The sequence below is a fragment of the Micromonospora cremea genome (assembly GCF_900143515.1).
GTDB classification, from domain to species: Bacteria; Actinomycetota; Actinomycetes; order Mycobacteriales; family Micromonosporaceae; genus Micromonospora; species Micromonospora cremea.
On the sequence record NZ_FSQT01000001.1, the window covers coordinates 979911 to 1037360 of the forward strand.

Genomic DNA, 57450 nt, shown 5'->3' on the forward strand with positions numbered 1-57450 from the left:
GGCTCGTACGTGAAGACGCCGAGGATCCGGTTGAACCGCGAGGCGAGGCGGCGGGCCACGGGGTCGGCGGCGTACCCGGTCTCGGCGATGACCCGCAACACCCGGTCCCGGGTCTCCGGGGCGATGCGGACGTCGGCGTCGGTCCGATTGTTGAGCACCAGCGACACCGTCGCCTGACTGACACCGGCCATCCGCGCGATGTCACGTTGGGTGACGCGTCTGGGGGGAGCGGTCACGTCGGGTCCTTCCGGTGCTGCTAATGCGTATTAGCGCTCGGTGTTGGGAAGGAGCCTGGCGGGTGGACCGGCGTGTGTCAAGGGGTGGCCGCAAGATTTCCGTGCGGTAAAACCCCCGGAGTAATGCGCATTAGCGGTCGGGCACCCCGGCGCTGCTGTGTCGTCCGGGTGGATCGGCGGGGCGCTGAACCGCCTCTTGACAGCAACGCCGCCGGGCGCGCAACATTCGAGAAACATAGATGCTAATACGTATTAGCACGGCGGCGCACAGGGGGCACCCGCCGATCGATGCCCCCTGTGTTCTCACTGAGCGTCACTCCGCGCCGCTCGTGCCGCCGATCCGACCGAAGAGGAAGCCGCATGACGAGACCATCCGCCCCGTCGTCCCGACGCGCCGTCCTGGCGGCCGCCAGTGCCGGCCTGCTCGTCGCCGCCGTGGCCGGCGCCCGGCCGGCAGCCGCCGAACCCGAGCTGGGTTTCCCCCAGTTCACCTACCAGGGCACCGCGTTCGACAAGGGCACCCTCGCCTACAACCCGACGAACGAGTTCATCTTCCCGAGCGTCATCCGGGCCGCCGACTACTTCCCCAACCCGCTCGGCACCTACTACCTGTACTACGCGCCGCACGAGCGTCCCGGCGGGATCGCCCTCGCGTACTCCAACTCGATCAACGGGCCGTGGACCGAATACGTCGCCAATCCCCTGATCAGCAACACCTGGCTGCCGTACTACGCGACGGTCAGCCACATCTCCTCACCGCACGCGGTGTGGATCGAGGGCGAGGGCAAGCTCTTCCTCTACTTCCACGGCGAGAACTCCATCACCCGGTACGCGACCTCCGACGATGGCATCCACTTCAACTATGGCGGGACCGCGGTCAGCCGGAACGACACGACCGGTGGCGAGACCTCCTACGCCCGGGTGTTCGAGCAGTCCGTGCCACGCCTGGGCACCCGGTACCTGATGCTCTTCATGGACAATCCCACGGCGGGGGCGCCCGGACCGACCGGGCCCGTGTCCCGGCGGATCCGCTGGGCGGTCTCCAATGACGCGCGAACCTGGAGCATGCAGCCCGAACCGATCGTGACCCCGCAGGGCATCGAAGGCCCGAACGCCTCGGGACCGTTCTTCCTGCACTGGAACGACCGCAACCTGGTGATCTACCACGCGGCAGACGGCAACATGCACGCGGTGGACGTCGGGGAGGACTTCGACCAGGAGGTCCACCTCGGCATCGTGCATGACTCGATGTCCGCCGCCCCCGACCTCGGCCGCTCGGCCGCGCCGACGTTCTACTTCGATGGGCAGACCGCGCACATGTACTACGAAGCCGGCGGCCGGCTCACCGCGACCATCGGACACGCCACCGCCACCCTGGCAAACCCGTTGCCGGTACGGCAGCTGGACTGTGCCGTGGACGGACCGGTCCTGTGGCCGCCGAACCACGAGCTGGTCGACGTCAACGTCACCGTGGACCTGCACGACGGTGTGCTCGGCCCGAATGCGTTCACCCTGACCGGCGTGACCGGGGGTGACGCTGCGGACGTCAGTGGCTTCGCCATCGGCACGCCGGACACGAGTGGCAAGCTACGGGCCGAACGAGCCGGGAACGGGGGAGACCGGGTGTACCACCTCACGTATGCCGGCCACGACGAGATCGGCCGGCCGGTTGGCTGCACCGTCACCGTCACCGTCCCACACGACCAAGGCAGCAACTAGTGGATCGTCGCCGGTCGGCAACTCGCCACCAGATGGTGGGGCGGACTGCGGGGCGCCCCACCTGATCCTCTCGCCGTCCGAGGTGGGCGGTCACGTCGCGACCGGCCGGCACGGGTGGGTGCCGGCCGGCTCCGCAAGGCGTGACGTCGGCTACAAGATCTGAATCCCGGGTGCCGACACCGGCGGCGGCTGCAGCTCGTCGAGCGGCACGGCGGGGTCGGACAGTCGGTCGAGGTCGACCGGCTGGGCTGCCGCGACGAGCCGCCGGATCGACGGGACGACGTCGCACACGTTGACGTTCATGCCGGCGAGCACCCGCCCGCCGGCGGTCCAGAAGGCGATGAACTCGCGCTTGGCGACGTCGCCCCGCACGGACGACCCCGGTCGAACGCCTCGGGCGGGGCGTGTCCGACGTACTCCATTCCCAGGTCGTACTGGCGGTTTAGAAGTAGGGCAGGTCGTCGTAGCTGAAGGCTGTCCCAGCTCACCCTCGGCGGCCTGCTCGGTTCCTACGCCCGGTGCCGGCTGGTGATCTCGAACGACACCGGGCCGCTGCACGTCGCCGCCGCCGTCGGCACGCCCACGGTCGGCATCTTCTGGGTGGGCAATCTGATCAACTCCGCGAGCCCGCTGCGGGGTCGGCAGGCCGATCGCGTCGTGGACCATCCACTGTCCGGGGTGGACTGCAGCCCGGGGGTGTACGCGGCCCGGCCGGGTGACGGCGACCGCCCGCACGGCGAGTGCTTCGTCGCCGACACCCCGGTCGCCGAGGTCTGGGAGGCCGCCACCGAGCTTCTCGGACCGGACCCGCGGGCGGCTGAGCTCCGGGAAATGACGCGAAAAGTACCCGCGATGTTACGAGACTGTTTCCAAGATTGCCGGCAGGTAAAACTTTCTCCTGGAAGATCGCCGCCGCTCTTACGTTTCGGCCACCGCCACCCCGCCGTGGCGACCGGCACCGAATGTGGAGGACGACGTGCCACGACCGAAGACACCCCCGCCCGGACGGATCAGGCGCGCCCCGGTGAGCGTGCTGGCCACCGCCGCGTTGATCGCCGCGGGGCTGGCGATCGCGCCGGCCGGCGCCGCAGTGGCGGCACCGCCGACCAGCAGCGGACCGACCGCCCGCTACCTCGTCCAACTCGCCGAGCAGCCGTTGGCCAGCTACACCGGCGGCGTACCCGGACTTGCCGCCACCAAGCCGACCGGCGCCGGCCGGCTCGACCGGAGTTCGGGCGCCGCCACGGCGTACCGGGAGCACCTGCGCCGGCAGCGCGGCACGGTGCTGTCCGCCGTGGACATCCCCACCAGCCAGGCCCGGACCACCTTCGACACCGCCTTCAACGGCTTCGCCGTGGAGCTGAACCGCTCGCAGGTGGCCCGGCTGCGCGCCACCCGGGGCGTGACCGCGGTGTACGAGGACCAGAAGGTGCACGCCACCACCTCGCACACCCCCGACTACCTCGGTCTGACCGGGCAGGGTGGCGTGTGGCAGCAGCAGTTCGGCGACGTGGCCCACGCCGGTGAGGGCGTCATCGTCGGGGTCATCGACAGCGGCTTCTGGCCGGAGAGCGCGAGTTTCGCCGCGCTGCCGACCCCGCGTCCGGATCAGGCGACCATCGACGCGAAGTGGAAGGGCACCTGCGACGTCGGTACCGAAGCGCCAGTCACCTGCAACAACAAGGTGATCGGGGCGCGCTGGTACAACTACAGCGGGTTGGCCGACGCGTTCGCCGACGAGTACCACTCGCCCCGCGACCGCAACGGTCACGGCACCCACACCGCGAGCACCGCCGCCGGCGACCACGGCGTACCGGCCTCGATCGGCGACCAGTCCCTGGAGGCGATCTCCGGGATGGCGCCGGCCGCCCGGCTGGCGATCTACAAGGCGCTCTACGACACCGGCGCCGGCTCGGCGGCGGGTAGCAGCATCGACATCGTGCACGCCATCGACGACGCGGTCGCCGACGGCGTCGACGTGATCAACTACTCGGTCGGCGACGACATCGAGAACTTCAGCGCGATCGAGCAGGCGTTCCTCAACGCCGCCGCCGCCGGGGTGTTCGTCTCGGCCGCGGCCGGCAACGCCGGCCCCGAGGCCGGCACCGTCGACAACTCGACCCCCTGGGTGACCACGGTGGCCGCGAGCACCACCGACCAGCAGTACAGCCGGACGCTCACCCTCGGCAACGGCACGACCATCACCGGGGTGGGCGTGGGCGGCGCCACCGCCGGGCCGGCACCGCTGGTCTCGGCGAAGGACAGCGCGCTGCACCCCGACGACACCCGGAACGCCGAACTCTGCGCCGACGGTGAACTCGACCCGGCCAAGGTCAAGGGGGCGGTCGTGTTCTGCCGGCGCGGGGTCGTCGACCGGGTGGCGAAGAGTGCCGCCGTGGCGAAGGCTGGTGGCGTCGGCATGGTGCTCTACAACGACACGGTCAACTCCCTGGACCCCGACCTGCACGCGGTGCCCACCGTGCACATCTCCGACACCGACGCCCCGGCCGTCGCGAGTTACCTCGCGGCGGGCGGCGCGACGGCGACGATCTCGGCGGGTACCCTGACCGCGGTCGAGGCGCCGCAGGTCGCCGGGTTCTCCTCAGCGGGGCCGTCGTACTTCAACGGCGGCGACCTGCTCAAGCCGGACATCAGCGCGCCCGGCGTGGGCATCGCCGCGGCGTTCTCCCCGGCGATCGGGGGGCAGAACTTCGCGCTCGAATCGGGTACGTCGATGGCGGCCCCGCACATCGCCGGCATCGCCGCGCTGCTGCGGGCCCGGCACCCTGACTGGTCACCGGCGGCGATCCGGTCGGCGCTCATGACGACCGCCGTGGACACCACCGACAAGGGCAACCCGATCAAGCTGGGTGACGCGGACGCCACGCCGTTCAACTACGGCGCCGGCGAGGTCCGCCCGGGCGGAGCCTTCGACCCGGGCCTGGTCTACGACTCCAGCCAGCAGGACTGGCAGAGGTACCTGTGCGGGCTGGCCGCAAAGGGCTCCCAGGTACCCGACGACGACTGCGCCACGACCGGTGCGATCGAGACGAGTCAGCTCAACTACCCGTCGATCGCGATGGGCAACATGGTCGGCACCCAGACCATCACCCGCACCGTCACCAACGTCAGCGACCGGAAGGGCACCTACACGTCCTCGGTGCAGGCACCCGCCGGTTACTCGGTCAAGGTCACCCCGGCCAGCCTGACCGTGCTCCCGGGCCGGACCGCCACCTTCAAGGTGGAGATCACCAACAAGGCCGGCGCGGTCGACGCCTGGGCCGACGGCTCGTTGACGTGGCGGGACAACTCCCAGCACCAGGTCACGATCCCGCTGGTCGTGAAGAACAGCGGGCTGATCGCGCCCGACAGGATCGCCGGCACCGGCACCTCCGGCAGCTTTTCGATGACCGCGCAGGTCGGCTACCGGGGCACCCTGGCCGCGCTGCCGATCGGCCTGACCGCCGGCACCAGCACCACGGCCACCCTGCACGGCGACGCGCCGATCTGGGACTGGAACTCGCCGGACAAACTGCCGGTCCCTCTGCCGGCATCGTTGCACCGGAGCACGGTGCACGTACCCGTCGGCACGGTCAACCCGCAGATCGTCGTCACCGGGGAGAAACCGCTCTGCACGGACATCGACTGGAGCGCAGACCCGCTGCCGGCGTGTGGCGACTTCATGTTCTATGTCTACGACAGCACCGGCAAACTCGTCGAGTACAAGTACGGCACCGGAGACGGCGCCAACATAGTGCTGCCCGGCGCCGGCGACTACACCCTGATCGTCGAGCAGTTGTACACCCTCAACACGCCAGCCGGTCAGGGCACCAACACGTACACCATCACCACCCTGCTGCCCGGCGTGCCCGGCACCTCGGCCGGAAAGCTGACCATCGATCCCAAGAAGGTCAGCGTGATGGCGGGCGCGAAGGTGAACCTGACGCTGCGCTGGTCCGGTCTCACCCCCGGTCGCCGGTACATCGGCGTGGTGGTGCTGAGCAACGGTACGGAACCGTTGAAGACCCTGCCGATCACGGTGCGGTCGTAACTCCTGATCCCCGCGGCCGGGTGGGCCGGCGGTGTGCCACACGTCACCGCCGGCCCGCCCGGCCGTCCGCCGGATCAGGGCCGGATGATTGGCTGCCCGCGCGAGCGGCGACGAGCGGTTTGACGGGCACGACACGCGGGGCGGGTTCGAGTCACTGGTCCGCCATGGACGCCTGCGCGGACCCATCGAGTTCGTCGGCCGGGCGGTCGAGCTGGCGACGCTGCGCCGCCTCATCGAGACACCACCCTGTCTGGTCCTGGTGGAGGGCGAGCCCGGCATCGGCAAGAGCCGCCTCGTCGCGGAGCTGCTCAGCGGCTCCACCCGGCGTCGGTTGGTCGGCGAGTGTGACGACGTGCCGGAGCCGTTCCCGCTCGGTGCCCTGCTCGACGCCATCCGGACCGGCGCCGACGAGCTGGGCCCGGTCAATCCGGTAGCCGGCGCGCTCGCCCCGCTGCTGCCCGAACTGGCCGACCGGCTGCCCCCCGCACCGCCGCCGCTGAACGACCAGCCGGCCGAGCGGCACCGGCTGCTCCGTGCGGTGGCCGCGGTGCTCACCGCGCTCACGCCCGCCGTGCTGGTGCTCGAAGACCTGCACTGGGCCGACCCGGCGACCTGCGAGTTCCTCGCCTACCTCGGTGCCCACCCGGTCGCCGACCTGGCCGTCGTGCTCACCGCCCGGCCCCCGGCCCCCACCGGCGGCACGCCCATCCACGACGCGCTGGCCCGCACCCCGCCGGGGGCGGTGCGGCGGATCGCGCTGCCACCACTCAGCGCCGGCGACGTACGCGAGCTGGCCGCCCGTACGTTGCGGCTGGCCGACCCGCCGAACCGGCTCACCACCACGCTGCTGGAGCGCACCGCCGGCATCCCGTTCGTGGTGGAGGAGGTGCTGCGCTCCCTCGCCGAACGGGGCGGGGATCCGCTCGCCGACGACACGGTCCCCTTCGTACTCCGGGACGTGCTGCTCTGGCGGCTGCGCTCGCTCGACAAATCCACCCGCGAGGTGCTCGGCGCCGCTGCGGTGCTCGGCCTGGTGCCGGACCGTCGTACCCTCGCCGCCGTGCTCCGCCTCCCCGGCGACGCGGTCCGCGCGGCGCTGGACGCGGCGCAGCACGCCGGCCTGCTGCACGAGGCCACCGACGGGCTGCGGTTCCGCCACGACCTGGCCCGCCAGGTGGTGTACGACCTGCTCTCCCCTGGCACCCGGCAGTGGCTGCACCTGCGTACCGCCCGGGTGCTGGAGCAGTCGCTGCCCCGGCCGGTGGCGCAGCTCGCCCACCACTACCGGCTCGCTGGCAGCGGCGCCGACTTCGTCCGCAACGCCGAAGCCGCCGCTGACCTGGCCACCGAACGCGGCGACGACGCCACCGCCGCCCGGTTCCTGTTGCAGACCATGGACCTCGCCGAGCTGCCTCGTCCGGTGCGGACCCGGCTCGCCGCGAAGCTGGGCCGCTCGGCCATCGACGGCCTCAGCCAGGCACCCGTGATCCCGGTCCTGGAGCGGCTGCTCGCCGACCGGCACCTGCCGCCCGGCGCCCGCGGCGAACTGGGCCTGGTGCTCGGGCGGATGCTGCGGCAGCAGGGCGAGGAGCTGGGCGGATACACCGAGATCGAACGGGCCGTGCCGTACCTGCGCGCCCCACGACGCCGGGCACAGGCGCTCGCGGTGCTGGCCGCGCCGGACACGGTGGTCGGCCGGCACGTGCGCGACCACCTGGCCCGCTGCGCGGCGGCCGAGGAGGCTGCGGCGGCCAGCGGCGACCCGGTCGCCCACCTGGAGGTGCGGATCGCCCGGACCTCGCTGCTGCTGGAGCTGGGTGACCCGACGGCCTGGCAGGTCATCGACGAGATGCGCGCCTCGTCGGTCCTCGCCGACCGGCCCCGTGAACACGTCCGCGCCTGCCTGAACTGGGCCCAGGGTGCCCTGCACGCCGGGCACCTGGACCGGGCCTCGGCCCTGGCCTCGGCCGCCCGGCGGCTGATGGAGGCGAACGGGTACGAGCGGCTGCTCGGCCTGGTGGAGGTGACCGAACTGGCGCTCGACCGGGCCACCGGGCGGCTCGACGGGCTGGCGGACCGCCTCGCCCGGTTGGCCGCCACCCCGGAACGGATCCCGTTCGCCGGGCTCGACGTCCGCGCCGAACTCGCCACGGTCCTGGCCCGCTCGGGATCCCCGGCCGGGGCGGAGCGCCAGTTCCGGGACGTGATCGCCGAGGCCCGGCGGGTCGGCGCGATCCTGCCGCTGGTGCAGGCCAGCTCGGGGCTGGCCCGCCTGCTGCTGCCCGACCGGCCCGACGACGCGGTGCGGCACGCGCTCGACGCGGTTTCCCTCGTCCGGGACAAGGGCATCTGGGCCTGGGCGGCGGAGGCGGTCCTCGTGCTGGCCGAGGCCGCCGTAACCGCGGGCGAGCCGGGACGGGCCGCGCCGGTGGTCGCCGAACTCGCTGCCGGCATTGAGGGCCGTGACGCGCCGGTCGCCCTGACCACCCTGCGGCGCTGCCGCGAAGTGGTGTCCGCCTGACCGCTACCGGGTCGCCGGCTCGGATTCCGGCTCGTCGGTCAGCACGACCTCTGCGTTCCAGCACCCACACCAGCGACAGGTGGTGCTCCCACGGGCGACACCACGGTGAGTCCAGCGCCCCGGTCCGCAACCAGTCAATCGTTGAAGGCGCCGTGAGGGTTTCCCGCCAAGCGCCAGAACCGGCCGCGAGGTGACCGCGACGCCCGATCGGACACCTACCCCTGCGTCGTGCCCGCCGGACCGGCGGGCGTGCCCGCACCATCCTGCTCGATTTCTCCGGTACGGAGGTCGACGCCGGTCCAGCGGCTGCCGGCCAGTTTCTGCAGGTGCCGCATGGCCGACTGGGAGGCGGAATCGCACTCGGGACGTGACGGACCCGGCGGCGGAACTGGCCGACGTCCGCGCGGCCGTGGACGCGGCTCAGGCCGCGTTCCACGGCTGGGCGGCGACCGAGGCGGCGACTCGCCGGTCGCTCCTCCTTGGCGCGGCGGACCTGCTCGAGCGGCACACGGAGGCGCTGGCCGGCATCCTGCGTCAGGAAACAGCGAGCCGCCGTGCGCGGGCGGAGTTCACCATCCGCATGGCCGCTGGCCAGCTGCGGCAGGACGCCGCGATGGCGATCCGACCGGTCGCGGGGCTCCTCGTCACCAGCGTGAACCGCGGGGTTCCCACCGCGATCCGCCAGGCGGCCGGCGTGGTGTGTCGTTCGTGCCATGGAACGGTTCGATGGTCGTCTGCGCCCAGGTGATCGCCGTGGCGCTGGCCGTCGGCAACACGGTGCTGATCCGACCCGGTGCGGCGCCGGTCACCTCCGGGCTGATCCTCGCCGAGGTGCTGGCCGAGGCCGGGGTGCCCGCCGGCGTCGTCAGCGTGGTCACCGCCGGCCGGGCGGATGCCTCGGCGGTGGCCGAGGCACTGATCACCGACCCGCGGGTACGCCGCGTCACCTTCACCGGTTCGACCGGCCTCAGGCGGGTTGTCGGGCGACCCGCCGGGGCGCACTCCGCCCGATCGTCACCGGGTTGGACGGCAGAAACCCGATCCTGGCGCCCGCGCTGCGTTACGCGGGGCTGACCGAACAGATCCCGTGCGGTGCATCTGGCGTCCGGTGGCTGGCGTACTCCGCTCGCTGTTGCGACACCCGGGCGGCCAGGTCGGGCCCGGTGGCGACCGCCTCGCCGCCGTTGCTAGAGTCATGTTGTTGCTGACGCAAATTTATCACCGGCAACTACCTCGTTGAAAGGATGCCTTCGATGACCAAGCTCTCCGTCATCTACTACTCCTCGACCGGTACGATCCACGCCATGGCCAAGCGGCTCGCCGAGGCTGGCGAGAAGGCCGGCGCCGAGGTGCGGCTGCGCCAGGTTCCGGAGCTTGCCCCCGAGGAGGCCATCGCCTCCAACGCCGCCTGGAGCCAGCACTTCGACGCTACGAAGAGCGAGGCTAAGGCGACCGCCGACGACGTCGTCTGGGCCGACGCGGTGCTGTTCGGCACCCCCACCCGCTACGGCAACGTCTCAAGCCAGCTGAAGCAGTTCATCGACACCCTCGGTCCGCAGTGGGGGCAGGGGCTGCTGGCCGACAAGGTGTACGCGGGCTTCACCGCATCTATGACCGCCCACGGCGGCCAGGAGTCGACGCTCCTGGCGCTCTACAACACGATCCACCACTTCGGCGGTCTGGTCGTCGCCCCCGGCTACACCGACCCGGTGAAGTTCGGCGACGGCAACCCGTACGGCGTCTCGCACGTCACCGGCGGAGGCAACGACGCTCCGCTGGGCGACGCCCAGCTCAACGCCCTCGACCACATGGCTCAGCGGGTCGTCAAGATGGCCAGCAAGCTCAACGCCTGACCAGCTCTGCTGGTGCCGGGCGGCCTCGCGATCGGACGTAAGCGATCAGAGGGCAGCGGGTCGAGTCGCTCCGAGCGCCCAGCAGACCAAGGGCCGGTCTCCCATCGTGGGAGACCGGCCCTGGTCCGCCTTGAAGGGACTCGAGGCTGACTTGCTCACCCGGCGGGCGACTCGTCAATTCGACACGGTGTTCTTCGCCTTCTCGGTGATCAACCAGTCGGTCGGCCGGCCAACGCCTCTTGACCAGTCGCGCTCGGACGGAGAGCAACACCCCCCATCCGGGTAGGCCCGCAAAGGGCTTTCCACGCCACAGCGCCAGCGCGGCCTCGAACGCCCGCAGGGCATCCGAGCGACGGCCCTGCCGCATTGCGTGATACCCGCGCTGGGTCAGGTCGTCGAAGGCCAGGCTGTCCATCGCCTGCGCGTCGAGGACCAGACGGTAGCCGGTGGCCCCGGCGAGGATGGCGGGGTCGGGGGAGCCGGGGGACCGCAACGCCCGGCGTAACGCCCAGACATAGGTCTTCACGTTGCCGGCTGCCGTCTTCGGGGGGCGTCCCAGCCACAGCTCGTCGACGAGTTGGTCGATGGACCACCCGGTGCCCGGCTGCGACATCAGGATGGCCAGCAGGCGCACCTGCATCGGCGAGCCGAGGGCCAGCGGTTCTCCGGCGAGAGAGCACACCTCGACCGGCCCGAGCACTCGGTACCGCATCGCCGGCGGCCCCGCCGTAACGTCCATCACCCCACCGTACGGGCCCGACCCATCCTGCTTCATCGGCTAGACGGCTGGCGGTCTCCACCAGCTCGGCGTTCGCGGTCTGTCCCGGCGCGGAGCACAGATCCTCGATCGTCAGCTGGGGATGCGTTCATCAACCGATCGGCCGTCATCTGAACCGTCCGGGCTCGTGGAGGGCGGAGGTGTGTAGCCGAGTTCGTACGAGATCCGGTTTGCGGTCCTTAGGAGGAGCGGAAGGCTGTCCTTCAGTTGGTCGAGGCTTGCGATGACCTCGATCGCGGTGATCGAGGCGGCGGCGATGACCAGCCCGCGCGAATCCCTGATTGGTGCGGCGACGCACATCACGTAGGTGTCGTGCTCGCCGTTGTCGGCGGCCCAGCCGCGTTGGTGGATACGGGCCAGTTCGGCTTCGAGGGAGTCGCGGTCGGCGAAGGTCGTGTCGGTGAACCTCTCGAAGACGACCGGGGAGAGCAGGCGGTCGCGTTCCTCCGGGGGTAGGTAAGCCAGGATGGTCTTGCCGACGGCGCTCGCGTAGATCGACACCGCGCGCCCTACCCGGGACGGCAGCTTGACGGCGTCGAACGCCGGGCTGTCGACCTTGTCGATGTAGATGATCTCATCGCCGGTCAGTTGCGCCAAGTGCACGGTGTGGCCGGTTTCGCGTTGCAGCGCCCGTAGGTGCGCGGCGGCGAACTGGCGCAGGTCCATCGAACTGAGCGCAAGTTCCGACAGCTCGATCAGACCGTTGCCGAGCACATAGGTGCCCGCGTCGGTCCGGCGGACGAAGCGCGCGGACTCCAGCGTCTGCAGGATCCGCAGGGCCGTGGACTTGTGGACGCCGAGTACGTCCGCCGCCTCCGTGAGTGTCAGCGGGTGCTCCGCCGATCGACGGATGAGGTCGATCGCGCGGCGGATCGATTGCGCCAAGGCCCTGCCCCCTCATGTGACGGCGACGCCGTCACTGTCGTTGCGTCATATGCAATGTACTTGACGCGATACGCAATTGCCACTTGACGCCGTTGCATATGGCGCTACGATCGTTGCAAATTCATTGAATTGCCTCCTTCTTCGTAACAGGGGAGTGACGATGAGTAATAAGCTCGCTCGCTTTGGCGTCGCCAGGGCGACATGTGCTCTCGGCTTGGCCGCCGCTCTCTTGACCGGTTGCGGCTCTGGCGACGATTCCGGTGACGGTGTCACTGAACTGACCTTCGCGGCCTCGACCTTCGGCGACCCGGGCCGCGGGCCCCTGCTGACGAAATGGCTCGATGAGTTCAATCAGGGCCAGGACGAGGTCCGGGTCTCCGCCGCCGCGGTGCCGTACCCGACCTTCGGTCAGACGGTGCTCACTCAGATGGGCAGCGGCAAGGGGCCTGACCTGGTCCGCTTCGACATGCCCGAGTTCGAGGCCGCCGCGGACGCCGGCCTCATCGCGCCTCTGGACAAGATGATCGATGTCGGCAAGTACGACCTGCTCAAGCAGCCGGATCAGTTCATGGTCCACGATGGCGTCCGGCACGGCGTCATCTTCGAGGCGTCGAACTACGCGATGTTCTACAACGCGGATCTGATCCCGACGCCGCCGACCACCTACGAGCAGTTCACCGCCACCGCCAAGTCGCTGACCAAGGGCGACGTCTTCGGCCTCGCTTTCCGCCAGACCGAGGCGGAGGAGGCCGGCGTTTGGCAGGACATCTTCAACTACGTCTACGGCTTCGGCGGCGCGTGGTCCGACGGCAAGAACCTGACGATCAACTCCCCCGAGAACCTCAAGGGCCTACAGGCGTACAAGGACCTGTACGACGCCAACGTCATCCCACGCGGAGCGGACGCGGCGACGTTCCGGCGGATGTTCGCCGAGGGCAAGGTCGGGATGGAGCTCAACAACGGGGGGTACGTGACCGCGACGCGCGGCCAGAACGCGCAGCTGAACTTCAGCGTCGCGCCCATCCCGTTTCCGGTACGCAAGCAGGGCGCGATCCTCGCGCCGATCGTGATCAACGAGGCGAGCGAGGCCAAGGATGAGGCCGCCACCTTCATCCGCTGGGCGCTGGAGCCACAGAACCAGGTCAAGCTGCAGGAGATCCTCGGCGCGAGCAGCGTCGCCACCACCACGCAGCGCAGCGCGGAGTCGCTCAAGGCGACCCCGTTCCTCACCGTCTTCGACGGGCTCACCGAGACCAGCCTGCCGCAGATCGTCCTGGGGTTCGAAGCGAAGACGCCGGACATCCGCAAGGTGGTCGTGCAGAACGTGATCGCGTCGTTGCAGGGCAAGGCGGACCTCAAGTCCGCACTGGATCGCGCACAGCAGCAGGCGACCGAGCTGGTCCGCTGACGGTCGACACGGCGACGCTGCCGGCGCGCCGGTCCGTGCGCCGGCAGCGTCCTTCCTCAGAAGGATCACCCCGATGACTGTGCTCGACCAGACCGGAGCACCGAAGACAAAACCCCGATCCGGGACGCGGCGTCGACCCAGCCCACTCGGTAGCAGGTGGACGCCGTATCTGTTCCTGGCCCCCGCCGCACTGTTCATCCTCGTCTTCCAGGCGGTGCCCCTCGTCCAGGAGGTGTACCTCAGCTTCACCCGGACGAGGCTGCTCAACCCCACCCGCAGCGAGTGGGTCGGGCTCGACAACTTCAACCGGATCTTCGGCGACCCCGACTTCCACCGCCCCTTGCTGATCACCCTCGTCTACGTGGTCGCCTGTGTCGTCGGCGCGGTCGGTGCCGGCCTCGCCGTCGCGCTCCTGCTCAACAAGGGTTTCCGGGGCCGTGGCGTGGCACGGGCGCTCGTGACCGTTCCCTGGGCCGCTCCCGGCATCGCGGTCGCGCTCATCGCAACCTGGATGCTCAACGCGCAGTACGGGATCGTGAACCGGCTTCTCGACGCGTTGGGACTCGGCGTCCCGGGCGGCGCCATCCTGGACAGCTCGCGCTACGCGCTCCCGGCAGTGCTCGCGACGACCATCTGGCAACTGTTCCCGTTCACCTCCGTGGTGCTGCTCTCCGCACTGCAATCTGTTCCCCAGGACCTCAACGAGGCCGCGACCGTGGACGGCGCAGGACGATGGGCGACCTTCCGCGCCGTCACCTGGCAGGTCATCAAGCCAACCGTCGGACTCCTGGCTCTGCTGATGACGATCTGGTCGCTGCGGCGGTTCGAGCTCATCTGGCTGATGACCAAGGGTGGGCCCGTCGGCGCCACCGAGACGCTCGTCATCGACCTCTACTCCCAGGCGTTCGACTCGAAGGAACTCGGCTCGGCGGCGGCCATCGGAATGGTCGGCGTCGTCATCTCGCTCATCGTCATCACCGGCAGCCGACTGGTCGCCCGTGCAGTGGAGAAGGAGGACGTCCGATGAGGCGCTTCCGTTTCGGTCTCACCGCGCGGATCGTCGCCGTGCTCGTCGTCCTGGGTGTCGCGGTGTTTCCGCTGTACTGGATGCTCGTCACGGCGCTGTCGAGCAACGGTGACCTGTTCGCCGAGCAGCCCCGGCTCACGCCGGACGTCGGTCGTTTCGGGGTGTTCGTCGAGGCGCTGGCCGAGGGCAAGGCAGCCGGGTGGCTGCTGAACAGCCTGGTGATCGCCGTGGGCACGATGGTCCTGTCCGTCGGTCTGGGTATCCCGCTTGGGTATGCGTTGTCCCGATTCTCGTTCCGGGGAAAGGCCGTGCTGACCGTCGTGCTGCTGTTCACGCAGATGCTTCCCGAGGCGCTGATGGTCGTGCCGCTGTTCGCGCTCTTCCGCCGCTTCGACCTGCTCGACTCGCTGACCGGCCTCGTCCTCGTGAACTCCGCCTTCGTCCTGCCGATCGTCGCGCTGATCCTCAAGGGCGCGATCGACGGCATCCCGAAGGAACTGGAGGAAGCGGCGCGCGCCGACGGCGGGCGGCCCTTCACCGTCCTGACCCGCATCAACGTGCCGCTGATCGCCCCGTCGATCGCGGCGACCGCGGTCATCGCCTTCTTTCACGCCTGGAACGAGTACGTGTTCGCGGTGACGTTCATCTTCGATCCGGAGCTGCAGCCGGCCTCCGTCGGCATCGCGAACTTCATCGGCGAGTTGGGCACGCCGATCCAGACGGTCATGGCCGTCGCCTTCCTGTTCACGCTGCCAGCGGTCGCCTTCTACCTCTTGGTGCAGCAGTACGTGGTGTCCGGCATGACCGCCGGCGCGGTGAAGGGTTGAGCCGAAACATGAAGATCGTCTCCGTCGACACGCTGGTCGTCGACTTCTACCGCACGAACCTCGTCATCGTGCGCGTCCACACTGACGAGGGGATCGTCGGGCTCGGTGAGGCCACCCTGGAAGGCAAGGAACGGGCCGTCCAGGGCGCTGTCGCCGAGGTGGCCGAAGCGGTCGTGGGCCTGGACCCCACTCGCATCTCGAAGATCCTCTACGAGCTCGCGCGGGACTGGTACTGGCGTGGCGGGCCGGTCATCATGACCGCGTTGAGCTCGCTGGAGATGGCCCTGTGGGACATCTCGGCGCGGGATCTCGGCGTCCCGCTCTCACGGCTCCTCGGCGGTGCGACGCGGGATCGGGTGCGCGCATACGCGAACGGCTGGTTCTCCGGAGCCGTCACGTCGCAGGACTACGCGACCGCCGCGCGCAGGACGGTGGAGTCCGGCTTCCGCGGCCTCAAGTGGGACCCGTTCGAGAACTACGACCTCACCATCACGACCCAGCAGCTGGACCGGGTGCTCGCCCAGATCGACGCCGTCCGTGGCGCGGTGGGCCGCGATGTCGAGCTGTTCATCGAGGGGCACGGCCGCTTCGACGTCCGCCACGCGATTAAGGTCGCGAAGGAGATCGCTCAGTTCGACCCGGTGTGGTTCGAGGAGCCGTGCCCGCCGGACAACCTCGACGCACTAGTCGACGTCCGCCGCGCGTCGCCCGTGCCTATCGCCGCGGGGGAGCGGTGGTACGGCCGGCAGGGCTTCGCGCCGGCGCTCGCCCGCCAGGCGGTCGACTTCGTCCAACCCGATGTGACGCACGCCGGCGGAATCGCCGAGCTCGTCTTCATCTCGACGCTCGCCGCGACAAGTTACGTGGGATTCGCGCCGCACAACCCGAGCGGTCCGCTCAGCACGGCCGCGACGCTGCAGCTCGGGGCAACGCTGCCCAACTTCCGGTACCTGGAGATCATGGCGACCGACGTGCCCTGGCGCCCGGAGATCACCAACGAACGGCTGGTTCTGACCGACGACGGCGACGTGCTCGTCCCGATCGGGGTCGGACTGGGCATCGAGGTGAATCTCGCCGCGATCGAGCAGCACCCGTTCACACCGCATCCGGTCCGGATGTTCCGTGACGCCGTCTACGACATCCGCCCTCGCGACGAGCGGTCCTTCTTCAACCTGACGAGCGGCTCATGACGGTGCCACGCTCCCGGGGGCTGGCCACCGGGGCAGACTGGTTCGGGACCTCCGCCGAGGCCCTGCCGGACGATGTCGACGACAGCGTCCTCATCGGTCGGATTTGGGACCCGTCCGTCGACGGCCCCTCACCCGTGACCGTCCGAGACGGCGAGGTCATCGACATCAGCCACCGCTTCCCGACCGTCCGGGACATCTGCGAGCTGCCCGATCCCGCCGCTACGGTGGCCGGGCTCGACGGGCCGCGGCTGGGCGGCTTCGGGGAGATACTGGCCAACACCGGTGCCGCGACCCGTGACCGCACCCGGCCCTGGTTGCTCGCCCCGGTCGACCTCCAGGCGCTCAAGGCCGCCGGCGTGACGTTTCCCGTCTCGATGATCGAGCGTGTCATCGAGGAACGGGCACGGGGAGACCTGGGGCTCGCCGCGGACATCCGCCGCCAGATGTCCGCCGACATCGGTATCGACCTGCACAGCCTGGCTCCGGGCTCGGTGGAGGCGGAGCGGCTCAAAAGCCTGCTGGTCGCCGAGGGCGTCTGGAGTCAGTACCTGGAGGTGGGGATCGGACCGGACGCCGAGATCTTCACCAAGGGTCAGATCCTCTCCGCCGTCGGCACCGCCGTTCCGGTCGGCGTTCTCGCCGCGTCGACCTGGAACAACCCGGAACCCGAGGTCACGCTCATCGTCCAGTCCAGCGGCCGGATCGTCGGCGCCACCCTTGGCAACGACGTGAACCTGCGGGATGTCGAGGGCCGCTCGGCACTCCTGCTTCCCCGGGCGAAGGACAACAACGCCTCATGTGCCCTCGGCCCCTTGATCCGGCTGTTCGACGAGCGGTTCGGTCTGGAACAGGTGCGCGAGCTCGATGTGGGTCTGGAGGTCCGCGGTGTGGACGGCTTCGAACTGGAGGCGGTCTCGGAGATGACACGGATGTCGCGCGACCCGGAGGCGCTGGTGCGGCAGTTGATCGGCCCGCACCACCACTATCCCGACGGCGCCGTCCTGATGCTCGGCACGATGTTCGCGCCCATTCAGGACCGGGACCGTCCCGGCGAGGGCTTCACCCACAAGGTCGACGACGAGGTGCGGATCAGTTGCCCGGCGCTCGGCACCCTGGTCAATCGGGTGCGGCACGCGGAGGAGTGCGAGCCCTGGCAGTTCGGCGTCCGCGATCTCATGGGCAATCTGATGAGGAGGGGACTGCTGTGAACGTGGTAAGCACGGTCGATCCGCGCGACGGCCGACGTCGCGCGACGGACCTCACCGAGACGGACGAGTCTCGGCTGGAGGCGATCGCCGGCCAGGCGTCCCGGGCCGCGCGGTGGCTGTCCGGCCTGGGGAGACTCGGCAGAGCGGAAATGCTGGACGCGATCGCCGCGTCCCTGGAGTCCCGCCGCGTGGACCTGGTCGCGGCCGCGGAGGCGGAGACCGGACTGAGCGACGCGCGACTCGACCAGGAACTCACGCGGGCGGCGGTCCAGTTCCGGATGTTCGGCGACGTGCTGCGCGACGGAGGGTACATCGAGGCGGCCATTGACCACGCCGCCGACACACCACTCGGCCGCGGCCCGGACCTGCGGCGGATGCTCGTACCCCTCGGCTCGGTCGCCGTCTTCGGGGCCAGCAACTTTCCGTTCGCCTTCTCGGTCGCCGGGGGTGACACCGCCTCCGCGCTCGCCGCGGGTTGTCCCACTGTCCTGAAGGCCCACCCGTCCCATCCGCTGACATCGCACGCCTCCGCCGAGGCGATCGGGTCGGCCGTCCGCGACATGGACGGGCCCGATGGTGTGATCGCGATCGTGTACGGGGAGCAGGCCGGCCGCTCGCTGGTGCGTCACCCCACGATCTGCGCGGCCGCCCTGACGGGCTCCGTCGGCGCCGCCCGCGCCATCCAGGCCGCCATCGACGAGCGAGCTGATCCCATTCCCTTCTACGCCGAACTGAGCAGCGTGAACCCGATCGTCGTCCTGCCCGGCGCGGCCGTCGACCGGGGAGACCAGATCGCCGAAGGGCTCTTCACCTCCTTCACGGGCTCGGCCGGCCAGCTGTGCACGAAGCCCGGGCTCGCGTTCGTCCCGTCAGATCCGGGCGGTGAGCACCTGGTCGACGCGCTGCGGGGGAGGATCGCCTCCGCGGGCGGTGCGGTCCTGCTGAACGAGCGCATCCGTGACGCGTACGAGAACCAGGCTGCGGCGTTCGAGCGGGCCGGCGCTCGTGTCTCGGCGCGGTCCCAGGTCCACCCCGGCGCGGGCTTCACCGTCGCGCCGACGCTCCTGGAGGTCGGTCTGCCCGGCCTGACCGCCGAGATCGCCGACGAGTGCTTCGGCCCGCTCATGGTCGTGGTCCGGTATCGCGACGTCGCCGAGCTCGACGCCGTGCTGGCGACCGTCCCACCGTCGCTGACCGGTTCCATCCATCGCGGACCGGGCGACGACGCCGGTATCGTGCGCGGGCTCGTCGAGTTGCTCGCCGCCCGCTCGGGTCGCATCGTCTTCGACGGCTATCCCACCGGTGTCCGCGTGTCGTGGGCCCAGCACCACGGTGGGCTCTGGCCGTCGACCAACGCCGTGCACACCTCGGTGGGCGCCACGTCGATCCGGCGATTCCTCCGCCCGCTGGCGTGGCAGGACGCCCCGGAATGGATCCTTCCCGAGGAACTGCGAGACGAGTACACCGCCATTCCCCGGCGAGTCGATGGGAGGTTGGAATCAGGGGTGCAATAGCCGCGCCGGTAGGTCGCTCCCGCATGTGCTTCCTGGTCGCGGCCGGTCGGCGCGCGATCGCTTGACGAATTGACCCTAGAATGATTCGTGCGCCAGCCGTCCTGGCGCCACCGAAAGCTGCCCTAATTGCTTTCCTGACAATTCGTAACAATGAATTGCCGTCCTGGTATTGACCTGCCAACGCAATTCATGCTTTTATTTCGGCAAGGAGTGATGTTAACGCTCACACACCGGCATCGCTCGCTACTGGTATCCGTTCACCTCACCATCGAATGGTCGGTCGGCCGCTCGATGCGGTCTGACCACACACCGAAGAGGGAGCAGGAACATGCCCATTGCAATTCCCCGTCCCCTGACGCCGGCGCCGAGGCGCCGGCTGATGCTCTCGCTGCTCGCCGCCATCACCGTCGCGGCCGCAACCGTCGCCGCCCCCGCGGCGTCGGCCGCGCCACCCGCGCCCCTGGGGCCAACCGTCACCCGCACCGACGAGCCGCCGACCGGCTACGCGGTCACCTTCAGGTACCGGGCGCCCGAGGACGTCCAGCAGGTCCACATCTACGGCGACTGGTTCTACTCCCGGCCGGAGAACATCCCGTGCCAGGACTGCGGCGACGCCCGCCCACCCGCCGAGTGGCAGCCCGGCGACGTCGCGGCCACGCCGTGGCACATCCAGCCCATGCAGAAGGGCTCCGACGGGGTGTGGACGTTCACCACACCACTGCCCGCGGGCACCTTCCGCTACGCGTTCACCCATGACTGCACCAACGAGCTCGCCACCGGCTGCGCGCTGCACGACGACCCCGCGAACCCGTGGCAGATCCAGCCGCAGTACCCAGGAGCACCCGGCGCTGTGCGCAGCACGATCTACGTCCCGACCAGCAAGAAGTTCCCGACGTACGACACCGGCTACCAGGCGCCGGTCACCAAGATTGGCCGGTTGGAGTCCCGGCGGTACACCTCGCCGCTGTCGACCAACCCGCCGGGAGTGCACGACATCGTCGTCTACCTGCCGCACGGCTATGACCCCAACCGGGTCAAGCCGTACCCGACCCTCTACCTGAGCCACGGCGGTGGTGACCACTCGACCGCCTGGACGATGCAGGGCGTGGCCCACCTCATCCTGGAGAACGCGATCAAGGACCGTGCCGTGGAGCCGATGGTGATCGTGTCCACCGACTTCAACGGCCTTCCCGGCGGCAACGAGGGCTACGTCAACGAACTGCGGAACAACATCTTCCCGTTCGTCGAGCAGAACTACCACGTCTCCAACCGACCGCAGGACCGCGCGTTTGCCGGCTTCTCTGCCGGTGGCAGCCGGGCATACACCCTCATGTACAACCACACCGACCTGTTCGGCTACCACGCCGCTTGGAGCGCAGGCGGACCGACTGCCACCCAGGCGCAGATCGACCGCATGAAGGCGGTGGCCGGCGGCATCATGATCGGAACCGGCCTCCAGGACCGCCTGGGCAACATCGCCGAGAACTCGCAGCGCAACGCCGCCGCCCTGCGGGCCGCCGGCGTCGATCTGGACGAGTACAACGTGCCCGGTGTGCACACCTGGCACGTCTGGCGCCCCCTACTGAACCACTACCTGCGCGCCCTGACGTTCCGCGCCACCACGACCGGCCTCGACGTCACGACGGCACCCGCGGGCGCCTCGCACAACACCAAGGTCACCGCCACCGCGACGGTTGGTGCCGTCAGCACCAGCACCTCGGCCCCCTCCGGCAGGGTCGACTTCTACGCGGGCGACACGCACCTCGGGTCCGCCCCGGTGCACAACGGCGTCGCCCGGCTGAAGAAGACCGTCCATGCCGACCTGGACGCTCCGGTGGTCGCCTACTACCAGGGCGACAAACTCTTCAACGGTTCCCAGAGCGCACCGGTCGACGCCCGGTAGAGCCCGGCCCGACGCCTTTCCAGGTGCGGTGGGAAAGCCCCGGCCGCTCACCCCTGGTGACAGCCAGGAGTGAGCGGCCGGGGCGCGCCCGCCGTCGCACAGCGCGGCGCGGCGACGAGCGCGCGTTACACCGCCGGCCGATGGTTCGTGTCAGCCGCTCACGGGGTCGCCTCCGTGGTCCTCATCCGCAGCATGGTCCAGGACGCGGGTGGAAGCGTCAGCCGGACGCCGGCGCCGACGCGGTGCGCGGTGCCGTTGGGGTGCGGCGCGGCGTGGTCCGGGCCGTCTGGCGTGTTCCTGGCGTCGAGGTCGGTGCCGCCGACCGTGACGCACTCGATGATTCCCGTCAACTGGGCGCCGCTGAGGTCGAGGGTCACCTCGGCAGGGGTGGCGGTGACGCGGTTGACGAGGAACACGGTCATCTCGCCGGTGCCGTCGTCCCAGGTGGAGACCGCGTCGACCTCACCGTAGCGGTCGGTGGTCGTCGTGCTGCTGTCACGGAGGCACGCTTCCCCGGGCGTGCCGGGCGGTGCGGGCGAAGGGGTGGAAGATGGTCTGGCGCCAGGCCGTGCCCCCCGGTTCGGTCATGATCGGTGCGATGACGTTGACCAGTTGCGCCTGGCATGCCGCGGTCACCCGGTCACTGTGCCGGAGCAGGCTGATGAGCAGGCCGCCGACGACGACGGCGTCGGCCACGCTGTAGTGATCCTCCAGCAGTGGCGGTGCGACCGGCCAGTCCTCGCCGCTCGGCGGCGTGGACGGGGCGGCGGACTGGTACCAGACGAACGCGATCATGATCTTCTTCGTCGACCTGCGGATCGCCCCGACGGAATCGGCGATCGCGGTGACGGAGCCGATGTACCTGTCCATGTCCTCCGCGGAGGCGAGGAAGCTGGGCAGGTCGTCGTCGACCGGCTGGTGGTAGGCTCCTCGCCGCGCTGCTCGTCGGCCTGCGGATCGCGGCCCGTCACCGCCGGCGGAGGCTGGCCGGGCTGCTCGCCCGCGCCCGGGAGGAGGGCCGGCAGGAGATCAAGGAGACCGTGCTCGTCGGGGACGCATCCCCGCACGGTGTATCCGGCCCGGACGACGCTCACCGGTAACCCACGACGTGGTGCGGGGCACCTCGGGGCCGAACGACGCGTGGTAGTCCGGCAGAGGATGATCGTGTCGTGAAAGGCCGGGTCGTGCTCGTGGTCGTCGACGAGTTCGTCCATCCGGTCCACCAGAGCGCGCAGCCGGTCAATGGTCTCCGCGTCGGCGAGGCGGGCGGCGACGTTCGCCATGTCGGCATCGTGTGCGGTCCCCACGAGGCGCCTGGTCGGTGCGGCGGGCAACGGTGCCCTTCCGTCCGCGTTGACGAACCAAGGGACGCGAACGGCCAACGCGTCGCTATCTCGGGCTGCAACGGGGAGCGGCGGCTCGGCTGCGCCATGGCCAGCGACGCAACTGACGTAGACTGTCGACGATCCAGCATTGCCACCTGGCAGACACCGACGTGCGGCCACGAGAGCGAGTTTCCGCCTCCAGGCCGCTCCAGGCGACGTCGACGGGCCGTGTGGCAGCCGGGAAAGTGAGGTGGCCGTGCGCAGTCCCGCGATGACCGACGTTGCTCGCCACGCTGGCGTCTCCCACCAGACGGTGTCGCGGGTGCTCAACGGACATCCCAACGTGCGCGAGCATACTCGGCTGCGGGTCCAGGCGGCGATCGCCGAGCTGGGTTACCGGCCCAACCGTGCCGCCCGCGCGCTGGTCACCGGCCGATCGCAGGTGATCGGTGTGGTCGCACAGAACACCACCCTCTACGGTCCGGCGTCACTGCTGGCCGCCCTCGAGCAAGCGGCCGCCGAGGCGGGTTTCGCGGTCAGCATCGGCAGCGTGAGCAACCTGGACCACCGGTCGATCTCCGCGGTGGTGGAGCGGCACCTGGCGCACCGGGTCGCCGGCGTCGTGGTGATCGCGCCGGTCGAGTCGGCGGGGGAGGCCCTCGAACGGCTACCCCAGGACGTTCCGCTGGTGACCGTCGACGGCGATCCGCGGCGACCGATTCCCCTGGTGACGGTCGACCAGGTCTCCGGCGCCCGAGCGGCCACCCAGCACCTTCTCGACGCCGGGCACTCGACAGTCTGGCATGTGTCCGGCCCCCCGGGCTGGTTCGACAGCGCCGGCCGCATCAGAGGGTGGCAGGAGGCGCTGGTGTCGGCGGGCGTGGAGCTGCCACCTCTGATTCAGGCGGACTGGTCGTCAGCAGCTGGGTACCGCTGCGGGCAGATGCTGGCTCGGATGCCGGAGGTAACCGCGGTCTTCACCGCCAACGACCACTTGGCGCTCGGCGTCCTGCGGGCGCTGCACGAACACGGTCGCCGAGTGCCGGACGACATCAGCGTGGTGGGCTTCGACGACGTGCCGGAGGCGGCGTACTTCATTCCGCCGCTGACCACCGTGCGGCCCGACTTCGCTGCCGTGGCCCGGGCGAGTCTCGACATGCTGCTGGCCCAGATTGAGACGGACATCGCCGGCCCGCTGCGGCAGACCATCGCACCGACCCTGGTAGCCCGGCGCAGCGTTGGGGCACCACACCGCCGCTGATCCGCCCGATCGGGGTGCGGCTCCACCAGGCTGCGGCCATCCCTATTTGGCGCCGCGTGGTCAAGGGCGTCACGTGTCATGCTGTCGTCTTCCTGCCAGTGGATCAGTCCGGGCCGGGTGTCGATGCGCCACGCGCCCGCCCTGTCGCACGTCAGCGCCGATGGTGCGGATCTGGCGTGGATCTTCGGCGACCAGATCGCGTAGAAGGCGTCGGACCTGCCCGCTGACTGTCGCTGCCGCGGGGTCGGCGGCAGGACCGACCGGGACGAGGGGCCGTGGCCAGATCTGGTCGTCGAATTGCAACCCCTTCGGCGGCCGACTCGTTGGTGCGACGAGGGCGGACGGAGGCAGACGATGGCGGGACGCGGTGCCGAACTGCTGCGCCCTCCCACGAGTTCGGGCCGTGCCACGTTCCTGGAGCTCTTCTTCGACCTGGCCTTCGTCGTCGCCCTCACCCGGGTCACGCAACGATTCGCCGACCTGAGCGATGACACTGGCTGGGCGCTCGTCGAAGGGTTCGGTCGTACCCTGCTGCTCTTCTTGGCGCTCTGGCTGATCTGGTCGCACACCACCTGGATCACCAGTCGCTACGAACCGGAGCGGGCGATCATCCAGGCCGTCGTGGTCGGCACCATGTTCGCCGGCCTGGTTATGGCGGTGACGCTGCCACGCGCAATGGAGGAGCGAGCGCTGCCGTTCACGGCCGCATACCTGATGGTGATGGTGGTGCGGCCGCTGGTGGTCGCCGCCGCGCTGCGTGGCCATCCACGACGGCTGGTGCCGTTCCGGCTTGCCGCATGGGCTGCGGCGAGCGCGCCGCTCTGGCTGGCCGGCGCGTTGGGCCCGGACCGACTTCGCCTGCCGCTGTGGGCTGCCGCCCTCGCTGTCGACTACCTCGCCTGGGCCCTGGGCTGGCCGCTGCCGCGGGTCGGGGCCTCAGCGGTGGGCCGCTGGCGGATCGCTGGGACGCATCTTGCCGACCGGCACCAGCAGATGTTTCTCATCGCACTCGGTGAGTCGATTCTGGTCATCGGCACCGTCTTCAGCGGCACGGACTACTCCGCGGAGCGGGCAGCCGCCTTCGGGGTCGCGTTCGCCACCAGCACACTGCTCTGGCGGATCTACTTCCACCGCGCCGGTCTGCTGCTGACCGAGGCGTTGGGTCGCGCGGGTATGCCCGGCCGGCTGGGCACCGCGTCGGAACGGACGCATTTGCTGATCGTGCTCAGCGTGCTCGTCACCTCGGTTGGCTACGAACTGGTGATCGATGATCCGTTCGGGCCGCCGCGGCCCAGTTGGCTTCTGTTCGTGGTGGGCGGTCCGGTGCTCTTCCTCGTCACCCGCATGTTGCTGGAGTACGAGATCTTCGGCCGGGTTTCCCGATCCCCGATGATCGGCTTGGTGGCCGTGCTGCTGTTCACGTCGGCGTTGACCCGCTGGGCGCCGATGGTCGGGCTGAGCGTGGTGGCCGGAGTGCTGGCCCTGGTCGCGCTACTCGATGCGCTGCGGACCCGGGGACGGCCGCTGGGGGTCTCCGCCTCGCCGATCGGGCGGGAGGCATCCGGCGATCGCGACTCCGAGGCGTGACCGCGCACGGCCGTGCACAGCGACCAGCCCGGACAACCCGCACCGGCTGACGCGCGAGGCATCGATGGTCCTGTCACTTCCAGGCACTTGCCGGTAGGCGATCATCTGACCGGTGCTCGGCGGCGGGAGGGTCGAGTACGCGAGCGCCCCCGCCCAGGCGAGATCCGACAAGGCTGTTGTCGTACTAGCGGGCGGATTCGGTCGACTGGCGCTCGGTGTTGATCCGGAGAAGTCCTTCGATCCCGCGGAGGAAGGTCTCGGACACCAACGCGGGGTTGAAGAGGCATCCGGCTGCCATGGCGCCGTCGCGGAGCATGACGAAGTGGCGCGCGGCGGGATCCGCCGTTTCCTCGTGGACCTGCGCCATCAGCATGGTGAGCGTGTCCAGGAACCATTGCCGGTGGGCGATGATTTCCTGGTGCACGGGATGGTCGGTGTCGGGATACTCGGCTGCGGCGTTCAGAAAGGCGCATCCGCGGAACCCGGGGGACTGGACGTTCTGAGCGATGGAGCCAGCAATGGCCAGAAGGGAGTCGACCGGCGATGGGCTGGTGGCAATGGCCGCGTCGACCGCGCCGCGATCCATCTGATGCACCTCACGCAGGTACGCGAGAATCAGGTCATCTTTGCTGGGGAAGTGCCGGTAAAAGGTGGCCCGGGTCACTTTTGCCTCGGCGATGATCCGGTCAACGCCGACGGAGTGGATGCCCTCCGCGTAGAAGATCTTGGTTGCCGTGGTGAGGAGCCGGAGCCGCGCCTCAGAGGGCCGGGTGTCGGGTTCGCCACGCGTCATCCGACCATCTTAGCGAATAGAACGTTCGGTCTGAGATGCGCGAGCAGCCACAGGCTCGACAGCCCGGGGCGCGCGAACCGTCGCTGTGCACTTCGCGCTCCCTGACAGATAGAACGTTCGGTCTTGACAACGTACGTGGGGGGTTGCCATGCTCTACGTGACAGAACGTTCGATCTCTCGGCGCCTCCACTGAAAGGGCCACCGTGACCACCCTTGCTGCTTCGCGCGGTATCTCCCAGACCGCTTCCGCACTGCGGCGGCTGTACTTCACCCGCTTCGCGTTCGCCATCGTGTGGGCACTCGTGACGATCGCGACCGCCAAGGAGATCGGCCCGCTCACGGTGGTGCTCTTCGTGCTCTACCCCCTGTTCGACGTGGGCGCCGCCATCTACGACCTCCGCTCGTCGCGGACCACCGGCTCGCCGGCCCTGCTGTACGTGAACATCGCGGTCAGCCTGATCACCGCCGTCGGCGTGGGCCTCGCCGGCGCGTCCGGCATTCCGGCGGTGCTGCGGGTGTGGGGTGCCTGGGCGATCGTGGCCGGGCTGGTCCAGCTGATCGTTGGTGTCACTCGTCGCACGATGGGCGGCCAGTGGCCGATGATCATTAGCGGAGGCATCTCAGTGCTGGCCGGTGGGTCCTTCATCGCCGCTGCTTCCGCGGACAACCCGTCGCTGACCAACGCGGCTGGCTACGCCATCCCCGGCGCCATCTTCTTCCTCATCGCCGCCTTCCGCCTCGGCCGCAGCGCCAAGGGCAACTGACGTGACCGCCATTGAGTACGACGTCGTCGTGATCGGCGCGGGTCCGGTCGGGGAGAACGTCGCCGACCGGGTCGTGCAAGGCGGCCTGACCGCCGCCCTTGTCGAGCGGGAGTTGGTCGGCGGGGAGTGCTCGTACTGGGCCTGTATGCCGACCAAGGCGTTGCTGCGCAGCGCGTCCGCGTTGCGGGCGGCTCGCCAACTGCCGGGTGCGCGGGAGGCGGTGACGGGTGACCTGGACGTGGCGGCGGTGCTCGGACGCCGGGACTCCTTCGCGTCGCATTGGAAGGACGACGGGCAGGTGTCCTGGCTCGAGTCGGCTGGGATCGCGCTGCACCGTGGTCAGGGGCGGATCCGTTCGACCCGGGTCGTCGAGGTGACCGGCGTCGACGGTGTCACGGTCACGCTGACCGCGCGGCACGCGGTGGTCGTCGCGACCGGAAGCAGCGCTCTGCTGCCGGATATCCCGGGTCTGCGGGAGGCGGCGCCGTGGTCCAGCCGCGAGGCCGCCTCGGCGGGGTCGGTTCCCCGCCGGCTCGCCATCATCGGCGGTGGCGTGGTGGCCGCCGAGATGGCGACCGCGTTCGCCGCTCTGGGGTCTTCGGTGACGGTGCTGGCCCGTGACGGTGTGCTGCCGTCGATGGAGCCGTTCGCCGGTGAGTTGGTCACGAAGTCGTTGCGCGAGACCGGTGTGTCGGTACGGATCGACGCGGAGGCCGGTTCGGTCAACCGCGACGACAGCGGAACCGTCCACATCGGGACCACCGACGGCGATCGGGTGGCGGCCGACGAGGTACTGGTGGCGATCGGCCGTACGCCGAACACTCAGGACCTCGGACTGGAGAGCATCGGACTGGCGCCGGGCGCCTGGCTGGCGGTCGACGACACTTTGCGCGTCGTCGGTGGCGAGGGGTGGCTGTACGCCGCGGGTGACGTGAACCGGCGGGCGCTGCTGACCCATCAGGGCAAGTATCAGGCGCGTGCGGTGGGTGACGTGATCGTGGCCAGGGCGAAGGGTGACAAGGTCGAGGACGGCCGGTGGGGCCGACACGCGGCCACGGCCGATGAGCGTGCGGTACCGCAGGTGGTCTTCACCGACCCGGAGATCGCGTCGGTGGGGCTGACCGCGGCCGCGGCCGCGGCGGCCGGACCGCGGATCCGGGTCGTGGACTACGACCTGGGCGCCGTTGCCGGATCTTCCCTGCACGCCGATGGCTACAAGGGACACGCCCGCATGGTCGTCGACGAGGACCGGAAGGTGATCGTCGGCTTCACCCTCGCCGGCCCGGACGTCGCGGAACTGATCCACGCCGCGACGATCGCCATCGTCGGCGAGGTCCCGCTGGACCGACTGTGGCACGCGGTTCCGGCATACCCGACCGTCAGCGAGGTCTGGCTGCGGCTGCTGGAGACGTACGGCCGCTGACGGCGAACCGAGTGCTCGTCCCGTCGCGGTTAGCGCCGGGACGAGGCCTGCCGTCCGCTCCGCGTGTCCCTGGGCAGGGCCTTCAAAAGCTCACAGCCGCCGCGGGCCAGGGACATCGACTGGCTGGTGTCGGTCGAAGACCTGGGCCTGCTGAGCGGTCGATCGGCAAATGTGTAGAGCTCTGTTGCGCGTGTCGGGACACTGCGTCGGTGACCGGTTCTGCATCGCCTCAACTGCTTCGACCTCGTGCCCTGAGGCCCGGGGATCTCGTCGTTATCGCATCGCTGTCCGGGCCGCTCCACGCCGCCTACGAGCCCGACCTCGAGCAGGCGGTGGCCGCGCTCGAGCGGATGGGATTCCGCGTGCGTCGGGCACCGCTACTCGAAGCAGGGCGGCACCATTGGTGGAGCGCGGCTCGGCCGGCGGAGATCGCCAGGGAGTTCAATGCTCTTCTGCGTGATCCTGAGGTGCGCGCCATCATCGCGCATGACGGCGGCCAGACGGCGCTCGGCTACCTCGACCTGATCGACGTTGAGGCGATCGCTGCCGACCCCAAACCGATCCTCGGCTACAGCGACATCTCGCTGCTGCATCTGGTGCTCTATGCGCGCACGGGTCTGGTCGGGTTCCATGCCGACCTGGCCACGCCCGGACTCGGCGGGGCGTGGCAGGCTGCGCCCGCCGCGCGCCGAGCGGAGCTTGAAAAGCTCTACTCGACGTTGCTGACCGGTACGGAGGCGATCGGTGCGCTGCCTGCCACCCCGTCGTGGGAGTGCTGGCGTGCCGGTCGTGCCGAAGGCCGGCTCATCGGCGGGGTGATCAATCGCATTGTGCTGGCGCAGGCGACGCCTTACGCGCTGCCGCTCGAGTGGTTCGACGGTGCGGTGCTGTTCTGGGAGGAAATGGGCGGCCAAGCGTCGTACGTGTGGAGCTATCTGCAGGTGCTGCGGCACTGCGGCATCCTCGATCGGATCTCCGGCATGGTCGTGGGCGTCCCGTACGCGATCGACGGGCTCGGGGGGCCTGACGCGTCCCCGACCCTGCCCGAGATAGTCCTCGACGTCCTCGGCGACCGTGATATCCCGGTCCTGGGCAACGTCGAGTTCGGACACGCCGGCCCGAATCTGCCGATGCCGGTCGGCATCCGCGTCGGCCTCGATGCGCAGCAGCGGACGTTGTCGCTGCTCGAACCGGCGGTACAGCCGCACGCGACAACGGGACCGGCCGGCTGAGCAACGCGGATCCTGCCCATTGCCGGTGCCGTGTCCCTCACCGGCCTCGGCCTCCTCGAGTAGCAGTTGGGCCGCCGTTCGCCCAGCTGCTCCCGCGGTTGGCGGACCGACGACAGCGGGACAGCGGCCGTCCCGGCGAACTCGTTGTTGGTGCGGCGGCGGGCCTGACAGTGGAGGTCAGTCGCTGTGCTGGCGGCCGGTGGAGTGGAGTGACGGGCGACCGCTCTCCTGATCCGGCTCGTTGGCCGCCACCGGCCTGCCCAGCCGGGTCACCCAGTCGACGAACTCCGCGTCCTGCCTCGGCAGCGGTTCGCCGTCCGCCGGGGTGCCCGCGCCGTCCCCGTCGGCCCGGGACTTGTTGCGCCGGAACAGGCCCAGCCGGCCGCTGGCCCGCCCGCTGGCCCGTCCCGCCTCGACGACGGATGCCGGGGCGGCCGGTGCGGGGACCGCGGCGACCGGATCGGCCCCGGCGGGGCCGGCCGGCGCGGGGGCGGTCGTGGGCAGGGGCCCAGCGCGCTGGGCAGTCGCCAGGGCGTCCCAGTTCTCGGCCCGGTTCAGGTTGGGCAGGGGCGGCCGGTGCCGAGGTGGGACCGCCGGTTCGGGCCGCTCTTGCGTGTCGGCCGAGTGGGTCGCTCCGGCGCCCGGAGCGGGCTCGGTCGAGGGTGGCACCCGCCGCGCCGGAACGACCGGCCGGGTCGCCTGAACCCGCGCCCGGTCGGTCTTCGGCGGCTGGTACATCCGGCGCGTCCCCGGGGCGACGAGCGCCCCGTCGCGCGGCGTCCCGTCGGGTTCGGTGTTGTCGGCCTCCGCCTCGGCCGTCCCGGAGCCGTCCCCGCCGGGTCCCGCGGGAAGGTGGGCCGCCATCGCGGGGGCCGGTTCCGATGTCTCCGGGGTGTCGTCGAGGTCGGCCGGTGTGGCGAGGTCGGCGGGTGCGGCGGTGACGGCCGGTGCGGCGGTCCGCGTCGTGGAGTCGGCCGGTACGGCGTTGGCGTCCCGGTCGCCAGCCGGCGCACCGAAGCCCAGCGGTTCGGCTGCGGTCGGGAGCTTCGCTGCGGTCGCGCCGGCGACCGGCACCGCACCGGACAGGTCGACGGGCTGCGGCTCGTCGGTCGTACCACCAGCGGGCGGCGCCATGGCCTGCGGCACGGCGGGGCCGGCGGACAGCGGACGGACGATGTCGGTCGGCTCGACGACCCGCGCTTCGGCGGTGCGCGGCAGGAGCGGCCAACGGAACAACGCGACAGCGGCCGAACCGAGCACACCGGCGGCGACAGCGAGCAGCGCGCCGTAGTACGGCGTGATCTGGTACCGGTCGACTGCGTCGCCGGGACCGGCGGTCAGGTAGACGAACGCGACCAGCACCGTGCCGGCCGTGCCGGTCGCGCCGTTGACCAGCGGCGGATGCCCGCGCCAGCGGGCCAGCCCACCGGTCGCCGCGCCGATGAGCAGGGCCACCGCCGGCAGAATCAGGATCGCCTGCCGGTGTGCCGCGTCGGCGTCGAGCCCGGCCGGCTCCAGCACACCGAGCCGTACGGCGGGCAACGGCCCGGCGGTCGCGAGCGACGGGACGACCGAGACGAGCGCCACCAGCCAGACCACGCCGCCCACCGCCGCCATGTTCCAGCCCAGTGGCGGCTTCACCAGTGCGGCGATCGCGGCACCCGCGCCGACCAGCGCGCCGGCGGTCGCGCAGATGCCGACGGCCCAGATCGGGTCCACAGAGAAGCGCTCGGCGGCCTGGGCCGGCCGGACGCAGAGTGGGGCCACGGTGGTGGCGCCCAGCGCGGCGGCGGCGGCGATGGCCACCAATCTGCCCGTGCTGTCCAGCACTCCGTACCGGCGGGCCAGGCGTGCGGCGACGACGGTGCCGGCTACGGCGGCGTGTGCCGCGAACCAGCCCACCCAGACGAGCTGAGCGGGCCACTGGTTGACCGTGGCGCCGGTGGAGGCGTCGGTGAGCTGGACGATGCCGAAGCTGAACGCGATGCCGAGCTGACCGGCACCGGCGAGCACGCCCATCCCGAGCGCTGTGAGCAACAGATTACGCCAGGTGCGAGAGACCATGTCCGGCACGTTACGCACCTATCGCACCGACTTTCGCCGAAATGCCGGATTCCACGTTCGACCGCCATGCCAGCGGATACTTCAGTTCGACCAGGCGCGCGACGTACGTGGTGCTGCGCCCACATTGGCGAGCATGTGGACCGTGCCCGGGCCGCGGTAGGCGCCGCCGCCGGTCGGTTCGTCGGCCTCGATGCGGGTGCTGTCCACGGTCTGCACCACGCTCTTCGCTCCCTGGATCGCCACCAGGTGCGGGTGGTCGTGCCAGCGCAGCGGCTGCCGCTGGCGATCCACTGGTGATCGATGCGCTCCCGGTCGGCGTGGGTCCGGGACGGAGCGGAATAGGCTTCAGCCATGAGTGGTGTTCTCAGTGGTACCCGAAACGCGCTGAATCCCCTTCGCCAGCTCACGATCGACCAGCTCCGGCAACGGACGAGCCTCAAGTGGCGGGAGTACCCCGACGACGTGCTGCCGCTCTGGGTGGCGGAGATGGACGTGCCGCTGGCCGAGCCGGTCGCGCGGGCGATCACCGACGCCGTCGCGCGCGGCGACACCGGCTACACCGCCGGCACCGCGTACCCGCAGGCGCTGGCGGAGTTCGCCCGGCGTCGGTGGGGTTGGGACGGGCTGGCCGTGGAGCGCACCGCGCTGGTGCCCGACGTGATGCACGGCATCGTCGAGGCGCTGCGCCTGGTCACCGAGCCGGGGGACGCGGTGGTCGTCAACTGCCCGGTCTACCCGCCGTTCTACGAGTTCGTGGCGCACGCCGGCCGCCGGATCGTGGAGGCGCCGCTCGGCGAGGACCTGCGGATCGACTTCGGCACACTGGAGGACGCGTTCCGGCAGGCTCGGGCCGGTGGACGGCCGGCGGCGTACCTGCTGTGCAGCCCGCACAACCCGACCGGCGTCCTGCACACCGCCGACGAATTGGCCGCCGTCGCCACTCTGGCCGAGCGGCACGGGGTGCGGGTGGTCGCCGACGAGATCCACGCTCCGGTGGTGGTTGGGGGAGCGCGGTTCGTGCCGTACCTCTCGGTGCCCGGCGCGGAGAACGGCCTGTCGCTGATGTCCGCCTCCAAGGGGTGGAACCTGGCCGGCCTGCGCGGTGCGCTCCTCATCGCCGGCCCGGCCGCGGCCGGAGACCTCGCCCGCGTTCCGTTCGAGGTCAGCGTCAGCACCGGCCACCTCGGCGTGATCGCCCACACCGCCGCCTTCCGCGACGGCGGTGAGTGGCTCGACGCCTTGTTGACCGGCCTGGACGACAACCGCCGGCTCCTCGCCGCGCTGCTGGCCGAGCAGCTGCCGGCCATCCGTTACCACCCCGGTCAGGCCACCTATCTCGCCTGGCTCGACTGCCGCGCCCTGGGCCTCGGCGACGACCCCGCCACCGTGTTCCTCGACCGTGGCCGGGTGGCGCTCAACTCCGGTTCGGCCTTCGGCACCGGCGGCGGCGGGCACGTCCGGCTGAATCTGGCCACCGCACCGGAGCTGATCACCGAGGCGGTACGCCGGATGGCCACCGCCGTCGCCTGAGAAGCCACTTCGGCCGCGCTTCATGGTGCTGCAGTCCCGCGGCGGCGGGCGGCGACGGCGAGGCGGAGGAGGCGCCGGCCGCGGGCGAGCGGCGACGGGAGGTCCGATGGTGGGGGAGCGCGGCGCGGTGGGATCCGCAGCTCGGCGGTGAAGCCGGGCGCCAATATCTTCCGCGCCAACTGGCGACGCCGACGGTGACACCCAAATGAGGACCGCCGGTACAGCTTCTCCGAGGAGAACCTGTACCGGCGGTCCAATCTGATCCAACCGGGTTCACATAACTGACCGCGATCCCGCCCGGACCAGATGGGCGCTTACTTCTTGCCGATCGTGATCGTCGCCTTGCGGTAGTTGTTGCGCTTGTCGTTCTTCGTCGGGTCGTAGTTCTGTTCGATGTTGCCCGCAGCATCGACCGAGAACCAGTGGTACGTCGTCGTCTCGGTCACGTGGAACACCTCGCCCGGCTCCCGGAATTCGGTCGCTTCGTAGCGCGGCGACTGGAGGGTGGGCCGGCTGCCGTCGGTCGTGTAGTAGATGGTGGCCGGCTCGCTCGTCTCGAAGCGCACGTCGACGGGCTCGGAGTATTTCCCGCCGCCGGGAACGAGCTTGGACGTCGGGTCCTTCTTGTCCTTGCCCCAGTCCGCCGCGACCCGGAACATCTCCATGATCCCGTTGGCGTACTCCATCGTCTCGGCGTGGCCGCTGACGAGGTTGGGATCGCCCTCCCACACCGGCTGGAACGAGCCGCCCTGCCAGTTGCCGGTGGCCGGATTGTAGACCGAGCCGCCGACCTCCCAACCGAAGGCGTAGATCCCATAGGTGTGGTACAGGTCCTCGCGCACGTTGCCGGCGGAGGAGTAGAGGACGTCCGACGAGCCGCCGACGTTCTCCGGCGTGACGACGGTCTCCCTGTGCGCCTTGACCTGCGACAGGATCCTGCCGGCCGACTGCCAGTAGAACGCCTCGTCACCCAGCGGCGGGCGCGGAGTGGTGATCCGCCCGTCCGCGATGTAGGCACCGGGCTGCCAGAACAGCTGGCCGCCGTTGGAGTGCACCGACATCATGAACTTGATGTTCGAGTACTTCTCGACCAGCCAGATGATGTTCTCCGACTCAGGCTCGGACAGCTCTTCCGGTCCCTGGTAGGTGTCGCTGACGCAGCTGGTCGACGCACCCGCGTAGCCGTCGTGACCCGACCCGACCCGGTAGTTCCGGTTCAGGTCGACGCCCCAGGAGTTACGCCGGGCCGGATCGGCGTTCTCGTCCGGGCAGTGGTTCGTCATGTTCCGGCGCTGCGAGGCGAAGTTGTAGAAGCTGTAGTTCGCCCCGTCCGGGTTGTTGGACAGAATGAAGAAGATGTCGGTGCTCTCGACGATCTTCTTTGTCTCCCTGTCGGACGTGTAGTTGTGCACCAGCCGCTCGGCCGACTCCAGCGAGGTTGTCGCGGGCACCCACTCGCGGGCGTGGTCCTGCGCCTGGATCAGGACACCGGGGTTCCTGCCGTCGCGGTGCTTACCGATCCGCAGCACGGGGATCGTGACCGGGCCACGCGGCACCTCGCCCTCCGGCGCGCCGACGCGCTTCTGGTCGAGGAAGTCGGTCAGCGCGACCGGGCCGGACGTCGGCGCGACGATGCCGGTGCCCGCGTTGGTGCGGTACGGGTGCGACCGGTCGATGAGGCCCTGGGACTGGGACTCCAGCGCCGCCGCCACCTCGGTGGCCGTACTCGCGACCCCGGCGGAGGCGTCCTTCGCGAGGAGGACGCGGACCGCCTTGCCCGCCACCTCGACGCTGAGCGGGAGGTTCGCCCCCGGCCGGTTCACGAACTCGACGGTGATGTCGTTGCCGCCCTCGTGGCCCCACGCCGCCGAGCTGACGACGACCGCGGACTGCCCGGTACCGCCGATCGTGGCCTGCGCCTTGCGCTGGTAGCCATTCGTCTGGTTCGGCAGGTAGACGATCTCGGCGATGTCCGGGTACTGCCGGGCGATCTCCTTGGCGCGGCTGTAGAGCTGCTGCGGGTTCCGGTAGCCGTCGACGAAGTCCGACTTGTAGCCCAGATTCTCCGTCAGCGGCGGCGGAGCGTTCTCAAGCCAGTCGGAGACGTCGCCGGTGGCAACGCCGCTGGTGGAGCTCGTGACCCGGATCTGGTTCGGGCGCGCGTCGAGCTTGAAGAGGTTCCGGTGGAACATGTACTGCCCGGAGTCGACGAACCGGCTCATCGTCCGGGCGAAGCCGAACGAGGTGCCCGGGCCCGAGTCGTTTTCGAGCTGCATCGTGACGATCGGGTCCGTCTGCTGCCCTTCGGTGGTCCGCGCCTCGACGTAGAGGAAACCCTGGCCCTTGGTGGTGAACCAGTCAGCGCGGACGATCCGTACCGTCTCCTCGTGGCTGAGCGGCTGGGCAGCCTGCGTACGGGAGGCTTGGATGCCGCCGTCGGCCTCTTCGCTCCAGGCGAAGCCTTCGTCATCGCCGAGGATTTCGACGCCCATCGCCTCGAGTTCGGCGATCTGCTCGGCGGTCACCACCGCCTCGCCTTCGATGCCGCTGGGCACGCGCCGGAGGCCGTGCTCGAGGTCGAAGCCGGCGGCGACCACCTTGTCCAGCATGTCGGCACCGGTCAGCTGGATGCGTACGGGGCGTACCAACTCCCGGTCCTCGAGGTGGGATCGTCCCGAACCCGCCGTGGCGGTGGACTCCGCGGGATCCGCGCCTACGGGCGTGGGCGCGGGCACGATGAGGACGCTCGCCACCAGGGCGGGCAGCGCGAGAAGCGCGATGCGCAATCGTCTGCGTTGCATGCTTCCCTCCTTCTGTTTGCGGCCTGTGGTTGATGCCGTGGCCGGCCGACGTGCGGACCGAGCCAATCCATTGGGGACAGCCATGCTGAGCTCACCCACGGTGAGCCTGGGTACGACGACGGTCGCCATCGTAAGAAGGAGCGCGCGGGCTGTTTAGCGAGCTGAGCGCGGTGAGTGTATGTGAATTCTTCACATCGACGACTCGTGTGAGCCGGATCTTGAGCATTGCTTGAGTTGGTCGTTCAACCTCGGCTGCTGGCGGTCGACCCGGTCCTGTGCGGACTCGGCACGGTCGGGCCGACCGCGACCGGTTACGCGGCGAAGGCCGCGGTCGCCGCTGCGTCTGCGGCGCCGGTTCCCGATGGTGCGACCGACGACCCACGAACCACCGCTGCGGCGTTCAACGCCACCGGCCAACTGCCGGACTGGGCCGCCGAGGCCGTACCGGCGGCCGTTTTACGACAAACCTCCCCGGATCGGCCTCGGTTGCGAGCAAGATGAGATGGATTCGCCCAGCGACACGGTGAGCGGGGGACGGCCGTGAACGACGGATTGGTGACCAGGCGGAGCGCCCACGATGTCGGAGAGACAATCTCTGCGCTGCGGGCTGAGGCGGAACGCGTGGGCGCCGCGGTGGCGGCGGTGGTCGATCATGCGGCGGCCGCTCGCAAGGCCGGGCTGAGTATGCCCGACACACAGGTGATCATCTTTGGGAACCCGCAGGCGGGCACTCCGCTCATGCAGGCCCGTCCCGAGATCGCCATCGACCTGCCAATGCGACTCATGGTGCGGGACGACGGCCAGCCCGGCTCGCTGATCACCTGGCAGGACCCCGCGTACCTCGCCGAGCGGTACGGACTGGGCGAGGATCAGCTAGCACCCCTGAACGCCCCGGCCAAGATCGCCTCCGCGGTCGACGGCCGCTGAGCACCGCCCGAGCCGGCTGCCTACACAGCCCGCACGGGGCCACCCCGGCACCGCCCGTCCCGGTCCGGCGGTGACCGTCGGCAGCGCGAACCCAAGGCCCGAGCAGGAGAGGTCCCGATGGCCGCCGCCGTCCGTGTCTCGCCCAACCTTTTCGGCATCCCGTTCGGGCTGGCCGCCCTGGCGGGCAGTTGGCTCGTCGCGGCGGGTGACGGCAACGCGCCGACCTGGGTCGGGGACGCCCTGCTCGTGCTCGCGGCGGTGGTCTGGCTGGCCACCACGGCGGGCTACGTCGCCTACACCCTGGCGGTCCGCCGCGCGCTCGTCGCTGACCTGCTCGACCCGGTGCTCGCCCCATTCGCCTCGCTCGCGGTGATCACGCCGATGCTGCTCGCCGCGCAGGGCCTCACGCCGCGCCACCTCGGCGCCGCCCGGATCGTCGTCGACGTGTTCCTCGTCCTCACCGTGCTGTTCGGTGGCTGGATAACCGGCCAATGGATCTACGGCCCGCTCGACCTCGACCGCATGCATCCCGGCTACCTCCTGCCAACCGTGGCCGGCGGACTCGTCGCCTCCGCCAGTGCCGCCGTCGTCGGGCAACGCCTGCTCTCGCTACTCATGCTGGGGCTCGGGCTCGTCTGCTGGCTCGTCATCGGCTCGCTGACGCTCAACCGGCTGCTGTTCCGGCCACCACTGCCGTCAGCGCTGATTCCGACGCTGGCCATCGAGGCGGCGCCCGCTGCGCTGGCCTGCGTGGCGCTGTTTGCTCTCAACGGGGAGCGGATCGACTTTGTCGTCTCGCTGGTCTCCGGGTACGGGCTGTTGATGGTCCTCGCGCAGGTCCGGCTCCTCCCCGCGTACCTGGGCCTGTCGTTCGTCCCCACGTTCTGGGCGTTCACGTTCCCGTTCGCGGCGGTGGCGACGACCACGTTGCACTGGATCGCCGGCACCCGGCCATCCGGGCACCGGGTCTACGCGTACCTGGTGCTGGCCGCGATCACCGTGCTGATCGGCGGCATCGCGGTCCGGACGGTTGTCGCCGCGGCCCGCGGGCAACTGCTGCCAACGGCTCCGGCACCCGCTCGACCGGACCGCTGAACACCGGTGCGCCGGCCCGGGTCAGCAGCGGCCCCGGTCCAGCCGCTCCAGCGTCGCGGCAGCGACCAGGCCATACGCGACGTACGGTACGGCGTCCTCCAGCCAGCCCTCGGCGCCCCAGCGGCGCGGGTCCGTCACCCCGAGCGCGGTCATCGACCCGTCGGCCACCAGCATGCCGCCGATCCCGATCACCACCGCCGCCACCGGCAGCGGTGGCCGCCGCCGCCCGGTGAGCGCCGCGAAGAGCGACACGGCCAACACCCCGTTGACGATCCCGAGCACGGGCCCGAACCCGGCACGTCGGTTCGCCGCCCGGTCTGCCGGCCCCAGGTTAACGTGGGCCAGATCCACCATCCGCTGCACGGCACGCTCGTGCGTGTCGCTCATCGGGCGAGCCCGGACGCCCACGTCGAGATTGCTGAACAGTTCGCGGGCGAGGGTACCGGCGGCCCCGGCCACGATCCCGTCCGTCAGGCTGGCCAGCCAGTTCCTTGCCATGAGATCACCTCGGTTTGTCCGTTGTCGCCCGCGTCCCGCCGACCTCTGGCCGCGGGTGTCCGGCATACCCATCCCGTGCCACGTCATTTCTGCCGGACAGGCCGTTCCGTACGTGGAGAGTGGCTGCGGCCGGGCAAACAGTCTGCGGTTCATCTCGTTGACGTTCAGCACGGATCGGCCCCAGGACGTAACGGCTACGAACACCCCGGCGGCGGTCACGCTGCGAGCGCGGTGTCCGTCGACCGATGGACACCGGTCCTCGACCGGCCGGTCGTCCCGCGACCGGGGTCGGCGGGCGGAGCATCGGGACATGACGGAATCCCCCGCGGTCCGCACACGCGGACTGCACAAGCGGTACGGCCGGCGCACCGCGCTGGCCGGGATCGACCTGGACATCGCGTACGGCGAGGTGGTCGCCCTGCTCGGTCCCAATGGCGCGGGCAAGACCAGCACCGTGGAGATCCTGGAGGGGCACCGGAGCCGGGACGGCGGCGAGGTGACCGTGCTCGGGGTGGACCCGGCGCGGGTCGGCCGGTTCGGCCGGGCCGCCCGGGACTGGCGGTCCGGCATCGGCATCGTGCTCCAGGAGGCCACTGACCTCGGCGAGTTGACCGTGGGCGAGACGGTCCGGCACTTCGCCCGCTACTACCCCGCACCCCGCGACCCGGCCGAGGTGATTGAGGTGGTCGGACTGACCGACCGGACCCGGACCCGGATCCGGAAGCTCTCCGGCGGCCAGCGGCGCCGGCTGGACGTGGCGGTCGGCCTGGTCGGCGACCCGCGCCTGGTGTTCCTCGACGAGCCGACCACCGGCTTCGACCCGGCCGCCCGGCGCGCGTTCTGGGAGCTGATCCGGACCCTGGCCGGAGCCGGCACCACGATCCTGCTGACCACCCACTACCTGGACGAGGCGGAGGCCCTCGCCGACCGGGTGGTGGTGCTGGCCGGCGGACGGGTGGTCGCCGACGGTCCGCCGACCGCCCTGGCCGAACGGGCCGGCCACCAGGTCACCGTGCGGTGGTCCGGGGGTGAGCGGCGGACCGACGACCCGGCGACGGTGATCGCCGAGCTGACCCGGCGGTTCGGCGGCCCGATCCCCGGGCTCACCGTCACCCGACCCAGTCTGGAAGACGCCTACCTCGACCTGATCGGAAGCCGGCCATGACGATGACCAGCGGCACCACCCACCCGTCCGCGCTGATGCTCGGCCTGCACCGCGGCGTCGTCGAGTTGAAGGCCTTCTTCCGTGAGTGGGACGCGGTGGTCTTCACCTTCGCCCTGCCGGTGGTCACCCTGGCACTGCTCGGCTCGCTCATCTCCGGCGTCTACGACGGCAGCGACGTCACCTCCGCCCAGTACCTGGCGCCCAGCATGATCGCGGCGGGGATAGCGGCCGTCACCTTCGTCAACCTCGGCACCGGCATCGCCAGCGACCGGGAAGACGGCACCCTCAAGCGGCTCCGTGGCGCACCGATGCCCCCGATCGCGTACTTCCTGGGCAAGACCGTGCAGACGATGGTCGTGGTCACGGCCGAGATCGTGCTGCTGCTCGCCGTCGGGATGATCCTGTTCGACCTGCGGCTGCCCACCGACCCGGCGCGCTGGCTCACCTTCGGCTGGGTGCTCCTGCTCGGCGTCACCGCCTGCTCGCTGCTCGGCATCGCGGTGAGCAGCCTGATCCGCTCGGCCCGCAGCGCGGGCGCGGTGACCCAACTGCCGTACCTGGTGCTGGCCTTCGTCTCCGGCATCTTCTTCACCCCGGTCAGCGCCCTGCCGCAGCCGCTGCTGGTGCTGGGTTCGGTCTTCCCGCTGAAATGGATGGCCCAGGGCTTCCGTTCGGCGCTGCTGCCGGACACGATTCTCGGTGCGGAGGTCGTACGCGATTGGGAGCACGGGCGGACCGCGCTCATCCTCGCGGCCTGGTGCATCGGAGGTGTGTTGCTGTGTCTGACCACCTTCCGCTGGCGCGGCCGGCGGGAGCGGTGAGCGCGGGCGACCCGCCGCCCTCGGAGGCGTGGGTCGCCCGGTTCCCGCTCTGGGACGCCTACTTCGCGGTGCTGACCGTCGCCGTCGGGGTCGCCGTGGCCACCAGCGCCCCACCGGCCGCGCCGTACCGCATCGGGTCCGTCGCACTGCTGGCCGCGATCAGCATCTGGTACGCCGCCTTCGGCCGGGCGCTCATGCGGTACGGGGTCGGAGGCTGGCGGGCGTACCTCTATTTGGGGGTCGCTCTCGCGCTCTACGTGGCGGCGGTGGCGCTGGCGTCGTCCGCGTCGTTCGCCCTGTTCGTGCTCCTGCCGCAGGCGTTCATGCTGCTGCCGACGACGCCCGCGGTCGGCGCGGTGGTGGTGTTCACCGCCGTCCAGGTGGTGCTGGACTGGCTGCGGTCCGGCGGCGGCCCGGACGCCCGGGGGTCGCTGCTGGCGGCCGTGATGATCGCCGTCGTGGTGTCGGTGACCGGAGGCTGGGTGCAGCACCTGTTCGTCGACGCCGACCGGCGGGCCGCGCTGGTCGACGAGCTGGCCGCCTCCCGTGACGAGGTGGTCCGGTTGTCCCGGCAGGCCGGCGTCGACGCCGAACGGCAACGGCTGGCCGGCGAGATCCACGACACCATCGCCCAGGGACTGTCCAGTGTCGTCATGCTGATTCAGGCCGCCGACGCGGAGTTGGACCGCGATGCCGGGCAGGTCCGCCGCCACCTGGCCCTCGCCGTGACCACCGCTCGGGCCAACCTGGCCGAGGCGAGGGCCCTTGTCGCCGCGCTGACCCCGGCGGAGCTGGCCGGGTCGCCACTGGTCGAGGCGGTGCGGCGGGTGGCGGACCGGCTCACCGCCGAGACGGGCGTGCCGGTCACCCTGGCCATCCCCGCAACGCCGTGCCCGCTGCCCACCCCGGTCGAGGTGGTCCTGCTGCGGGTCACCCAGGAGGCGTTGGCCAACGCGCGCAAGCACGCCGCCGCCGGCCGGGTCGAGGTACGCCTTGAACGGCGGGACGACGTCGTCGTGCTGGAGGTCCGCGACGACGGCCGCGGCTTCACCACCCCGCCGGCCGGCGACGGGTACGGTCTGGCCGGCATGCGGAACCGGGTCGAGCAGGTCGCCGGTACGCTGCGGGTGGCGTCCAGCCCCGGAGCCGGCACCACGGTACGGGCGGAGGTACCGATCCGATGATCGCGGTGCTGCTGGTGGACGACCACCCGGTGGTGCGGGCCGGGGTGCGCGGCATGCTCGCCGGCGAACCGGACATCGCGGTGGTCGGCGAGTCCGCTTCGGCCGCCGAGGCGGTCACCGCCGTCCGGGCGGTACGCCCCGACGTCGTGCTCATGGACCTACGGATGCCCGGGGTGGACGGCGCCGCGGCGACCGCCGATGTGCTGGCCGTGGCCCCCGGCACCCGGGTGGTCGTGCTCACCACGTACGAGACCGACGGGGACATCCTGCGCGCGGTCGAGGCCGGAGCGGCCGGGTACCTGCTCAAGGACGTGTCCCGGGCCGAACTCGTGGACGCTGTCCGCGGCGCCGCCCGCGGCGAGACCGTGCTGGCACCGTCGGTGGCCGGCCGGGTGCTCCGCCAACTCCGCCATCCCCGGCCGGTCACCCTGTCACCGCGGGAGGTCGACGTGCTGCGGCTGGTCGCGCAGGGTCTGTCCAACGGCGAGATCGGGCTGCGACTGCACATCACCGAGGCCACCGTGAAGACCCACCTGCTGCGCGCGTTCGCGAAGCTCGGCGTCACCGACCGGACCGCGGCGGTGACCACCGCGATGGCCGCGGGCCTGCTGCCATTCTGACTCAGCGGTCACCCGCTCAGGTCGAACGGCACCCCGGCAAGTTCGGCCACGTCGGCGCCGTCCGCATGCCGATGGAGGAACCCAGAGGCGTCGCTGAGCGGGTCAGCCGAGCCCGACCGCATCCATGTATCGCTCTGCCTCACCCGGCGCCGGAAGGACCTCGGTGTTCCGCGCATAGACGCCGCGGACCCGGAACATCAGCTGGTGGTCGATCAGGTAGCGCCGCAACGCCACGTGGTCCACCCCGCTGCCCTCGCACCACCGTTCGAGGACCGAGTTGACCGCCTTCTCGTCATAGGACGACTTCTCGTCGAAGGAGGTCCGCACGATGTGCGCCAGCACCGCATGCCGGCGAATGCGCTTGGACGGAAGACTCCGCAACCGGCTGTCGCGCACGAACGGGTCGAGGGCGCTCTCCAGGGCGGCGGACTCGTCGCGCCCGTCGACGGCTTCCCGGCGTACCAGATCACGCAGGCCCGGGAAGTCGACCCGGAAACCATCCGGCCCGCCAGTGATCAACCCGGCGGACTCGAGCCGGGCGGTCGCCGCGACGACACCGCGAGCGTCCACACCGGACATCGCGCCGACCTGATCCCGATCGGCGGCCCCCAGGCCCACCGCCGCCAGCACCCGAAAACGCTGCGGATCCGCGATAACTCTGATCAGATCGGCCGCTTCCACGGCAGGATCATAAGCTGAGAGCGATACCGGCGCGACCCGCTGCCACCGCCGCCGGGGACGAACCCGTCAGGGACGTCCAGCAATCAACAAGCGGTGGACAGGAAGCGGGTCTGGGCCTGCCGGAGGCGGTCGAGGTCGTCGGATACGGGCATGATGCCGTAGCGGTCGAAAGCGTCGACGCTCGCTCCGAGCGAGGGCGGCCACCGCCGCTGCCACTCGGTCAGCGGCACGCTTGGCCCGACGGCGCGTAGTGGCTCGGCGAGCCGGTCGAACTCCACCCGCTGCCAGTCGCGCAGCGCGTCGAAACGCCGTCCGGCAGCCATCAGCGAGGCGGCGACCTCGGTGGCCGTGGCCGTCTGCGACGGGACCACGTCGCCGTTCATGATCGAGTGCCGGCCCAGCGGCAGTGCGGCGCGGTGGCCGTACCATTCGCCGACGACCTGCGAGACGTGCCGGCAGGTTTCGCAGCCCAGCCACGACCACCGGGTTCGGGTGGTGACGGTGTCCCGGACGCACAACACACACAGGTCGAGGTCACTGGGGATGTCCTGCCCCCGCCACTGCTTCTCCCACTCCGGCGTACGCGGCTGGCAGCGGCACCGCTGCTCACGCGGGGCGCCATCGCGGAGGTGCCCGCAGGTCAGGCAGACCGCGAAAGCGGCCAGGTCCAGATCTTCGAACGGCACGGTGAACTCGCCTTCCGGTGCCCGAGGCACCCACTCTTGCCGTACCGCAGTTCGCGGTCGGCCTGGTCTTCTCCCGGGGGCACCGTGCGCGGGTGGCGCGGTTGCCGAGTCAGCAAGCCGGGAGGCTTGACGCTGACCACTCGTGACGCCTACGAAGCATAGAGATCAGCGATGCCGCGACCGCACGGCCCTCCCGCCGCTTGGCCAGCTCGACGTGTACCTGCACGAACGAGACGCCGAGGCGTCGCTCGGCGTGCAGCCCGGTGTCGGCGGGGTGTTCCGGTGACACCGGGCGTTGCCGGACGCTGGGGAGGCTAGTGCGGTGTCCACTAACGTTTGCTGGGTTGGCGGCCGGGGGTTTTGTCGTACCGATGGTGTTGGGTGTGGTTGTGCCTCGTCGTCGGGATCCTGCCGCGCCTCGGGTGGTGCATCGCACCGCGCGGGTGGCGTTGCGGGTGACGCCCGGGCAGCAGCGGCGGTGTTTCGGGTTGTTGCGTTCGGCTGGTGATGTTTGGGCGTGTGTGTTGGAGGTGAACGCGTGGCGGCGTCGCCGTCGGGACGCGCCGTTGTCCGGCTATCAGGAGTTGTGTCGGGAGTTGGCGGCCTCGGGGCCGGGCACGTTCGCCGAGTTGGACTCGGCGGGGGCCCGGTCGGTGTTGCGCCGGTTCTCCGAGGCGTGGTTCGCGGCAGCGAAGCGGCGTAAGGACGGTGACGTGTCGGCGGGGTTCCCGCGTCGGCGGCGGGGGTTGGTGCCGGTGCGTTGGTATCACGGCACGTTCGCCCTGCAGGGGCGTCGGGTTCGGATTCCGATGGGCAAGGGCGCGTCGCCGTTGTGGGTGAGGTTGGCGCGGGAGGTGCCGTATCCGCTCGAGCAGGTCCGCTCGATCACGCTGCTGTGTGAGGGTGGTCGGCTGTTCTTGGACGTGAGTGCCGAGATTCCGATCGTGAGTTATCCGGCCGGCGCTGGACCGGACCCGGGTCGGATCGCTGGGGTGGACCTGGGGATCATCCACCCGTATGCGGTGGCCGGCCCGGACGGTGCGGGGTTGCTGGTGTCGGGGCGGGCGATCCGCGCGGAGCACCGCATGCACCTGGCTGACACGAAAGCCCGCCGCCGGGCGGTCGCCCGCCGGGCGCCGAAGCCGGGTCAGCGGGGTTCGCGGCGGTGGCGCAAGTACCGGCGCCGCGCCCGTATGGTGCAGGGCCGGCATCGGCGCAGGGTCCGTCAGGCTCAGCACGAAGCCGCCCGTTCGGTCGTGTCGTGGGCGGTAGAACAGCGTGTCGGTGAGCTGCGGGTCGGGGATCCGCGTGGGGTGCTGGGCATCGAGGCGGGGCGGCGGCACAACCTGCGGTTGCGGCAGTGGCAGATCGGCCGGCTCTTGCAGGTCCTCACCGACAAGGCCACCCTGGCCGGCATCACGCTGCGCTTGGTGAACGAACGTGGCACGTCTTTGACCTGCCCTGCCTGTCAGCGGCGGGTACCGAAACCCCGTGGGCGGATCCTGTCCTGCCCGCACTGCCGGTTTTCCGGGCACCGTGACCTGGTCGCGGCTGCCATCATCGCCACCCGTATTCCGGGCGGCGGACCCACCACCCCGACAGCCGTTGTGCTGCCGGAGGTGCTCACGCACCGTCGAGCCGGACGGCACCTTCCTGGTGCCGGCCGGTCCCGACGTGACCCCCGCCGCCCACGGGCGGCGCGAGGATCAGTTGGCCCGCGCAGGCCCGCCCCACCACCCGCAGGGGAGTCGCTCGCCCACAAGGCGAGGATCCACAACCACCACCGGACACCCGGTGAACGTTCGTGGACACCGCACTAGCTCCGCCGAGCGTCCTTGACGAAGACGATCCCGTCGGTGCTGGCCAGGTGAGCCGGATCAAGCGGGGAGTAACCGAACCAGGGGGAGACCCGGGCAGCGGGCGTCACGTTGGCGAGGGCAGTGGCCAGTCGGCGGGCGTCGACGATGTGACGCTCCTCCGGGAGCGCGTACAGCAGACCCTCGATGGTGTCCGGAGGCGGCGTGCCCACGCCATGGTGGCGGATCGTGCCAAGGGCTGTGGCGAGGAAGGCGTACCCCCGGCCCAGGTGGGCGCTGACGATCGCGCCGGCGCTCCACCCACCGGCAGATCGCCCATCCGCATCGTGCTCTTGTTCCGCTGGAGGTGGCCGTTGTGGGCGTTCACCAGCGCAGGGCCCCGCTCGGCGATGGCGAGCAGGTTGGCGGCCATCATCGAATCGCGTACGCCGAGCAGCCTCGCCAGGCGGCTGGGTGACGTGTCGGCCATCCCGAAGTGGTAGCGCAGCAGGCCGATGGAGGTGCGCCCGTACAGGCGCGCCCGGTGCCAGTCCTCCCGTGCGGACGCCGCGATCAGGTGTGGCGTCTGCGCGTCGAGCAGCGCCATCAGCTCGTCGGCGAGCAGCCGCAGCTGTCCGGCGTCGCGCGTCTGCCCCACCGATTGGGATGGGTCCATCATGGCGGCGGGGTTGGTCCACCGGTCGTCGGCGCCAAGCAGGCGGTTGAGCGTCTCCTCGGTGCAGGGAAGCAGGTCGGGGTCGACCCAGGTGGTGAGGTAGGAGTGGAGCGCGGTGAGGGCCTGTCGAGGGCTCGCGGCACCGGCGATTTCCAGCGGGCCGTCGAAACCGGCGAAGCGCAGTTGCTCTGACGCGGGCCGGTCGTCGTTGTACGCGCGCATCCAGCGCACCAGCTCACGGTTGGCCGCGAAGGCGCCCCACTCGTGGCTGAAACCGCGCTCCATGACCTCGTCGAGCGTGCCCGTGCCCGAGGTGACGTAGTCGTCCACGACCAGGCCCATCACGCAGTCGCTCTCGATGGCGATCGTCCGGTAACCCTCCTGCTCGACGAGTTGCCGGAAGAGGTCGTTGCGTAGCTCGAGCAGAACGTCCTCGCCGTGGGTTGGCTCACCCAGGGCGAGCAGCCGCGGCCGGGCCGTGAGCAGGCTCATGACGGTAGGAGCGTCGACGACGTGGGCGGCGTCTGTGATACAAGCAGCAGTCATATCCTGAACCGTATCGTTGAACCGACGGTGCAAACTTTTCGCCGATTTCGACAGGGCAGTGCGGGCGGAACCCTCAAACCGGTAGTTAGCTGGTCGGGGCGTCTCGAATGGCGAGTGCGGCTTGGATCAGCGCGGCGTGGGTCAGTGTCTGGGGGTAGTTGCCGAGGTGGGCTCCGGTTGCGGGGTCCAGCTCCTCGGCGTAGAGGCCGAGTGGGCTGGCGTAGTCGAGCATGGTCTGGAACAGCTCGATCGCCTCGTTGCGGCGCCCGGTGCGGGCGAGGGCTTGAACGAGCCAGAATGAGCAGGGCAGGAACGCGCCTTCGGTGCCGGGGAAGCCGTCACGTCCGGGCGGATAGCGGTAGATCAGCGGGCCGCCGGCGGAGAGCCCGTCGCGAATGGCGTCGATGGTGCCGCGCACACGGGGCGAATCGACGCTGTCCATGTTCAGCAGCGGCAGGACGAGCAGGGCCGCGTCGAGGTTCTCGGAGCCGTAGCGGCGGACGTAGCTGCTCGCCGTTGGGTTGAAGCCGGATGTCCGGACCGCGGCGGCGATGGCGTCTCGTGCTTCCTGCCAGCGTCGACGTTGACGGTCTGGCAGGGGGTGACTGTCGGCGATACGCAGGGCCCGGTCCAGGGCGAGCCAGCCCATGAGCTTGGAATGTACGTGTTGGGCAGGTTCGCGGACCTCCCAGATGCCGGCGTCGGGCTCCTGCCAGCAGCGGGCGACCACGTCGGCGAAGCCGCGTACCGCCCGCCACGTCTCGCTGTAGAGGGGGTGCCCGGTCTGTGCGAACGCCCAGGCGGCGTCGATCACCCAGCCGTAACCGTCGAGTTGGTGTTGCTCGGCGGCGCCGTTGCCGATCCGTACCGGGACGCTGCCGAGATAGCCGGGCCAGCCGGGCACGTCCCGTTCTGCTGGTACCCGGCGGCCGTGCAGGGTGAGCAGCGCCGGCAGGCGCGGCCGCTCCAGCCGGCTGGCGTGCAGCAGCCACGCGAGGAAACCGCGGGCCTCGTCGGCTTTGCCGACGCTGAGGAAGGCACTGACGCCGATGCTGGCGTCGCGGGGCCAGACATAGCGGTAGTCCCAGTTCCGTATCCCGCCGGGATCCTCGGGCAACGACGTTGTGGGTGCGGCCACCGGGGCTTGCGAGGGCGAGTAGGTCAGCAGCCGCATGGTCAGCAGGCTTCGTACGACGTGTTCCCGGAAGGGCAGTGACCCGTCGATCTCGGCGGACCAGGCCCGCCAGCGGTCCTCGTCCTCGGTCAGCAGTTCCCAGGCCGATTCCGGTTCGACATGGATCAGCGGTTCGCGGTGGGCCACGGCCAACACGAGAGTGACCGGACGGCCCGGCCTGACCGTGATCAAGGTGGGCCGACCTGGTTCTATGGTGAGCGTGGGTGCGCTGCCCAGAGAGACCGCCAGTGACCTCCACTGACACACCAGGGCCTCGCGCCGGTGGTGGATTCGGGGCCGGCGGTGCTTCACGCCGAAGCGGGGGTCGAACTCGACGACGGCGTCGACCGCTGCGTCCTCGGTCGACAGCCGCCGAATGATCATTGTCGCGGGCAGCAGGCGGCCGCTGACCTCGGCCACCATGGCCTCGGTGAGGGTGAGCCGGCTGCTGTCCACCGCCCAGGTCGTCTCCAGGGTGGCGGTGTGCTGCCGGTAGCGTCGTTCGATGACCGCGGCCGGTCGGGCCGGGCCGACCCGGAACGTTCCCGCGTCGGGGCCCCCGACCAGCCGGCCGAAAAGGGGATCGCCGTCGAAGCGAGGCACGCAGAGCCAGTCGATCCCGCCGTCACCGGCGACGAGGGCAGCGGTGCGTGTGTCACCCAGCAGCCCATAGTCGCTGATCGCCGCCGGGGGCCGGGGACACGTCGTGTCGTACCCACCAGTCATGAGCGCTTCCTGACGAGTCGTGCGACGCGGATCAATCGGCTTGAAGGAGCAGTCCGAGGACCACCCCGTAGAGGACGTGGACGACAACCACGACCGCGGGAGTCTGGATGCCGTAGTTGACGGCGAACAGGCCGGGCGGCTCCAGCACGGCCGTGCTGGCCGGGCCCGCCCGCTGCGACGCCATCCGCGGGTGGACACCCGGAAGCAGCGGCAGGAGCACCGTCAGCGCGATCCCGACGTGGATGGTCCCGAGCAGCGCCCCGATCCACCAGGTGGCGCGGTGCAGCAGCGCGAACGTGGCCGCGTAGCCGAGGGCGAAGCCCTGACCGGCGCAGAGGTGCATGAAGAACCCGACGACCCGGGCCCGGTCGGGATCCTCGGTGACGAGGGACCCGAGTACCAGGGGAAAGTCGAGGCGAGTGAGACCGGCCAGTTGGGCACTGGTCAGCGCTGCGGTGAGCACCGCGGTGGCGACCAACCCGAACAACGCCCATCCGGCCCAGTCCATCTCAGCAGTGCAGGACGTCGCGCGCGTTCACAGTCGGCACGGCGAACGTTCCGGCGTTGGCAGCACGAGCGCCGGCGACGCCAGATCCCGGCACCGTGACGTTCTCTCGGTCATCGGTCCGTCCTTCGGCTGGACAACGGGACAGGTCTATGGCCGCCCGCGTCGTACCAACATCGGACGACAGTGGCCGCGCCGGCTTTTCACCATAAGCCCCAGGGACATGACATGTTGTCTGCTCGCCGAGATGCGACCGGCGGTGGGAAGCGGTGTGATCAGGGGCGTCGTGTGGCGCGTACGACGACGTCGTGCAGAGGAACCGCATGGCCGCCGGGGGCGGTGACCGTGCGAAGGTGCTCTTCGGCGGTGGTGATCTCCCATTCGGTGTCGTCCAGGCCCGCGGTGATGTCCGTGAGGGTGACCGATGCCTCGGCGGGAGGGTGGTGCCCGTGCCCGGTGGCTCCCGAGGTCTGCAGGTGCCCGACGATCAGCAGGGTGCCGCCGGGCGCCACCCATGCGGAGAGGCGGTCATAGAAGGCCAGTTGCGGCATCGCGGGGTGCGCGTAGTGGGTCGTGACCAGATCGAACCGCGTGCCCGGGGCCCAGACGGTCAGGTCCGCGTCAACCCACCGCACGCGCTCGGACACCCCGCTGTTCGTCGCGCGCTCGGCGGCGCGGGCGAGGGCTTCGGGGGCGATGTCGACTGCGGTCACAAGCCACCCGTGGGAGGCGAGCCAGACGGCCTCGGCGCCGGTGCCGCACCCGGCATCCAACGCCGTGCCCGGCACCAGGCTGCTGGTCTCGCTGGCGAGATACGGATGCGGTGCGCTCCCGGCCATCGCTCCGGGTCCGATGCCGTGCGCCTGGTGCCAGTGTCGCTCCCAGTAGTCCTTGTCGAATCCGTGCGTCATCGGGTCCTCCCGTGCAACGACCACGTCCCTCGTCATCTCCGCCCGCTCGGCCGTCTGGCCTGCCGCTTCATCGTCTTCGCGTGTCACCTGACGACTGTGACCAGCAGCGGGGCCGTACGCAAACCTTCTTGCCAAATGGCAAAATGGGGGCATGGACAGGGACCTGGACCGCACGCTCGAGGCTGTCGGGCCGAGGCTGAAGCACCTGCGGCTCCGCCGCGACATCACGCTCACCGACCTCGCGCAGGAGACCGGCATCTCCGCCAGCACGCTGTCCAGGCTCGAGGCGGGCCTGCGACGCCCCACGCTCGAGCAACTCCTGCCGCTCGCTCGCGCCCACGGCGTCACTCTCGACGAGCTCGTCGACGCGCCACCTACCGGCGATCCCCGCATCAACCTGCGCCCCATCGCCTGCAGCGACGGGTCGACCGTCCTGCCCCTGACCCGCAGACCCGGAGGCATCCAGGCCTACAAGTTCGTCCTCCCGACCGGGGTCGACGACCGCGAGCCCGACCGGCGCACCCACGAGGGCTACGACTGGGTCTACGTCCTCAACGGCACGCTGCGCCTGGTCCTCGGCGAGCACAATCTCATCCTCAGGCCCGGGGAGGCCGCGGAGTTCGACACCCGCACCCCGCACTGGTTCGGGTCCACCAGCTCCGGTCCCGTCGAGTTCCTCAGCCTCATCGGCAAACAGGGCGAACGCGCGCATGTCCGGGTAGCACCAAGATCAGGCTCGGCCGAGTAAGGGTGTACCGCTGCGTGGCGGGCGTCTCGACGGCGGCGCTCCGTGTAGATCCCTGGCCTTCGGGTAGGCGGCCGGTAAAGGCCTGAGCAGGGGCCATGCGACATGCCGGGCAGCCGGAACAGAGGAGGTGGCGTCGTGCAGCATCACGAATTCGTCGGCCAGGTGCAGGCCCGGGCCCGATTGGCGGACATTGGGGAGGCGACCTCCGCGATCCGGGGGACGTTGCAGACTCTGGGCGAGCGGGTTCCTGAAGGGCTGGCCGACAACCTGGCCGCGGAGCTGCCCCGGGAGATCGGTGAGTACCTGCGGCAGACGGCGCCCGCGCCAAGCTCCGGAGTTCGCTTCGACCGCGATGCGTTCGTCGCCCGGGTAGCGGACCGGGCAGGCATGGATCCCCCTCAGGCCGCCTATGCGGCCCGGGTCGTGCTCGAGGTTGTCGATGAGGCGACGCAGGGACGGATCATGGACCGCCTCCAGTCGGCGCTACCGGCGGATCTACGTCAGATGGTTCGTTCCGGCAGTAGGGGCCAGCTACCCGGCTGAACTTGTCGACGTGGTCGCCTCCGCTGCACCGTCACCCAGCAGGGCGCGCAGCATGTCCTGGTGCAGGTTCGGCCGGCCGCCCGGATGTCCGACGGTTGCCCCGGCTGCGGCGACGGCGTATCGGGCGGCGGTCGGGGGCGGGTCACCGCGCAGTAGCGCCGCGGTCAGCGCGGCGACGAGGGCATCGCCGGCACCGGTGGTGTCCACCACCTTCTGATCGGTCAGGGGCACGAGCAGGTGCCCGTCACCCCACCGCTGGTCGCGCCAGGTGAAGAGGTTCCCGGCGTCCACGCCGAACGCGAGCAGCCGCGGCCCGGCTGCCAGGATGTCGCCGGCCGCGGTCAGCACCCGGTCGATGTCGTCGGTGGGCGCCGCGGTCCACATACGTGTCTCGTGGGCGTCGGCGCGGACGACGTCGGCCGCGGCGAGCAGCGCCGGACGGTCGCCCTCGCTGGCTGGTGCACCGTCGACCACCACAAGCCGACCAGCCTCGTGGGCCAGGCGCGTGGCGGCGAGGGCCGCCGCGGGCGGCTGCTGCAACTGTACGAGTACGGCGTCCGCGGCGCGTAGCAGCTCCGCGGAGGCTTCGACGTCGGCCGCGGTGAGGAGCACCTCGTTGGGCAGGTGTTGCAGGTACCGCCACTGCCCGGCCCCGTCGAGCGCCTCCACGATCAGCCCAGTGGGTGTGTCCGGCCGGCGGACCACGTGTGTGACGTCCACGCCGTCGCGGGTGGCCTGCGTGAGCAGGTTGTCGCCGATGTCGTCGTCGCCCGCTACGGCGACCAGCGCCACCGGCACGCTGAGCTGGGCGAGTGCCACCGCCTGGTTGGCGCCTTTGCCGCCCAGCATCTCGCGCCGCCCTCCGACGTCGGCCGCGTGGCCGACCTCCGGCCACCGGTCGACCTGAAGGACGAGATCGCGGGCGAGCTGGCCGATCACCACCGCGCGGGGACTGCTCATGTCGCTGTTCTACCCCGTACCGGACACGACTACCGGTTTGGCGAAACCGAGTGGAACGGGACGCTGACCGTGCCCGGGGTGCGCCACGATGGACCCGACGACGAGGACGTGACCGGTCACGCCGGCCCGACCGACGCGGCTCTAGTCGGCGGGCGAGACCCGGTAGTCGGACCCGGTGGCGTCGACACTCCAGTGTCTGCCGGCCACCGGCACGTGGTCCAGGCCGATCCGTCCGAGGTCGTCGGGAACGTGGGCGTCGGCGAGGAGGCCGTCCTCGCCCGGTTCGAGGCCGAGCATCGTGCGCAGAAACAGCAACGGCGCCCCGCTGGCCCAGGCCTGCGGGTTGCAGGCGGTGGGGTACGGCACGGGCTGACGACCGAAGGACCGGTCGTAGCCGGACAACGCCTCGGGTAGCCGGTGGTCGGAGTGCCGGGAGGCCTCCAGCATCGCCATTGCGATCCGGTTCGCTTCCTCCCGGTAGCCGTAACGGGCCAGCCCGGCGGCGATGATGGAGTTGTCGTGCGGCCAGACCGTGCCGACGTGATAGCCGATCGGGTTGTAGCCGACGTCGAGGGTCGACAGGGTGCGTACGCCCCATCCCGAGAACATCTCCGGAGACATGAGGTGCCGCGCGACCTGTCCGGCGCGATCGTCGGGGACGATGCCGCTCCACAGCAGGTGCCCCATGTTGGAGGTCATCGAGTCGATGGGCCGTTTGTCGCCGTCCAGGCCGATGGCGTAGTAGCCGCCCCGTTCGGGGATCCAGTAGTCCCGGTTGAACCTCTCGCGCAGTCGCGCGGCCTCGGCGCGTAGGCGGTGAGCCATTGAGGGGTCGTGCCAGGGCCCGTCGGCGAGTTCCGCCATGCGCAGCTTCGCGTCAAAGGTGTAGCCCTGTGTCTCACAGGTGGCGATCGGCAGGACGGGAATCGTCCCGTCGGCGTACTGCACGCCGTCGGGGGAGTCTCGCCAGCACTGGTTACCGAGGCCCTGGGTGGAGCGGGTGCCGTACTCGACGTAGCCGTCGCCATCGCGGTCCCCGTGGCGGTCGATCCAGCGCAGCGCGGCCTCGGCGTTCTCGCGCAGCCGGCATACCAGTTCGGTGTCCCGGGTCCATCGCCAGTATTCGGAGAAGAGGATCAGCCAGAGTGCCGTGGTGTCGGCGGCACCGTAGTAGGGGCGGTAGGGCTTGACCCCGAGCTGGCTGAGCTCACCCGAGCGGTACTCGTGGAGGATCTTGCCCGGCTCCTGGTCGGTGAAGTCGTCGAACACTCTGGCCTGGTGCCTGGCCAGCACGATCAGTGCTCCCCGGGCAACCTGCGAGCCGCAGGTCATGGTCTGGTAGGCGGTGATCAGGGTGTCGCGGCCGAAGGTGGTCAGAAACCACGGCAGACCCGCGGAGAAGAGGACGACCGGTTCGCCGGCGATGGTCTTCTCGAGCCGCATGGACACCAGATCGATCGCCGACCTGTGGTAGACGTCGCGCAGGAGATCCGTCTCCGCGTGCAGATTCGGCTTCTCGGCCGCCCATCGCGTCGACGGGTCCTCCGGCCCGTGATCGAACGCCTCGCCGAACCCGCGCACCACGGGCCGGCGGTCTTCCTCGCCGCACCGCAGCGGCACACTCAACTCACAGCTCCACTGCTGTCCCCGCTCGAGGCGCAGGTTCCAGACCAGGGCATCGCCGTCGACCAGGTCGGCTGGCGGGTCGGCCTCGATGTGTACGGAGGCGGCATAGCTGCCGTTGCGGTAGTGGAACCCGAGTGCCGAGCCGTCCGGTCCGTCCTGACGGATGATGTCCGGGGTGCGGTCGCGGCCGGACTCCTTGATCTCGAACAGGTCGGCGAAGTCGGTCCCGACCGCCAGGCGCAGTCGGATCGACGTCGGCTCGATGCCGAAATAGCGAAGTTCGACGCGCTCGTAGAGGCCGTCGCCGACGAAGCGCTGCCGCCGTACGCCGACCCGATTCGCGGACAGGTGGGGCAGGTCGGCATTCGCCAGGAAGAACGCCGCCGAGTAGGCGTCGACGGTCCCGGAGGAGAGCACCATCAGCGGGGCGTCGTCGATCGTCAGCTCCCACTGGTTTAGGAACCGGGTGTCGTCGTGGACGAGACCGCCGATCGAGCCCTTCGGCACGTTTCCCGCGGCGTCGGAGAACATGAACGTGCGGCCCTCCAGCACACCGACCGCGTCGGGCCCCAACTCCGGAGGCAGGTCGCGCGAGGCGCCGCTGGACACCCGGTGCCCCATCGACATGTCCGGCCACGGATCCGCAGGCGTCGGCCGCCGTGATGTCGCGGTCACCCACACCTCCTCAGGTTGTCGATGCGTGCCAGTCGCGGGCGTTGCCCCCCGGCTGGTGACCGCCGCCGGGCGCCGCCTGACGTCCTCCGCACCGGGTTCCCGGCCACACGCAGGTCATCCCGGCGCGTTGCCTGCCAGTGGAGATTGCGCGAATGCCGACGGTCGAGCGCCGGGATGGGCGGTACGGGCCCGACTGTGCGGTTCGGCCCTGGTTCGCGGCCTGAACCCGGTCAGTCGGGCCCGCCCTTTGATGCTCAGCCTCCCCTTACCAGCGGCGGGCCAGTGGTGGGAGGTGTCATTGGGGCGTTCAGCTGCCCTGCCTGAACAGGGCGGCGTATCGGGCGAGGTACAGCGGCCACCCGCCGTCGTGGGAGACGCCGTCGCTGACGGCCTGCCATCCAGGGCCGTGCCGGTCGATGTGGCGGTGCTCCAGTTCGACCCTGGTGCGCTGCGGGGTCTCGGCGACGAAACGGACCTCGACCTCGCTGGTGTTGTCCGGCTCGGTCTCGACCTGCCATTGCGGGCTGATGTCCCAGCTGAACACGACCCGGTTCGGCGGTTCGTAGGCGAGCACCCGCGCCCAGCGGCACTCGCTGCCGTCGGCGGCCCGGTCGTAGATGTGGCCGCCAACCTTCGGTTCGAACACGGTCTCGGCGATCGGTACGCCGAGCAGGTTGTGCTCGGGCGGCTTGAAGTCGCCGAACCGCTCGGTGAACACGGTGAAGGCTCGCGCGATCGACGCCTCGACGACGATCTGTTGGATCACCACGGCGGTTGCCTGGGTCATTGGTCCTCCTCGGTCGGTTCTTCGACGACGTCCTGATAGCTGTCCAGTGCCCGGTTCCAGAACGTCTCCAGCTGATCCCGCAGCGCGGCCACGCCTGCCGGATTGAGCCGATAGACCCGGCGCGCGCCCGCTGCGCGGTCGGTGACCAGCCCGGCGTCCTTCAGCACCTTCAGGTGCTGGGATACCGCCGGCCGGCTGATCGGCAACTCGTCGGCGAGCTCGCCGACGGCCCGGGGTCGCTCGGCCAGGCACGCGACGATCGCGCGCCTGGTGGGGTCTCCCAGCGCGTCCCAGCCATCACTAGCTTGGTAAGTAGCCACGAACGGTAAGCTACGACTTACCGAACCGCGAGTCAAGGCGCCACGTGGGCCGGATTCCGGGTGGTGAGGGCGTCTCGCATCGAAGCCGGAAACGCGGGCTTGACGGAGCGCGGACATCGGAGGTTAACTGCCTCAGCGATATAAGTCGATGCCTTTCGACCGTCCACACTGGCAGGTCGGGCGTTCTCGGCCATGCCATTGCGGCGAGGGCCCACGGGAGTGGGCACCGCCTCAGGCGCAGCGTTGCGCCGCCACCCATCCGGCGCGATCCAGCCGGCCGGCAGCACTCGACTCCACCGCACCACCCAGTACCGCCTCAGCCGAGCATCGGCGGCCCGGCTTTCGTACCACCGCCAACCCGGCCCCGCGTGCCCGCATGCCAGTGGCGTGCGCGCCCGGGCCGATGCTCAGCAGAGGAGCACAGCATGCGTTCCCGTGTGTCCGCACTCATCACCAGCCTGGCCGTGTTGCTGGCCACCCTGGTAGCCCTGCCGGCCCCGGCCTCGGCGGCACCCCTGACCAAGGTCCTGGTGTTCAGCAAGACCGCCGGATTCCGCCACTCGTCCATCCCCAACGGCATCGCCGCCATCCGGCAGCTCGGAACCGCCAACGGGTTCACGGTGACCGCGACCGAGGACGCCGCCCAGTTCACCACCGCCAACCTGGCCCAGTACCAGGCGGTGGTCTTCCTGTCGACGACGGGCGACGTCCTCAACGCCAGCCAGCAGTCGGCCTTCGAGTCGTACATCGCCGCCGGTGGCGGATACGTCGGTGTGCACGCCGCCGCCGACACCGAGTACAGCTGGCCGTGGTACGGCGGGCTGGTCGGAGCATGGTTCCACTCGCACCCGGCGATCCAGTCGGCCACCATCCGGGTCGAGGACCGGACGAACCCGTCCACCGCGCATCTGGCGGACACCTGGGTCCGCAGCGACGAGTGGTACAACTACCGCACCAACCCCCGGCCGAACGTGCGGGTCCTGGCCAGCCTCGACGAGTCGTCGTACAGCGGCGGCAACATGGGCGACCACCCGATCACGTGGTGCCGGGCCTACGGCGGCGGGCGGGCCTGGTACACCGGGCTCGGGCACACCGAGGAGTCGTACACCGATCCGAACTTCACCCGGATGCTGCTCGGCGGCCTCCGGGTCGCCGCCGGCGCCGTGACAGCCGACTGCACGCCGCGCACGACCCCGCCGCCCAGCGGCACCAGCCTGCGCGCCCGGGCCAACAACCAGTACGTCAGCGCGCCGAACGCCACCACCGCGCTGATCGCCAACCGGAGCGCCGTCGGCGCCACCGAGCGGTTCGACCTGGTCGACCTCGGCGGCGGCAACGTGGCGCTGCGCGCCAAGGCCAACGGCATGTACGTCGCGGCCGAGAACGCCGGCGCCGCCGCGCTGATCGCCAACCGGGCCGCCGCCGGCGCCTGGGAGACCTTCCAGCTCGTCCGCAACTCCGACGGCACGGTCAGTCTTCGCGCCCTGGTGAACAACCGGTACGTCGTGGCGGAGAACGCGGGCGCCGCCGCCCTGATCGCCAACCGGACCGCCATCGGCCAGTGGGAGAAGTTCGACCTCGTCACCGGCTGACCGCGCCCTCCCGCTCCGCGCCACCACACCGTCGCCACCATCCGGCTGCGGCGCGCCCCCACGCGCCCAGCCGGGGCCGTTGATCGCGAAGGCGGCCAGCAGAGGGGGGATGTGTCGTCAACGGGCTGATCAGGCTCGCGCTGCCCCGATCGGCCCGTGACATGATTGCGTCCATGGGGAAGCAGCAGGACGTCGGCGGGCCCGACCGTCAGAGCGGGTCAGGCACCACCAACCATCCTGCGACCGGTGGCAGCGCGGACGCGCAGCTCGCCCTCGCGCAGGACCCTG

At 70.4% G+C, this 57450-nt stretch carries 48 protein-coding genes, 4 pseudogenes and 1 riboswitch (2 of these 53 running past the window's edge); of the genes and pseudogenes, 30 read left to right on the forward strand and 22 right to left on the reverse strand.

Going from position 1 to position 57450, the window contains the following annotated elements; genetic code table 11:
• Positions 1–236 carry the beginning of a LacI family DNA-binding transcriptional regulator gene (locus BUS84_RS04425; protein ID WP_074308965.1) on the reverse strand. Its footprint begins 811 nt before the window's first position, so the window shows 236 of its 1047 coding nt (coding positions 1–236); it begins with the start codon at positions 234–236; the stop codon falls past the left edge of the window.
• Positions 237–596: 360 nt separating this feature from the next.
• Between BUS84_RS04425 and BUS84_RS04430 the strand changes: the two genes are divergently transcribed.
• On the forward strand, positions 597–1955 hold the full coding sequence (locus BUS84_RS04430) for a glycoside hydrolase family protein (RefSeq protein ID WP_074308967.1): 1359 nt from the start codon (positions 597–599) through the stop codon (positions 1953–1955).
• Positions 1956–2105: 150 nt separating this feature from the next.
• On the opposite strand, the gene BUS84_RS04435 is transcribed toward BUS84_RS04430, so the two are convergent.
• The gene (locus tag BUS84_RS04435; protein WP_074308969.1) at positions 2106–2327 is read right to left on the reverse strand and encodes an oxidoreductase C-terminal domain-containing protein; all 222 of its coding nucleotides are present in this window, start codon (positions 2325–2327) and stop codon (positions 2106–2108) included.
• A gap of 111 nt (positions 2328–2438) precedes the next feature.
• On the opposite strand from BUS84_RS04435, the pseudogene BUS84_RS40865 reads away from it, so the two are divergent.
• From BUS84_RS40865 to wrbA, 5 genes and pseudogenes are all read left to right on the forward strand, one after another.
• A pseudogene (locus BUS84_RS40865) lies at positions 2439–2756 on the forward strand (glycosyltransferase family 9 protein); the annotation flags it as partial.
• Between the two features lie 175 nt (positions 2757–2931).
• Positions 2932–6006 (forward strand): S8 family serine peptidase, encoded by a 3075-nt coding sequence (locus BUS84_RS04445; protein ID WP_143728226.1) that lies wholly within the window; start codon positions 2932–2934, stop codon positions 6004–6006.
• Positions 6007–6094: 88 nt separating this feature from the next.
• Complete coding sequence (locus tag BUS84_RS04450) at positions 6095–8527, forward strand: ATP-binding protein (protein WP_074308973.1); 2433 nt, start codon at positions 6095–6097, stop codon at positions 8525–8527.
• A 409-nt stretch (positions 8528–8936) separates the two neighbouring features.
• Positions 8937–9601: pseudogene (locus tag BUS84_RS39560) on the forward strand (aldehyde dehydrogenase family protein).
• A gap of 170 nt (positions 9602–9771) precedes the next feature.
• Positions 9772–10380, forward strand: coding sequence for an NAD(P)H:quinone oxidoreductase (gene wrbA, locus BUS84_RS04465; protein WP_074308979.1), 609 nt, complete (start codon positions 9772–9774; stop codon positions 10378–10380).
• On the opposite strand, the gene BUS84_RS04470 is transcribed toward wrbA, so the two are convergent.
• Both BUS84_RS04470 and BUS84_RS04475 read right to left on the reverse strand, forming a co-directional pair.
• Positions 10370–11119: an AfsR/SARP family transcriptional regulator gene (locus tag BUS84_RS04470; RefSeq protein ID WP_159450984.1), complete on the reverse strand. Its 750-nt coding sequence runs from the start codon at positions 11117–11119 to the stop codon at positions 10370–10372. The two genes, wrbA and BUS84_RS04470, sit on opposite strands and share 11 nt — an antisense overlap.
• 111 nt (positions 11120–11230) lie before the next feature.
• On the reverse strand, positions 11231–12043 hold the full coding sequence (locus tag BUS84_RS04475; protein ID WP_074308984.1) for an IclR family transcriptional regulator: 813 nt from the start codon (positions 12041–12043) through the stop codon (positions 11231–11233).
• A 124-nt stretch (positions 12044–12167) separates the two neighbouring features.
• Here BUS84_RS04475 and BUS84_RS04480 point away from each other — a divergent pair, with 124 nt between their 5' ends.
• From BUS84_RS04480 to BUS84_RS04510, 7 genes are all read left to right on the forward strand, one after another.
• Positions 12168–13451 (forward strand): ABC transporter substrate-binding protein, encoded by a 1284-nt coding sequence (locus BUS84_RS04480; protein ID WP_143728228.1) that lies wholly within the window; start codon positions 12168–12170, stop codon positions 13449–13451.
• Between the two features lie 73 nt (positions 13452–13524).
• Positions 13525–14478 (forward strand): carbohydrate ABC transporter permease, encoded by a 954-nt coding sequence (locus BUS84_RS04485; protein ID WP_074308986.1) that lies wholly within the window; start codon positions 13525–13527, stop codon positions 14476–14478.
• Complete coding sequence (locus tag BUS84_RS04490) at positions 14475–15305, forward strand: carbohydrate ABC transporter permease (RefSeq protein WP_074308988.1); 831 nt, start codon at positions 14475–14477, stop codon at positions 15303–15305. The genes BUS84_RS04485 and BUS84_RS04490 overlap by 4 nt, the downstream gene beginning before the upstream one ends.
• An 8-nt stretch (positions 15306–15313) precedes the next feature.
• A complete protein-coding gene (locus tag BUS84_RS04495; RefSeq protein WP_074308990.1) occupies positions 15314–16495 on the forward strand; it encodes a mandelate racemase/muconate lactonizing enzyme family protein in 1182 nt (393 codons plus the stop codon).
• Positions 16492–17703: a fumarylacetoacetate hydrolase family protein gene (locus tag BUS84_RS04500; RefSeq protein ID WP_074308992.1), complete on the forward strand. Its 1212-nt coding sequence runs from the start codon at positions 16492–16494 to the stop codon at positions 17701–17703. The genes BUS84_RS04495 and BUS84_RS04500 overlap by 4 nt, the downstream gene beginning before the upstream one ends.
• On the forward strand, positions 17700–19217 hold the full coding sequence (locus BUS84_RS04505) for an aldehyde dehydrogenase family protein (RefSeq protein ID WP_074308993.1): 1518 nt from the start codon (positions 17700–17702) through the stop codon (positions 19215–19217). Before BUS84_RS04500 ends, BUS84_RS04505 begins: the two co-directional genes overlap by 4 nt.
• A 328-nt stretch (positions 19218–19545) precedes the next feature.
• Positions 19546–21120 carry an alpha/beta hydrolase-fold protein gene (locus BUS84_RS04510; protein ID WP_084757195.1) on the forward strand — a complete coding sequence of 525 codons (1575 nt, stop codon included), beginning with the start codon at positions 19546–19548 and terminating at the stop codon, positions 21118–21120.
• Between the two features lie 158 nt (positions 21121–21278).
• Here the strand turns inward: BUS84_RS04510 and BUS84_RS40560 are convergent, their stop codons facing one another.
• Complete coding sequence (locus tag BUS84_RS40560; protein WP_280175091.1) at positions 21279–21542, reverse strand: alpha-L-arabinofuranosidase C-terminal domain-containing protein; 264 nt, start codon at positions 21540–21542, stop codon at positions 21279–21281.
• A 73-nt stretch (positions 21543–21615) separates the two neighbouring features.
• Positions 21616–21990, reverse strand: a complete 375-nt coding sequence (locus tag BUS84_RS40565) for an alpha-L-arabinofuranosidase C-terminal domain-containing protein (protein WP_280175092.1) — start codon at positions 21988–21990, stop codon at positions 21616–21618.
• Between the two features lie 726 nt (positions 21991–22716).
• Here BUS84_RS40565 and BUS84_RS04525 point away from each other — a divergent pair.
• Both BUS84_RS04525 and BUS84_RS04530 read left to right on the forward strand, forming a co-directional pair.
• Positions 22717–23706, forward strand: coding sequence for a LacI family DNA-binding transcriptional regulator (locus BUS84_RS04525; RefSeq protein ID WP_208869521.1), 990 nt, complete (start codon positions 22717–22719; stop codon positions 23704–23706).
• A 354-nt stretch (positions 23707–24060) separates the two neighbouring features.
• Entirely contained in the window at positions 24061–25293 is a 1233-nt protein-coding gene (locus BUS84_RS04530) for a low temperature requirement protein A (RefSeq protein ID WP_074308998.1), read from the forward strand.
• Between the two features lie 184 nt (positions 25294–25477).
• Here BUS84_RS04530 and BUS84_RS04535 read toward each other — a convergent pair whose 3' ends face one another.
• A complete protein-coding gene (locus BUS84_RS04535; RefSeq protein ID WP_074309000.1) occupies positions 25478–26086 on the reverse strand; it encodes a TetR/AcrR family transcriptional regulator in 609 nt (202 codons plus the stop codon).
• 203 nt (positions 26087–26289) lie between these two features.
• Between BUS84_RS04535 and BUS84_RS04540 the strand changes: the two genes are divergently transcribed.
• The 3 genes from BUS84_RS04540 to BUS84_RS04550 all read left to right on the forward strand — a co-directional run bounded on the left by BUS84_RS04540 (position 26290) and on the right by BUS84_RS04550 (position 29505).
• Positions 26290–26850 (forward strand): hypothetical protein, encoded by a 561-nt coding sequence (locus tag BUS84_RS04540; protein ID WP_074309001.1) that lies wholly within the window; start codon positions 26290–26292, stop codon positions 26848–26850.
• A 1-nt stretch (position 26851) separates the two neighbouring features.
• Positions 26852–28273 carry a dihydrolipoyl dehydrogenase family protein gene (locus tag BUS84_RS04545; protein WP_074309003.1) on the forward strand — a complete coding sequence of 474 codons (1422 nt, stop codon included), beginning with the start codon at positions 26852–26854 and terminating at the stop codon, positions 28271–28273.
• A gap of 209 nt (positions 28274–28482) precedes the next feature.
• Positions 28483–29505 carry a S66 peptidase family protein gene (locus tag BUS84_RS04550; RefSeq protein ID WP_074309005.1) on the forward strand — a complete coding sequence of 341 codons (1023 nt, stop codon included), beginning with the start codon at positions 28483–28485 and terminating at the stop codon, positions 29503–29505.
• Between the two features lie 177 nt (positions 29506–29682).
• On the opposite strand, the gene BUS84_RS04555 is transcribed toward BUS84_RS04550, so the two are convergent.
• Positions 29683–31569, reverse strand: coding sequence for a hypothetical protein (locus BUS84_RS04555; protein ID WP_143728229.1), 1887 nt, complete (start codon positions 31567–31569; stop codon positions 29683–29685).
• A 79-nt stretch (positions 31570–31648) separates the two neighbouring features.
• Positions 31649–31851: pseudogene (locus BUS84_RS04560) on the reverse strand (cupin); the annotation flags it as partial.
• 69 nt (positions 31852–31920) lie between these two features.
• Here BUS84_RS04560 and BUS84_RS04565 point away from each other — a divergent pair.
• Positions 31921–33099, forward strand: a complete 1179-nt coding sequence (locus BUS84_RS04565) for a MalY/PatB family protein (protein ID WP_074309008.1) — start codon at positions 31921–31923, stop codon at positions 33097–33099.
• A 314-nt stretch (positions 33100–33413) separates the two neighbouring features.
• Here BUS84_RS04565 and BUS84_RS04570 read toward each other — a convergent pair whose 3' ends face one another.
• Positions 33414–35900 (reverse strand): M14 family metallopeptidase, encoded by a 2487-nt coding sequence (locus tag BUS84_RS04570; protein ID WP_143728230.1) that lies wholly within the window; start codon positions 35898–35900, stop codon positions 33414–33416.
• Between the two features lie 621 nt (positions 35901–36521).
• On the opposite strand from BUS84_RS04570, the gene BUS84_RS04575 reads away from it, so the two are divergent.
• On the forward strand, positions 36522–36827 hold the full coding sequence (locus BUS84_RS04575) for a DUF302 domain-containing protein (protein ID WP_084757198.1): 306 nt from the start codon (positions 36522–36524) through the stop codon (positions 36825–36827).
• Between the two features lie 117 nt (positions 36828–36944).
• Positions 36945–37922: an SLAC1 family transporter gene (locus BUS84_RS04580; RefSeq protein ID WP_074309011.1), complete on the forward strand. Its 978-nt coding sequence runs from the start codon at positions 36945–36947 to the stop codon at positions 37920–37922.
• A 21-nt stretch (positions 37923–37943) separates the two neighbouring features.
• On the opposite strand, the gene BUS84_RS04585 is transcribed toward BUS84_RS04580, so the two are convergent.
• A complete protein-coding gene (locus BUS84_RS04585) occupies positions 37944–38420 on the reverse strand; it encodes a hypothetical protein (RefSeq protein ID WP_074309012.1) in 477 nt (158 codons plus the stop codon).
• A 310-nt stretch (positions 38421–38730) separates the two neighbouring features.
• On the opposite strand from BUS84_RS04585, the gene BUS84_RS04590 reads away from it, so the two are divergent.
• From BUS84_RS04590 to BUS84_RS04605, 4 genes are read left to right on the forward strand one after another with little or no spacing between them, the layout of a single operon-like run.
• Complete coding sequence (locus BUS84_RS04590; RefSeq protein WP_074309014.1) at positions 38731–39585, forward strand: ABC transporter ATP-binding protein; 855 nt, start codon at positions 38731–38733, stop codon at positions 39583–39585.
• Positions 39582–40406 (forward strand): ABC transporter permease, encoded by an 825-nt coding sequence (locus BUS84_RS04595; RefSeq protein ID WP_143728231.1) that lies wholly within the window; start codon positions 39582–39584, stop codon positions 40404–40406. The genes BUS84_RS04590 and BUS84_RS04595 overlap by 4 nt, the downstream gene beginning before the upstream one ends.
• Positions 40364–41590, forward strand: a complete 1227-nt coding sequence (locus tag BUS84_RS04600) for a sensor histidine kinase (protein WP_244298376.1) — start codon at positions 40364–40366, stop codon at positions 41588–41590. Before BUS84_RS04595 ends, BUS84_RS04600 begins: the two co-directional genes overlap by 43 nt.
• Complete coding sequence (locus BUS84_RS04605) at positions 41587–42210, forward strand: response regulator (RefSeq protein WP_074309019.1); 624 nt, start codon at positions 41587–41589, stop codon at positions 42208–42210. The genes BUS84_RS04600 and BUS84_RS04605 overlap by 4 nt, the downstream gene beginning before the upstream one ends.
• A 102-nt stretch (positions 42211–42312) precedes the next feature.
• Here BUS84_RS04605 and BUS84_RS04610 read toward each other — a convergent pair whose 3' ends face one another.
• Both BUS84_RS04610 and BUS84_RS04615 read right to left on the reverse strand, forming a co-directional pair.
• On the reverse strand, positions 42313–42891 hold the full coding sequence (locus BUS84_RS04610) for a DUF2087 domain-containing protein (protein ID WP_074309021.1): 579 nt from the start codon (positions 42889–42891) through the stop codon (positions 42313–42315).
• An 83-nt stretch (positions 42892–42974) separates the two neighbouring features.
• Entirely contained in the window at positions 42975–43607 is a 633-nt protein-coding gene (locus BUS84_RS04615) for a hypothetical protein (protein ID WP_074312075.1), read from the reverse strand.
• A riboswitch (SAM riboswitch) is annotated at positions 43605–43725 on the reverse strand. Its footprint overlaps the gene before it by 3 nt.
• A gap of 223 nt (positions 43726–43948) precedes the next feature.
• On the opposite strand from BUS84_RS04615, the gene BUS84_RS04620 reads away from it, so the two are divergent.
• Positions 43949–45397 (forward strand): RNA-guided endonuclease InsQ/TnpB family protein, encoded by a 1449-nt coding sequence (locus BUS84_RS04620; protein WP_084757200.1) that lies wholly within the window; start codon positions 43949–43951, stop codon positions 45395–45397.
• Here the strand turns inward: BUS84_RS04620 and BUS84_RS41140 are convergent.
• The 5 genes and pseudogenes from BUS84_RS41140 to BUS84_RS04640 form a co-directional block, all read right to left on the reverse strand.
• A complete protein-coding gene (locus BUS84_RS41140; protein WP_244298537.1) occupies positions 45394–45678 on the reverse strand; it encodes a TraB/GumN family protein in 285 nt (94 codons plus the stop codon). The two genes, BUS84_RS04620 and BUS84_RS41140, sit on opposite strands and share 4 nt — an antisense overlap.
• 98 nt (positions 45679–45776) lie before the next feature.
• Positions 45777–46595: pseudogene (locus BUS84_RS40870) on the reverse strand (erythromycin esterase family protein); the annotation flags it as partial.
• A gap of 85 nt (positions 46596–46680) precedes the next feature.
• A complete protein-coding gene (locus tag BUS84_RS04630; RefSeq protein WP_074309025.1) occupies positions 46681–48495 on the reverse strand; it encodes a glycoside hydrolase family 15 protein in 1815 nt (604 codons plus the stop codon).
• Between the two features lie 31 nt (positions 48496–48526).
• The gene (locus tag BUS84_RS04635; RefSeq protein WP_074309026.1) at positions 48527–49003 is read right to left on the reverse strand and encodes a hypothetical protein; all 477 of its coding nucleotides are present in this window, start codon (positions 49001–49003) and stop codon (positions 48527–48529) included.
• 272 nt (positions 49004–49275) lie between these two features.
• Complete coding sequence (locus BUS84_RS04640; protein WP_074309029.1) at positions 49276–49911, reverse strand: class I SAM-dependent methyltransferase; 636 nt, start codon at positions 49909–49911, stop codon at positions 49276–49278.
• Between the two features lie 151 nt (positions 49912–50062).
• On the opposite strand from BUS84_RS04640, the gene BUS84_RS04645 reads away from it, so the two are divergent.
• Positions 50063–50659, forward strand: coding sequence for a helix-turn-helix domain-containing protein (locus BUS84_RS04645; protein WP_074309030.1), 597 nt, complete (start codon positions 50063–50065; stop codon positions 50657–50659).
• Positions 50660–50794: 135 nt separating this feature from the next.
• Positions 50795–51202, forward strand: coding sequence for a DUF2267 domain-containing protein (locus BUS84_RS04650; RefSeq protein ID WP_074309032.1), 408 nt, complete (start codon positions 50795–50797; stop codon positions 51200–51202).
• Here the strand turns inward: BUS84_RS04650 and BUS84_RS04655 are convergent.
• The 4 genes from BUS84_RS04655 to BUS84_RS04670 all read right to left on the reverse strand — a co-directional run bounded on the left by BUS84_RS04655 (position 51191) and on the right by BUS84_RS04670 (position 55570).
• Positions 51191–52162, reverse strand: a complete 972-nt coding sequence (locus BUS84_RS04655) for a PfkB family carbohydrate kinase (protein ID WP_074309034.1) — start codon at positions 52160–52162, stop codon at positions 51191–51193. The genes BUS84_RS04650 and BUS84_RS04655 overlap by 12 nt on opposite strands.
• A gap of 141 nt (positions 52163–52303) precedes the next feature.
• Positions 52304–54463 carry an amylo-alpha-1,6-glucosidase gene (locus BUS84_RS04660; RefSeq protein ID WP_244298377.1) on the reverse strand — a complete coding sequence of 720 codons (2160 nt, stop codon included), beginning with the start codon at positions 54461–54463 and terminating at the stop codon, positions 52304–52306.
• 307 nt (positions 54464–54770) lie between these two features.
• The gene (locus BUS84_RS04665) at positions 54771–55250 is read right to left on the reverse strand and encodes an SRPBCC family protein (protein ID WP_074309036.1); all 480 of its coding nucleotides are present in this window, start codon (positions 55248–55250) and stop codon (positions 54771–54773) included.
• A complete protein-coding gene (locus BUS84_RS04670; RefSeq protein WP_244298378.1) occupies positions 55247–55570 on the reverse strand; it encodes an ArsR/SmtB family transcription factor in 324 nt (107 codons plus the stop codon). Before BUS84_RS04670 ends, BUS84_RS04665 begins: the two co-directional genes overlap by 4 nt.
• Before the next feature lie 425 nt (positions 55571–55995).
• Between BUS84_RS04670 and BUS84_RS04675 the strand changes: the two genes are divergently transcribed.
• Both BUS84_RS04675 and BUS84_RS04680 read left to right on the forward strand, forming a co-directional pair.
• A complete protein-coding gene (locus BUS84_RS04675) occupies positions 55996–57162 on the forward strand; it encodes a ThuA domain-containing protein (protein ID WP_074309038.1) in 1167 nt (388 codons plus the stop codon).
• Positions 57163–57335: 173 nt separating this feature from the next.
• Positions 57336–57450 carry the 5' end (the start) of a hypothetical protein gene (locus tag BUS84_RS04680; RefSeq protein ID WP_074309040.1) on the forward strand. 794 nt of this gene lie beyond the right edge of the window, so only the first 115 of its 909 coding nucleotides appear in the window; it begins with the start codon at positions 57336–57338; its stop codon lies beyond the right edge, outside the window.

Bases quoted from the DNA above. Each gene is read 5' to 3' on its own strand.
- BUS84_RS04430 (WP_074308967.1), top strand. From the start codon at position 597: ATGACGAGACCATCCGCCCCGTCGTCCCGACGCGCCGTCCTGGCGGCC.
- wrbA (WP_074308979.1), top strand. From the start codon at position 9,772: ATGCCTTCGATGACCAAGCTCTCCGTCATCTACTACTCCTCGACCGGT.
- BUS84_RS04470 (WP_159450984.1), bottom strand. From the start codon at position 11,119: ATGGACGTTACGGCGGGGCCGCCGGCGATGCGGTACCGAGTGCTCGGG.
- BUS84_RS04485 (WP_074308986.1), top strand. From the start codon at position 13,525: ATGACTGTGCTCGACCAGACCGGAGCACCGAAGACAAAACCCCGATCC.
- BUS84_RS04490 (WP_074308988.1), top strand. From the start codon at position 14,475: ATGAGGCGCTTCCGTTTCGGTCTCACCGCGCGGATCGTCGCCGTGCTC.
- BUS84_RS04495 (WP_074308990.1), top strand. From the start codon at position 15,314: ATGAAGATCGTCTCCGTCGACACGCTGGTCGTCGACTTCTACCGCACG.
- BUS84_RS04500 (WP_074308992.1), top strand. From the start codon at position 16,492: ATGACGGTGCCACGCTCCCGGGGGCTGGCCACCGGGGCAGACTGGTTC.
- BUS84_RS04510 (WP_084757195.1), top strand. From the start codon at position 19,546: ATGCCCATTGCAATTCCCCGTCCCCTGACGCCGGCGCCGAGGCGCCGG.
- BUS84_RS40560 (WP_280175091.1), bottom strand. From the start codon at position 21,542: ATGACCGTGTTCCTCGTCAACCGCGTCACCGCCACCCCTGCCGAGGTG.
- BUS84_RS40565 (WP_280175092.1), bottom strand. From the start codon at position 21,990: ATGGACAGGTACATCGGCTCCGTCACCGCGATCGCCGATTCCGTCGGG.
- BUS84_RS04525 (WP_208869521.1), top strand. From the start codon at position 22,717: ATGACCGACGTTGCTCGCCACGCTGGCGTCTCCCACCAGACGGTGTCG.
- BUS84_RS04530 (WP_074308998.1), top strand. From the start codon at position 24,061: ATGGCGGGACGCGGTGCCGAACTGCTGCGCCCTCCCACGAGTTCGGGC.
- BUS84_RS04535 (WP_074309000.1), bottom strand. From the start codon at position 26,086: ATGACGCGTGGCGAACCCGACACCCGGCCCTCTGAGGCGCGGCTCCGG.
- BUS84_RS04555 (WP_143728229.1), bottom strand. From the start codon at position 31,569: ATGGTCTCTCGCACCTGGCGTAATCTGTTGCTCACAGCGCTCGGGATG.
- BUS84_RS04565 (WP_074309008.1), top strand. From the start codon at position 31,921: ATGAGTGGTGTTCTCAGTGGTACCCGAAACGCGCTGAATCCCCTTCGC.
- BUS84_RS04570 (WP_143728230.1), bottom strand. From the start codon at position 35,900: ATGCAACGCAGACGATTGCGCATCGCGCTTCTCGCGCTGCCCGCCCTG.
- BUS84_RS04580 (WP_074309011.1), top strand. From the start codon at position 36,945: ATGGCCGCCGCCGTCCGTGTCTCGCCCAACCTTTTCGGCATCCCGTTC.
- BUS84_RS04585 (WP_074309012.1), bottom strand. From the start codon at position 38,420: ATGGCAAGGAACTGGCTGGCCAGCCTGACGGACGGGATCGTGGCCGGG.
- BUS84_RS04590 (WP_074309014.1), top strand. From the start codon at position 38,731: ATGACGGAATCCCCCGCGGTCCGCACACGCGGACTGCACAAGCGGTAC.
- BUS84_RS04595 (WP_143728231.1), top strand. From the start codon at position 39,582: ATGACGATGACCAGCGGCACCACCCACCCGTCCGCGCTGATGCTCGGC.
- BUS84_RS04605 (WP_074309019.1), top strand. From the start codon at position 41,587: ATGATCGCGGTGCTGCTGGTGGACGACCACCCGGTGGTGCGGGCCGGG.
- BUS84_RS04620 (WP_084757200.1), top strand. From the start codon at position 43,949: ATGGTGTTGGGTGTGGTTGTGCCTCGTCGTCGGGATCCTGCCGCGCCT.
- BUS84_RS04630 (WP_074309025.1), bottom strand. From the start codon at position 48,495: ATGACTGGTGGGTACGACACGACGTGTCCCCGGCCCCCGGCGGCGATC.
- BUS84_RS04635 (WP_074309026.1), bottom strand. From the start codon at position 49,003: ATGGACTGGGCCGGATGGGCGTTGTTCGGGTTGGTCGCCACCGCGGTG.
- BUS84_RS04640 (WP_074309029.1), bottom strand. From the start codon at position 49,911: ATGACGCACGGATTCGACAAGGACTACTGGGAGCGACACTGGCACCAG.
- BUS84_RS04645 (WP_074309030.1), top strand. From the start codon at position 50,063: ATGGACAGGGACCTGGACCGCACGCTCGAGGCTGTCGGGCCGAGGCTG.
- BUS84_RS04655 (WP_074309034.1), bottom strand. From the start codon at position 52,162: ATGAGCAGTCCCCGCGCGGTGGTGATCGGCCAGCTCGCCCGCGATCTC.
- BUS84_RS04665 (WP_074309036.1), bottom strand. From the start codon at position 55,250: ATGACCCAGGCAACCGCCGTGGTGATCCAACAGATCGTCGTCGAGGCG.
- BUS84_RS04675 (WP_074309038.1), top strand. From the start codon at position 55,996: ATGCGTTCCCGTGTGTCCGCACTCATCACCAGCCTGGCCGTGTTGCTG.